At 72.5% G+C, this 55,294-nt stretch carries 54 protein-coding genes, 1 pseudogene and 1 riboswitch; of the genes and pseudogenes, 17 read left to right on the top strand and 38 right to left on the bottom strand.

Going from position 1 to position 55,294, the window contains the following annotated elements:
- The first annotated feature begins 177 nt into the window (after positions 1 to 177).
- On the top strand, positions 178 to 321 hold the full coding sequence (locus GGG17_RS01305) for a hypothetical protein (RefSeq protein WP_154592001.1): 144 nt from the start codon (positions 178 to 180) through the stop codon (positions 319 to 321).
- A 4-nt stretch (positions 322 to 325) separates the two neighbouring features.
- Here GGG17_RS01305 and GGG17_RS01300 read toward each other — a convergent pair whose 3' ends face one another.
- Positions 326 to 850: a hypothetical protein gene (locus GGG17_RS01300; RefSeq protein ID WP_154592000.1), complete on the bottom strand. Its 525-nt coding sequence runs from the start codon at positions 848 to 850 to the stop codon at positions 326 to 328.
- A gap of 33 nt (positions 851 to 883) precedes the next feature.
- The gene (locus GGG17_RS01295) at positions 884 to 1,444 is read right to left on the bottom strand and encodes a TetR/AcrR family transcriptional regulator C-terminal domain-containing protein (RefSeq protein ID WP_154591999.1); all 561 of its coding nucleotides are present in this window, start codon (positions 1,442 to 1,444) and stop codon (positions 884 to 886) included.
- Between the two features lie 125 nt (positions 1,445 to 1,569).
- Here GGG17_RS01295 and bioB point away from each other — a divergent pair, with 125 nt between their 5' ends.
- Entirely contained in the window at positions 1,570 to 2,898 is a 1,329-nt protein-coding gene (gene bioB / locus GGG17_RS01290) for a biotin synthase BioB (RefSeq protein WP_375804489.1), read from the top strand.
- A gap of 33 nt (positions 2,899 to 2,931) precedes the next feature.
- Here bioB and GGG17_RS01285 read toward each other — a convergent pair whose 3' ends face one another.
- From GGG17_RS01285 to GGG17_RS01245, 9 genes are all read right to left on the bottom strand, one after another.
- On the bottom strand, positions 2,932 to 3,201 hold the full coding sequence (locus tag GGG17_RS01285) for a DUF2277 domain-containing protein (protein ID WP_154591998.1): 270 nt from the start codon (positions 3,199 to 3,201) through the stop codon (positions 2,932 to 2,934).
- 157 nt (positions 3,202 to 3,358) lie between these two features.
- Positions 3,359 to 4,051, bottom strand: coding sequence for a DUF305 domain-containing protein (locus tag GGG17_RS01280; protein ID WP_154591997.1), 693 nt, complete (start codon positions 4,049 to 4,051; stop codon positions 3,359 to 3,361).
- Positions 4,052 to 4,442: 391 nt separating this feature from the next.
- Entirely contained in the window at positions 4,443 to 5,612 is a 1,170-nt protein-coding gene (metB, locus tag GGG17_RS01275; protein WP_154591996.1) for a cystathionine gamma-synthase, read from the bottom strand.
- Positions 5,613 to 5,693: 81 nt separating this feature from the next.
- Positions 5,694 to 5,814: riboswitch (SAM riboswitch) on the bottom strand.
- Positions 5,815 to 5,900: 86 nt separating this feature from the next.
- Positions 5,901 to 6,638: a GAF and ANTAR domain-containing protein gene (locus GGG17_RS01270; protein ID WP_154591995.1), complete on the bottom strand. Its 738-nt coding sequence runs from the start codon at positions 6,636 to 6,638 to the stop codon at positions 5,901 to 5,903.
- Between the two features lie 75 nt (positions 6,639 to 6,713).
- The gene (locus tag GGG17_RS01265; RefSeq protein WP_154591994.1) at positions 6,714 to 7,151 is read right to left on the bottom strand and encodes a DUF6918 family protein; all 438 of its coding nucleotides are present in this window, start codon (positions 7,149 to 7,151) and stop codon (positions 6,714 to 6,716) included.
- A gap of 102 nt (positions 7,152 to 7,253) precedes the next feature.
- Entirely contained in the window at positions 7,254 to 7,862 is a 609-nt protein-coding gene (locus GGG17_RS01260; protein ID WP_154591993.1) for a hypothetical protein, read from the bottom strand.
- Between the two features lie 54 nt (positions 7,863 to 7,916).
- Positions 7,917 to 8,657: a class I SAM-dependent methyltransferase gene (locus GGG17_RS01255; protein ID WP_154591992.1), complete on the bottom strand. Its 741-nt coding sequence runs from the start codon at positions 8,655 to 8,657 to the stop codon at positions 7,917 to 7,919.
- A gap of 18 nt (positions 8,658 to 8,675) precedes the next feature.
- Positions 8,676 to 9,947, bottom strand: coding sequence for an FUSC family protein (locus GGG17_RS01250; protein WP_154591991.1), 1,272 nt, complete (start codon positions 9,945 to 9,947; stop codon positions 8,676 to 8,678).
- Between the two features lie 68 nt (positions 9,948 to 10,015).
- A complete protein-coding gene (locus GGG17_RS01245; protein ID WP_019286717.1) occupies positions 10,016 to 10,231 on the bottom strand; it encodes a hypothetical protein in 216 nt (71 codons plus the stop codon).
- Positions 10,232 to 10,416: 185 nt separating this feature from the next.
- Between GGG17_RS01245 and GGG17_RS01240 the strand changes: the two genes are divergently transcribed.
- On the top strand, positions 10,417 to 10,956 hold the full coding sequence (locus tag GGG17_RS01240; RefSeq protein ID WP_195849074.1) for an SRPBCC domain-containing protein: 540 nt from the start codon (positions 10,417 to 10,419) through the stop codon (positions 10,954 to 10,956).
- Between the two features lie 44 nt (positions 10,957 to 11,000).
- Here GGG17_RS01240 and GGG17_RS01235 read toward each other — a convergent pair whose 3' ends face one another.
- Positions 11,001 to 11,372, bottom strand: a complete 372-nt coding sequence (locus tag GGG17_RS01235; protein ID WP_154591989.1) for a roadblock/LC7 domain-containing protein — start codon at positions 11,370 to 11,372, stop codon at positions 11,001 to 11,003.
- Positions 11,373 to 11,525: 153 nt separating this feature from the next.
- On the opposite strand from GGG17_RS01235, the gene GGG17_RS01230 reads away from it, so the two are divergent.
- Positions 11,526 to 13,475: an amino acid transporter gene (locus GGG17_RS01230; protein ID WP_311966337.1), complete on the top strand. Its 1,950-nt coding sequence runs from the start codon at positions 11,526 to 11,528 to the stop codon at positions 13,473 to 13,475.
- Positions 13,476 to 13,488: 13 nt separating this feature from the next.
- Here the strand turns inward: GGG17_RS01230 and GGG17_RS01225 are convergent, their stop codons facing one another.
- Entirely contained in the window at positions 13,489 to 14,298 is an 810-nt protein-coding gene (locus tag GGG17_RS01225; protein WP_154591988.1) for a PIG-L deacetylase family protein, read from the bottom strand.
- A gap of 59 nt (positions 14,299 to 14,357) precedes the next feature.
- Here GGG17_RS01225 and GGG17_RS01220 point away from each other — a divergent pair, with 59 nt between their 5' ends.
- Both GGG17_RS01220 and GGG17_RS01215 read left to right on the top strand, forming a co-directional pair.
- On the top strand, positions 14,358 to 15,206 hold the full coding sequence (locus GGG17_RS01220) for an aldo/keto reductase (RefSeq protein ID WP_154591987.1): 849 nt from the start codon (positions 14,358 to 14,360) through the stop codon (positions 15,204 to 15,206).
- Positions 15,207 to 15,346: 140 nt separating this feature from the next.
- Positions 15,347 to 16,165 (top strand): annotated as a pseudogene (locus GGG17_RS01215) (purine-cytosine permease family protein); the annotation flags it as partial.
- Between the two features lie 98 nt (positions 16,166 to 16,263).
- Here GGG17_RS01215 and GGG17_RS01210 read toward each other — a convergent pair.
- Both GGG17_RS01210 and GGG17_RS01205 read right to left on the bottom strand, forming a co-directional pair.
- Positions 16,264 to 16,809: a YceI family protein gene (locus tag GGG17_RS01210; RefSeq protein ID WP_154591986.1), complete on the bottom strand. Its 546-nt coding sequence runs from the start codon at positions 16,807 to 16,809 to the stop codon at positions 16,264 to 16,266.
- A 104-nt stretch (positions 16,810 to 16,913) separates the two neighbouring features.
- Positions 16,914 to 17,375 carry a DUF6328 family protein gene (locus GGG17_RS01205; RefSeq protein ID WP_154591985.1) on the bottom strand — a complete coding sequence of 154 codons (462 nt, stop codon included), beginning with the start codon at positions 17,373 to 17,375 and terminating at the stop codon, positions 16,914 to 16,916.
- 61 nt (positions 17,376 to 17,436) lie between these two features.
- On the opposite strand from GGG17_RS01205, the gene GGG17_RS01200 reads away from it, so the two are divergent.
- The gene (locus GGG17_RS01200; protein ID WP_195849073.1) at positions 17,437 to 18,282 is read left to right on the top strand and encodes an alpha/beta fold hydrolase; all 846 of its coding nucleotides are present in this window, start codon (positions 17,437 to 17,439) and stop codon (positions 18,280 to 18,282) included.
- On the opposite strand, the gene GGG17_RS01195 is transcribed toward GGG17_RS01200, so the two are convergent.
- Positions 18,283 to 18,441: a hypothetical protein gene (locus GGG17_RS01195; protein WP_154591983.1), complete on the bottom strand. Its 159-nt coding sequence runs from the start codon at positions 18,439 to 18,441 to the stop codon at positions 18,283 to 18,285.
- Here GGG17_RS01195 and GGG17_RS01190 point away from each other — a divergent pair.
- Positions 18,440 to 19,729 (top strand): citrate synthase, encoded by a 1,290-nt coding sequence (locus tag GGG17_RS01190; protein WP_154591982.1) that lies wholly within the window; start codon positions 18,440 to 18,442, stop codon positions 19,727 to 19,729. The genes GGG17_RS01195 and GGG17_RS01190 overlap by 2 nt on opposite strands.
- Positions 19,730 to 20,070: 341 nt before the next feature.
- Here the strand turns inward: GGG17_RS01190 and GGG17_RS01185 are convergent, their stop codons facing one another.
- The 5 genes from GGG17_RS01185 to GGG17_RS01165 form a co-directional block, all read right to left on the bottom strand.
- Positions 20,071 to 20,763, bottom strand: a complete 693-nt coding sequence (locus tag GGG17_RS01185) for a DUF4328 domain-containing protein (RefSeq protein WP_154591981.1) — start codon at positions 20,761 to 20,763, stop codon at positions 20,071 to 20,073.
- Positions 20,760 to 21,602, bottom strand: coding sequence for a DUF4328 domain-containing protein (locus tag GGG17_RS01180; protein ID WP_154591980.1), 843 nt, complete (start codon positions 21,600 to 21,602; stop codon positions 20,760 to 20,762). Before GGG17_RS01180 ends, GGG17_RS01185 begins: the two co-directional genes overlap by 4 nt.
- Before the next feature lie 128 nt (positions 21,603 to 21,730).
- The gene (locus GGG17_RS01175) at positions 21,731 to 25,210 is read right to left on the bottom strand and encodes a DEAD/DEAH box helicase (RefSeq protein ID WP_311966336.1); all 3,480 of its coding nucleotides are present in this window, start codon (positions 25,208 to 25,210) and stop codon (positions 21,731 to 21,733) included.
- A gap of 104 nt (positions 25,211 to 25,314) precedes the next feature.
- Positions 25,315 to 26,064, bottom strand: coding sequence for a cobalamin B12-binding domain-containing protein (locus GGG17_RS01170; protein WP_154591979.1), 750 nt, complete (start codon positions 26,062 to 26,064; stop codon positions 25,315 to 25,317).
- A gap of 68 nt (positions 26,065 to 26,132) precedes the next feature.
- Positions 26,133 to 26,759: a TetR/AcrR family transcriptional regulator gene (locus GGG17_RS01165; protein ID WP_154591978.1), complete on the bottom strand. Its 627-nt coding sequence runs from the start codon at positions 26,757 to 26,759 to the stop codon at positions 26,133 to 26,135.
- Positions 26,760 to 26,831: 72 nt separating this feature from the next.
- Here GGG17_RS01165 and GGG17_RS01160 point away from each other — a divergent pair, with 72 nt between their 5' ends.
- Positions 26,832 to 27,599, top strand: a complete 768-nt coding sequence (locus GGG17_RS01160) for a VOC family protein (RefSeq protein ID WP_195849072.1) — start codon at positions 26,832 to 26,834, stop codon at positions 27,597 to 27,599.
- A 62-nt stretch (positions 27,600 to 27,661) separates the two neighbouring features.
- A complete protein-coding gene (locus tag GGG17_RS16775; protein WP_283809723.1) occupies positions 27,662 to 27,796 on the top strand; it encodes an SRPBCC family protein in 135 nt (44 codons plus the stop codon).
- Between the two features lie 65 nt (positions 27,797 to 27,861).
- Here the strand turns inward: GGG17_RS16775 and GGG17_RS16770 are convergent, their stop codons facing one another.
- Together GGG17_RS16770 and GGG17_RS01145 are read right to left on the bottom strand one after the other, a co-directional pair.
- Positions 27,862 to 29,982, bottom strand: coding sequence for a glycosyltransferase family 39 protein (locus GGG17_RS16770; RefSeq protein WP_154591976.1), 2,121 nt, complete (start codon positions 29,980 to 29,982; stop codon positions 27,862 to 27,864).
- 139 nt (positions 29,983 to 30,121) lie between these two features.
- The gene (locus tag GGG17_RS01145; RefSeq protein ID WP_154591975.1) at positions 30,122 to 30,832 is read right to left on the bottom strand and encodes a GAP family protein; all 711 of its coding nucleotides are present in this window, start codon (positions 30,830 to 30,832) and stop codon (positions 30,122 to 30,124) included.
- Positions 30,833 to 30,950: 118 nt separating this feature from the next.
- Between GGG17_RS01145 and GGG17_RS17025 the strand changes: the two genes are divergently transcribed.
- Together GGG17_RS17025 and GGG17_RS01135 are read left to right on the top strand one after the other, a co-directional pair.
- Positions 30,951 to 32,144 carry a sensor histidine kinase gene (locus GGG17_RS17025; protein WP_154591974.1) on the top strand — a complete coding sequence of 398 codons (1,194 nt, stop codon included), beginning with the start codon at positions 30,951 to 30,953 and terminating at the stop codon, positions 32,142 to 32,144.
- On the top strand, positions 32,141 to 32,812 hold the full coding sequence (locus GGG17_RS01135) for a response regulator (RefSeq protein ID WP_154591973.1): 672 nt from the start codon (positions 32,141 to 32,143) through the stop codon (positions 32,810 to 32,812). Before GGG17_RS17025 ends, GGG17_RS01135 begins: the two co-directional genes overlap by 4 nt.
- A gap of 75 nt (positions 32,813 to 32,887) precedes the next feature.
- On the opposite strand, the gene GGG17_RS01130 is transcribed toward GGG17_RS01135, so the two are convergent.
- The 3 genes from GGG17_RS01130 to GGG17_RS16760 all read right to left on the bottom strand — a co-directional run bounded on the left by GGG17_RS01130 (position 32,888) and on the right by GGG17_RS16760 (position 35,310).
- Positions 32,888 to 34,627, bottom strand: a complete 1,740-nt coding sequence (locus tag GGG17_RS01130; protein WP_154591972.1) for an NAD-binding protein — start codon at positions 34,625 to 34,627, stop codon at positions 32,888 to 32,890.
- 65 nt (positions 34,628 to 34,692) lie between these two features.
- Entirely contained in the window at positions 34,693 to 35,079 is a 387-nt protein-coding gene (locus GGG17_RS01125; protein WP_311966335.1) for a DUF6394 family protein, read from the bottom strand.
- A 96-nt stretch (positions 35,080 to 35,175) separates the two neighbouring features.
- Complete coding sequence (locus tag GGG17_RS16760; protein WP_283809722.1) at positions 35,176 to 35,310, bottom strand: VOC family protein; 135 nt, start codon at positions 35,308 to 35,310, stop codon at positions 35,176 to 35,178.
- A 346-nt stretch (positions 35,311 to 35,656) separates the two neighbouring features.
- Here GGG17_RS16760 and GGG17_RS01115 point away from each other — a divergent pair, with 346 nt between their 5' ends.
- The gene (locus tag GGG17_RS01115) at positions 35,657 to 37,156 is read left to right on the top strand and encodes a hemolysin family protein (protein ID WP_154591971.1); all 1,500 of its coding nucleotides are present in this window, start codon (positions 35,657 to 35,659) and stop codon (positions 37,154 to 37,156) included.
- Positions 37,153 to 38,166, top strand: coding sequence for a CNNM domain-containing protein (locus GGG17_RS01110; RefSeq protein WP_154591970.1), 1,014 nt, complete (start codon positions 37,153 to 37,155; stop codon positions 38,164 to 38,166). The genes GGG17_RS01115 and GGG17_RS01110 overlap by 4 nt, the downstream gene beginning before the upstream one ends.
- 293 nt (positions 38,167 to 38,459) lie before the next feature.
- Here the strand turns inward: GGG17_RS01110 and GGG17_RS01105 are convergent, their stop codons facing one another.
- From GGG17_RS01105 to GGG17_RS01085, 5 genes are all read right to left on the bottom strand, one after another.
- Entirely contained in the window at positions 38,460 to 39,419 is a 960-nt protein-coding gene (locus GGG17_RS01105; protein ID WP_154591969.1) for a hypothetical protein, read from the bottom strand.
- 426 nt (positions 39,420 to 39,845) lie between these two features.
- Positions 39,846 to 40,814 carry a non-homologous end-joining DNA ligase gene (gene ligD, locus GGG17_RS01100; RefSeq protein ID WP_311966334.1) on the bottom strand — a complete coding sequence of 323 codons (969 nt, stop codon included), beginning with the start codon at positions 40,812 to 40,814 and terminating at the stop codon, positions 39,846 to 39,848.
- A complete protein-coding gene (locus GGG17_RS01095) occupies positions 40,811 to 41,278 on the bottom strand; it encodes a DoxX family protein (RefSeq protein ID WP_029211116.1) in 468 nt (155 codons plus the stop codon). Before GGG17_RS01095 ends, ligD begins: the two co-directional genes overlap by 4 nt.
- 498 nt (positions 41,279 to 41,776) lie before the next feature.
- Entirely contained in the window at positions 41,777 to 42,736 is a 960-nt protein-coding gene (locus tag GGG17_RS01090; RefSeq protein WP_311966333.1) for an exodeoxyribonuclease III, read from the bottom strand.
- 123 nt (positions 42,737 to 42,859) lie between these two features.
- Complete coding sequence (locus GGG17_RS01085; RefSeq protein WP_154591968.1) at positions 42,860 to 44,194, bottom strand: polysaccharide deacetylase family protein; 1,335 nt, start codon at positions 44,192 to 44,194, stop codon at positions 42,860 to 42,862.
- A gap of 306 nt (positions 44,195 to 44,500) precedes the next feature.
- On the opposite strand from GGG17_RS01085, the gene GGG17_RS01080 reads away from it, so the two are divergent.
- Positions 44,501 to 44,902: a hypothetical protein gene (locus GGG17_RS01080; protein ID WP_154591967.1), complete on the top strand. Its 402-nt coding sequence runs from the start codon at positions 44,501 to 44,503 to the stop codon at positions 44,900 to 44,902.
- Positions 44,903 to 45,054: 152 nt separating this feature from the next.
- On the top strand, positions 45,055 to 46,842 hold the full coding sequence (locus GGG17_RS01075; protein ID WP_154591966.1) for a choline/carnitine O-acyltransferase: 1,788 nt from the start codon (positions 45,055 to 45,057) through the stop codon (positions 46,840 to 46,842).
- Between the two features lie 4 nt (positions 46,843 to 46,846).
- Here GGG17_RS01075 and GGG17_RS01070 read toward each other — a convergent pair whose 3' ends face one another.
- The 6 genes from GGG17_RS01070 to GGG17_RS01045 form a co-directional block, all read right to left on the bottom strand.
- Positions 46,847 to 48,646 (bottom strand): ABC transporter ATP-binding protein, encoded by a 1,800-nt coding sequence (locus GGG17_RS01070; protein WP_154591965.1) that lies wholly within the window; start codon positions 48,644 to 48,646, stop codon positions 46,847 to 46,849.
- On the bottom strand, positions 48,646 to 49,521 hold the full coding sequence (locus GGG17_RS01065; RefSeq protein ID WP_154591964.1) for an ABC transporter permease: 876 nt from the start codon (positions 49,519 to 49,521) through the stop codon (positions 48,646 to 48,648). The genes GGG17_RS01070 and GGG17_RS01065 overlap by 1 nt, the downstream gene beginning before the upstream one ends.
- Positions 49,518 to 50,549, bottom strand: coding sequence for an ABC transporter permease (locus GGG17_RS01060; protein ID WP_154591963.1), 1,032 nt, complete (start codon positions 50,547 to 50,549; stop codon positions 49,518 to 49,520). Before GGG17_RS01060 ends, GGG17_RS01065 begins: the two co-directional genes overlap by 4 nt.
- The gene (locus tag GGG17_RS01055; RefSeq protein ID WP_154591962.1) at positions 50,549 to 52,084 is read right to left on the bottom strand and encodes an ABC transporter substrate-binding protein; all 1,536 of its coding nucleotides are present in this window, start codon (positions 52,082 to 52,084) and stop codon (positions 50,549 to 50,551) included. The genes GGG17_RS01060 and GGG17_RS01055 overlap by 1 nt, the downstream gene beginning before the upstream one ends.
- Positions 52,085 to 52,204: 120 nt before the next feature.
- Entirely contained in the window at positions 52,205 to 52,615 is a 411-nt protein-coding gene (locus GGG17_RS01050) for a peptidylprolyl isomerase (RefSeq protein ID WP_288799076.1), read from the bottom strand.
- 228 nt (positions 52,616 to 52,843) lie between these two features.
- The gene (locus GGG17_RS01045) at positions 52,844 to 53,473 is read right to left on the bottom strand and encodes a GNAT family N-acetyltransferase (RefSeq protein ID WP_154591960.1); all 630 of its coding nucleotides are present in this window, start codon (positions 53,471 to 53,473) and stop codon (positions 52,844 to 52,846) included.
- A gap of 139 nt (positions 53,474 to 53,612) precedes the next feature.
- Between GGG17_RS01045 and GGG17_RS01040 the strand changes: the two genes are divergently transcribed.
- On the top strand, positions 53,613 to 53,996 hold the full coding sequence (locus tag GGG17_RS01040) for a hypothetical protein (protein ID WP_154591959.1): 384 nt from the start codon (positions 53,613 to 53,615) through the stop codon (positions 53,994 to 53,996).
- Positions 53,997 to 54,159: 163 nt separating this feature from the next.
- On the opposite strand, the gene GGG17_RS01035 is transcribed toward GGG17_RS01040, so the two are convergent.
- The gene (locus tag GGG17_RS01035) at positions 54,160 to 55,077 is read right to left on the bottom strand and encodes an SDR family oxidoreductase (RefSeq protein ID WP_154591958.1); all 918 of its coding nucleotides are present in this window, start codon (positions 55,075 to 55,077) and stop codon (positions 54,160 to 54,162) included.
- Between the last annotated feature and the right edge of the window lie 217 nt (positions 55,078 to 55,294).

The following is a 55,294-nucleotide window of genomic DNA, read 5'->3' as shown; positions in this document are numbered from 1 at the left end:
TCCACTTCACGCTCGCCGTCGACTACGCCAACGCCACTGCCGACGACCAGATGGCGGTTGATGCGGAACTGCGGAACGGGGGGTGATCGTCATACGGTCTGCTCGCGGTCGGCGAGCTCGAGCCAGACGACCCCATGTCGCGTTGTCCGGGGCGTGGGCGGCTGCCACCGTTGGCGGATGCGCACGTTCGACGAGCTGATGGCCGAGGCAGCGGCAACAGACCTGACGGGATGGGGTCGGCGGGGTGCGGCCCTGGAGAGGGCTGGCAGCACCGTCGCCGTCCTCGCAGCGCTGGCCCGCCTGCGTCGGCACTACCGCTGACACGTCAGCCCCCGGACCGGGCCTCCCGCAGGTCCTGCACGAGGCGGGGGGTGCGCCACTGCGTGACGGTGCCGAGCCACCGGGACGCCGGGTAGGACAGACGCACCAGGAAGTAGTTCACGTACTCCACGACGGCGAACGCCCAGACACCGATGGCCAGGGCGGCGTGGCCGGGGCTCGACGGCCAGTGGCGGACGACGAGGACGAGCCCGGCTGCCAGCAGAGCCACGTTCGCGACGCGCAGGGCTCGGTAGGTGGTGGCCAGCGCGCGCGGCATCGTCGAGCGCGGGGTCCAGCTGCGTGCGGCCAGCCAGTAGACCCCCGCCTGGACCAGGATGATCAGCAGCGGCGCGAGACCGCCCCACAGGGCCGGTCGCTCGGTGGAGGCCCACCCTGGCAGCACCACGTTCAGCGCGGCCACCAGGAAGACGCCAGCAGCGACCAGCTCCCCCACCCCGAGGCTCAGGTAGCGACGACGCAGGGCTGCCCCTCCTCGTCGGTCCAGGTGTAGGTCCAGGTGTCGGTCCATGACAACGATGCTTGCACGTCCAGGCCCTGCGCATCAGGCCAGGCGGGCCCGGATGCCGTCGACCAAGAGGGCCAGGCCGTACTCGAAGCGGTGGTCGGGGTCGTCGGGCGCGGCACCCGCCGGAGCGACCCCGAAGGCCTGCATCTGGGCGTGTCCCTGCTCGTCCACGGCGTGCCCCATCACGAAGTGCAGCACGGTTGCCGCGGCAGCCCGCGCATCGGGGGCGCGCAACCCGGCCTGGTGCAGGATCGCCACCAGGCCGCGCGTGGGGTCGACGCCCTCGGCGCGCATCGCCAGGACGGACGCGACCAGCTCGGCGCCGTCCCGGTGCGCCGTCACGGCGCGGCGCAGCCCGTGCGCCCACACCCGCACCTGCTCGTCCCAGGTCGCCCCCGACGACGGCGCGGGCATCGCGCCCAGCCACCCGGTCGCGACCGCTGCCAGCAGCGACTGCTTGTTGGCGAAGTGCCAGTAGAGCGCCGACGGCTGCACCTCGAGCGCTGCGGCCAGCTTGCGCATCGACAGGTCCGCGAAGCCGTAGGCGTCGAGCGTGCGGATCGCCTCGTCGAGGACGGCCTGCCGCGTGAGCGCCATACGGGCTCTCCTCCTGAGGCTCGCTCGGGGTGGGCCGGGACGAGAGCCCGGCCACACCAGGGCCCCTCACGTTGAGCGACCACCGCCCCCCAGTTAACATGAACAGCGTTCATTGAACGGTGTTCATGACGCCGCTGACCGCTGACCGATCGCTCGACGAGGAGAATCCCATGGACCTGCAGGCGATGGCGACGCGCGGCTGCGCCGGTGAGTCGTGCACCCGCGACGAGGCCCTGGCCGTCCTCGCGCTGCCGGACTCGGCCGTCCTCGACCTGGTGGCGAGCGCCGGCCAGGTCCGGCGGCAGTTCTTCGGCAACCGGGTCAAGTTGAACTACCTGGTCAACCTCAAGTCGGGTCTGTGCCCCGAGGACTGCTCCTACTGCAGCCAGGCGCGCGGCTCCACGGCCGACGTTCTCAAGTACTCCTGGCTGAGCCAGGACCAGGCCGTCGAGGCCGCCACCGCGGGCATCGCCGGCGGAGCAGCCCGCGTGTGCCTGGTCGCCAGCGGCCGCGGCCCCTCCGACCGCGACATCGACAAGGTGACCGGCATCGTCGAGGCCATCAAGGAGGCCGACCCGGAAGTCGAGGTGTGCGCCTGCCTGGGCTTCCTCAAGGGCAACCAGGGCGACCGGCTCAAGGCCGCGGGCGTCGACGCCTACAACCACAACCTCAACACCGCCGAGAGCAAGTACGACCAGATCTGCTCCACCCACACCTACGCCGACCGCGTCGACACCGTCCGCCAGGCGCACCTCGCCGAGCTGTCCGCGTGCTCGGGCTTCATCGCCGGGATGGACGAGACCGACGAGGACCTCGTCGACCTGGCGTTCGCGCTGCACGAGGTCGGCGCGGACTCCATCCCGGTCAACTTCCTGCTCCCCTTCGAGGGCACCCCGATGGCCGGGCACGGCATGATCAGCCCGCAGCGCTGCCTCATGATCCTGGCGATGATCCGGTTCGTGAACCCGGCGACCGAGATCCGCATGGCGGCAGGCCGCGAGGTGCACCTGCGATCGATGCAGCCGATGGGCCTGCACATCGCCAACTCGATCTTCCTGGGCGACTACCTGACCAGCGAGGGCGCACCCGGCCGGGCGGACCTCGAGATGCTGCGGGACAACGGGTTCGTGCCCGAGGGTGCCCCGGATGACTGGGCCGAGCGGCTGGACGCGACCGACCTGAGCGCGTATGCCGAGCCGGCCGCCCCCAGCGGGTGCGGCGGCCACGCCGGCGGATCCGGCTGTGGCGGTTGCGGATCCGCGGGAAGCGGGTGCGGCGGCCATGCGGCGGGCGCGCAGGCGGCATACGAGCACGCGCCCGGCCGGCCGTCGCCCGTCGACAGCGGCACGCCGACCCCCGCGACCTCGGGGTTCTCCGCGGCGGCAGCCTTCGACGCCCCCGTCGTCAGCCCGCGCAAGCGCGGTGCAGGCACCCAGCTGCCCGCCAACGTCTGACCGGCTGACGGGCCCGACCGCTCGGCCGCTCGCCTAGGAGCCGAACCGTGCGGCGTTGCGGGCGCGAGCGCGCTCGGCCAGCTGCTCACGGCTGCGCGGCGGGGCGGCGGTCACCAGCTCGTCCAGCAGGGTCGACGTCGCCGCGGTGATCTGCTCGACGGCGCGCGCGTAGGCCTCCTCGTTGGCCCTGGATGGCCTGGCCGATCCGGCGACCTTGCGGACGTACTGCAGGGCGGCAGCCCTGACCTCTTCCTGTGTGGTCGAGGGCTCGACGTTGTGCAGGACCCGGATGTTGCGGCACATGCCGCCACCCTAGGCAGCCGTCGGGCACCGCAGCAGAGGTTGACGTAGGTGCAGCCGTTCAGCGGAGACGGGCACGACGCACCGTGACTGCCGCGAGGGCCACTCAGGTGGCCCCGCACCGGGGCTATGCCCGGACCGACCCCGGAACGTCACCAGGTCACTTGGTCGGCATCGCCTGCATCTCGGCGATCTCCTTGCGCTGCGCCGTGATGATGTCCTGCGCGAGCTTCTTGACCGCGGGGTCGTCCGTGGTCCCGAGGACGTTCTCGGCCATGCTCACCGCACCCTGGTGGTGCTTGGTCATCAGCTCCAGCCAACGCTGGTCGAAGGCCGAGCCCTGCAGCGCCGCCAGCTCACGCATGTCCCCCTCGGGCACCATGCCCTCCATCGGCATCCCGTGGTCGGCCGGCATCTCCGGGGCGCTCCAGCTCGTGAGCATGCGCCGCATCTGCTGGATCTCGGGGTCCTGGGCGCTCTGGATGCGGCGGGCCAGCGCCTGCACCTGGGTCGAGGCGCCGTGCCCCTTCAGCGCGAAGTCGGCCAGGTCCAGCGCCTGCTCGTGGTGCGGGATCATCATCTGCGCGAACATCACGTCACCCGCACGCCCGTGCATGGCCGACCCGCCGGAGGTCGCGGACGTCGCGGACGTCGCGGTGGAGGACGTGGCATCGGACGGTGTCGCTGACGAGCTGGAGCCGTGGCCGGTGTGGGTGTCCCCGGCCGTGGTCGTGCTGGTGGCCGTGGTGGCCGCCGTGCTCGTGGTGCTGGTCGCGCCGCCGCTCGACCCGCATCCGGCGAGCAGCAGTCCGAGGGCAGCGGCGACGACGGCCGGGATGGTGGGGCGGTGCATGAGGGCTCCTGACGATCGAGGTCCTGGAAGGCGGATCAGCTGGCCCCAGCCTAGGTAGTGGATCCCCGCCTGCGTCGGGTGCCGCGCCGTATGTCGCCGGACCGCTCGCACGCCGGGCTGCGGCATACGGCCACGGTCAGCGCGACCAGGCGACCGGGCGACCCAAACTGAGGCCCCCAGCTCACCACCCGCCGCTTCGGTCTCCGAACCAAGCCTGGCTAATGCCCCTACCGGGGGCGGGATCATCAGCCTGGCGAACTAACCCCGGCTGATGCCCCTACCCCCGGCGGGATCATCAGCCTGGGGTACGAAGGCCGGCTGATGCCCCTACCCCCGGCGGGATCATCAGCCTGGGGTACGAAGGCCGGCTGATGCCCCTACCCCCGGTAGGTCAGGCGGTGGCGGCGCGGTCGAGGGCGGCCTGGACGTCCGCGACCAGGTCCTCGGTCGCCTCGATGCCGATCGACAGGCGCAGGAGGTTGTCCTTGATGCCGGCCACGGCCCGCGCCTCGGGGGTCATCGACGCGTGCGTCATGGTCGGCGGGTGGACGACCAGCGACTCGACCCCGCCGAGCGACTCGGCCAACGAGAAGCACTCCAGCCCGTCCAGGAACGCCCGCACCGCCGGCTCGCCACCTGCCAGCTCCAGCGACACGATCGCCCCGAAGCCGTCCTGCTGCGACGCCGCGAGCTCGTGCCCCGGGTGGTCCGGCAGGCCCGGGTAGTAGGTGGCGGACGCGGCCGGGTGCGCGGCGATCAGCTCCGCGACGGCGCGAGCGTTGTCCTCGTGGGCGCGCATTCGGGTGTGCAGGGTCCGCAGCCCCCGCAGCGTCTGGTAGCTGTCGAACGGGCTCCCGGTCAGGCCGAGCACGTTGGCCCACCAGCCGAGCTGCTCGTGCAGCTCCTCGGTCCCGCCGATGACGGCGCCGCCGACGACGTCGGAGTGGCCGTTGACGTACTTCGTGGTCGAGTGCACGACCACGTCGCAGCCCAGCTCCAGCGGGCGGCACAGCAGCGGCGACAGGAAGGTGTTGTCGGCGACCACGACCGCCCCCACCTCGTGCGCCCGCCGGGCGACGGCGCGGACGTCGGTGATGCGCAGCAGCGGGTTGGACGGCGTCTCGATCCACACGACCGTCGGTGCCTGGTCGGCGCCCAGCGCGGCCTCGACCTGCGCCGCGTCGGTGTAGTCGACCGTCACCAGCTCGAAGGCGCCCTTGCGCGACATCGTGTCGAAGAGCCGCCACGACCCGCCGTAGCAGTCGTGCGGGATGACGATCCGCTGCCCGGGCGACAGCAGCGCCGACACGACGACGGTGATCGCCCCCATGCCGGTGGCGGTGATGACCCCGCCGGCGCCGCCCTCGAGGGTGGCCAGCGCGTCGCCGAGCTGGTCACGCGTCGGGTTGCCGGACCGGGTGTAGTCGTAGCGGCGCGGCGTGCCGAAGCTCTCGAACGTGTAGTTGCTCGACAGGTAGATCGGGGGGACCACAGCGCCGTGGGCCGGGTCGGTCTCGAGTCCGGCGCGGATCGCGCGGGTGAGGCGGGACAGCTCGGTCATGATGTCGCCTTTCGCAGGTGCTGAGCGGGCCCAGTCCTGCGGTCGACACCACGAGCGGTATGCCGGGCGCGCCGGCGCATCGACCCATCTGCCGGTGGGCCGCGAGGCCCCCGCAGGACTTGGCACCTGACCCTCGGGGTCTCCCCCTCGGGCGGTTGCCCCGGCGTCGTCGGGCCTGTCCCTCAGCCGGTCGTGATGGATGTGCCTGCAGCCTAGCGGTCCGCCACCGGTTGGACAGGGGATGTCCAGCACTCGGGCGACGAAAGGCTCGCGTGCTCGCCGGCGGCGCTAGTCGACGAGGTGATCGCTGGCGAGGCGCTTGTTGGCGATGTACTGCACGCGCTGCCCCTGGACGACCTCCTCGGCCAGCGTGGCCAGCTTGATGTTGAGGTCCTGGCTGGTCCTGCGCAGCAGCTCGAAGGCTTCCTCGTCGTCGACCTTGTGGGCGGCCATGAGCAGGCCCACCGCCTTGCCGATCTCGCGGGAGGTGCCGAGCGCCCGCTCCAGGTTGGCGCTGTCGGCCTGCGCCCGCACCGTCATCACCGCCACCGAGGCGAACGCCGCCAGCACCGCCGCCTGGTCCGTCGAGTTGGACGTGAACGCACCGGCGGTGTCGGAGAACAGGTTGAGCGCCCCGACCTTCTCGCCGTCGAGCAGGATGCGGTAGCCGATGAGGCCGCGCACGGAGGTCTCGGCGACGACCCGGCGCGCCAGCTCGGGCCACTGCGAGCCGTCCTCGAGGTCCGGGTCGTGCTGGAAGGACTCCTCGACGATGGCGTCCACGCACGGCCCGTCGTCGACGGCGAGCTCGATGTCGTCCACCGCCAGGGCGACGTCATCGGTGGCGGCGGCGCTGTAGAAGCGGCCGCGGCGGTCGACGAGCATCATCGAGGCGTGGTCGCAGCCGTCGACGAGCTGGACGGCTGCGGCGACGACGGCCTGGTAGACGGCCCGCGCCTCGGGGCGGCCGTGGATCAGGACGTTGAGCCGGGCGAAGACCTCGGTGGGCTCCACTCTGTGGGGCATGGAGCCTCCAAGCGGGGTGACGCGACGGTGACGAGGAGCAGGGTGACCTGGAGTCTAACGACGGGTCACCGACCCTCACGACGCCAGGGTCTCGATGGCCGCCCCGAGGCGTGGGAGGGCCTCCATGACGAGCTGCTTGGCCTTGGGGCGGACCCCGTTGTAGACCGTGGCGATCGCGGCGTGACGCGGGTTGGCGGCGCGGGTGTCGCTGACCGCCAGCAGGGCGTCGGCGGCCTGGTCCCCGTGGGCGGTGAGGTAGGACGCGAACGCCTGGTCGCCGCGCGCGTCCCACAGCGGATGCAGCGAGGAGGCCGCGTCGGGCAGCATGCCGTCGACCGCCCGGCGGACGACACCGTCGTTGACCTTCTTGACCGCGCCGTAGGCCGTCTTGATGATGGCGCCGCCCACGCCTCGCTTGCCGGCGACCTCGGCGTCGATGACGCCCACGAGGGTGTCGACGACGGTGTCGCGACGGGTGGGGGCGAGCAGGGTCTCGGTCAAGGTGGTGGACATCGTGGAGCCTTACGGTCGGGAGGGTGAGCGACGGCGGGAGAGGTCGTATGCCGGGGACCGCCCGCACGACGGCTCGTCGCAGCCGCCCGGCCGACGCCCACCCTAGGTCGCGGCGGCGGTCGGCGCGACCCGCACGGCCCACCGCACGAGCGGCCCGCAGCCGGGCCAGGACGACAGGGGCCCGGAGGGCACGACCCGCCCGTCCAGCACCCGGCCGTCCGCGGGGTCGAGGCGCGCGTGCAGGTGCGCCATGGGCCGCAGCGCGAGCGGCTCGGCCAGCTCGATCAGCACGGTCTGGTCGGTCCGGCCGGCGAGGCGGACCAGGGAGTCCAGGTCGGCCGCCCAGCCGGGGACCGGGTCCTCGCGCAACCGCATCTCTCGCTTGACGCGGGCCCGCAGGACGTCGTCGCCCAGCAGGCGGGACAGGACGGCCAGGGCCGTCGTCGTCACCGCGTCGTCGTGCTCCACCAGCGCGGACACCAGCCAGCGGGTGTCGAGCTCCGCGCTGCCCCCGCCCACCTCGTGGAGCAGGGCCGAGACCTCCAGCAGGGCGTCCAGGGGGGTGCCCGTGGCGAGCACCTCGCCGAGGCGGGCCACGACCGGGGGCACGGCCGCGCCCGGCAGCTCGCGGCCCACGGGGTGCCCGCGCCGGGACCTCTCGCGCGCCCGGAGCTCCCGACGGCGTCGCTCGTCGTCGGAGGGAGGGGTCATGGTGTCGACGCTAGCGACCCCCCAGGGCTTTCGCCTCCCGAGACGGCGAAGTGGTCAGGCCACCACCCCGTCGACGTAGGTCATCGCGCCGCGCTGCACGACGCGGGGTCGGGGCAGGGGCAGGGACCGCACGACCTCCTCGGGGGTCCTGGGGCGGGCGAGCTCGCCGGCGCGGTGGAGCGCCTCCAGCAGGGCGTCGCTGCCGCGCCGACCGCGGGTGAGGCTGGAGGCGTGCAGCGTGCCGCCCGGCCGGACCCAGGAGGCGAGCCGCTCCCCGAGCCGGTCCGCGTCGGGGACGAGGTGCAGCACGCCGAGGCAGGCCACGGTGTCGACCGACCGCGGGCGCAGCGGCAGGGCGTCGAGCTCCGCCTGCACCAGCACGACCTCCCCGCGGCGGGCCAGGCGCTCCTCGGCCCGCAGCAGCACAGCCAGCGACCGATCCACCAGCAGCAGCGGGCGAGCGGCCCGAGCGTAGAGGTCGGCGGTGAGCGCCAGCCCCCCGCAGGCCACGTCGACCATCGGGCCGCGCCGCGACGCGAGGGCCGCCCGCGCGAACGACCGCTGGTCCACCGGGTCCAGGCCCCACGCCGTGCGGAGGTAGCCGCGCGAGGCCGCGAGGGCGTCATACCCCTCGGCCCCGCGGTCGCGGGGCGCCGAGCGAGCGCTCAGGCCGGGCGTGGTGGACCACACCCGGCCGGCCACCCGGTGCAGGGCGTCCGGCCGGTCGAGCAGGTCGGCGCACCAGTCGGGCAGCCGGGACCGCGCGGGCTCCGGGCGTCCGGACGTCGTGCGCATGGCACCTCCAGGGGAGGGTCAGGGGTGGCGCTGGCTCCGCCAGTCTGGCAGGGCGTCGCGCAGCAGGGGCGAGATCGGGACCGTCACCCGGGCCGTCGACTCCCAGTGCTCCCGCTCGCGGCGCCGCACGTCGACCGCGAGGACGTTGAGGACCTGCTGCACGGCAGCGAGGGTGGACCCCCGCAGCATCCACTGGCCCGTCTCGGAGCGGGGGTCGACCAGCATGAGCTCGGTGAGCACCGCGCGGGTCTCCCCCAAGGTCTCCAGGGTCTGTTCCAGCTGCTCCTCGACGTCCCCGATCTCGGCGCCCGCCTCGGAGGCCACCAGGTCGCCGAAGGCCCGCAGGCAATCGGCGACGTCGGACAGCACGACGCTGAAGGCGACCCGCACCTCCTCGGTGTAGCCGTCGTCCTCACCCTCGGGCGGCGCGCTCTCGACCATCAGCAGCAGCAGGCTGCGCACTGCCAGCTGGCACTGCTCGAGCCGGTCCAGCCCGGTGCGCAAGGGGGGCTCGGCGCTGACCGACGCGAGCGCCCGCGGGTTGAGCCGGCGCGCGTCCTTGACCTGCTGGACCAGCGTGGTGGCGCGGGCGACGCGGCTGCTGAGGCCACGCACCTCGTCGAGCCACTGCTCGCAGTCCTGGCGCACCAGCGGCGTCGTGGCAAGGCTGTCCGCCACGCGGTCGACCGCCTCGGCGAGCTCCAGGGCGACCCAGCGCACCGACGAGGTGGCCGCGCGCGTCGGGATCGTCGGAGGAAAGAACAGGTTGATGCCCACGCCGACGAAGGCGCCGATGAAGGTCGTCACCACGCGCGTCTCGACGGCGAGCTCCTGCCCACCCGCCGACAGGATGAGCATCGCGGAGATGGGTGTCTCCAGGGCCTGGTCGCCGAGGCGAAAGACCTTGGCGAGGATCAGCGACGAGCCGATGGCGATCCCGAGCGACCACCAGGTCAGCCCCACCATGCTCGACACGGCGACGGCGACGAGGACGCCCGTCAGCACCGCCCCCACCCGCACGGCCCCCATGCGCACCGACGACAGCGTGGACGCCTGGCAGACCAGGATGGCGGTGAGCGCCCCGGTCAGGTCGATCGCACCCTCGGTCAGGGCGGCCGTGAGCAGGTAGGCGAGCACCCCCGCGACCGTCAGGCGGCCGACCTGCATGACGGTCGGCCGCACGCGGCGCGGCACGTCGCGCCACCGGGTGGGTCCGCCGGGCCAGACCCGCGACCACGCCGTGGCGGCCACGTGCCGCGGCCTCCGCGCGCGCACACCGGGCGACGTCATGCGACCAGGGTGTCACGACGACCAGCCCGTATGGCGGACGCCGTGCGCGTCCACGCGCCCGAGTGAGGCTAGAGCGCGGAGATCTCGCTGACGATCGCGTCGAGCCGCGACTGGGGGATCTTGCCGGAGGCCATCTTCATGGCCTTCTCGGCCTTCATCCCCTTGGCCATCCCGATCATCGGGTGGGAGGTCAGCCCGGGGGCGTGCTTGTCGAAGATCTCCACGGCCTGGGGGTCCTTGAGCAGGTCCCCGATGGTGGTGGTGCTGATGTCGTACTTGCCCATGACATGCCTTTCATACCGGTCGGTAGGGTTGCTGGCACCAGTGTGCACGGCCCCGGGTGGCCTCCAGGACCTTCGTGGTCCATCCCACACGGATGGTCCAGGACGCGCACGCGGGGGCACGGTGCGCCACCCGAGTCGCGAGACGACACAATGGGTCCAGACCCACCAGCCACGAGGAGCCCCCGGTGAACGATCTGCTGACCAGCTTTGTCGAGTCCCGCACCGTCGACGCCACGCTCGCCACCACGCAGGGCGAGGCCGTGCTGACGATGGTGCACGAGCTGCCCAGCACCCCCGAGCAGACCTGGGCGCTCATCACCGACCCGCAGCTCGCCGCCACGTGGTCCCCGGTCGTCGGCGACCGCCCCCTCGACACCGTGGGCCCGGCCATCTCGCGCGAGAACGCCGACGACGAGCCCGTCGACGCCGAGGTGCTCGTCGCCGAGCCGCCCCGCGAGCTCGTGCACCGCTGGGGCGCCGACGAGCTGCGCTGGAGCGTCGCCGCGCACGAACGAGGCTCGCGGCTCACCCTGCGGCAGGTGCTCGAGGACCCCACCCAGGCCAGCTCGCTCGCCGCGGGGTGGCACCTGTGCCTCGCCGGGCTCGAGGCCCGCGCCGCCGGGCACGACGTCAGCCGCCCCGTGGGCACCGAGGCGGCCCGCCGCTACGGCTGGGACCAGCTGCGCGACGGCTACGACGTGCTGTTCGCCCAGCAGCAGCACTGAGCCGCCGACTGGTCACGTCCCGACCCGTCACCCCCGCCGGCTGGTCAGATCCGGAAGTCCTGCTCGATCTTGGTGAGCCGGAAGCGCGCCAGCGCCAAGTTGGCGCGAGCCCGGTCCAGGACGAGGTAGAGGAACAGCCCCTGCCCCTCGCGGCTCGAGACGGGCCGGATGATGTGGTACTGCCGACCGAGCGTGATCAGGATGTCCTCGATCTCGTCGTCCAGGCCCAGCGCCTCGATGGTGCGGAGCTTGGCCTGCACGACCGAGCTGTTGCCCGCCGCCGCCACGTGCAGGTCCACCGCGGGTGGGTTCCCGGCGGTCGCCAGCGTCATACCGCTGCTCTGGTCCACCAGCGCCGCCCCCAGGGCGCCCTCGATGCCGAGGCAGTCGGCCATGGCCTGGGCGTAGTCGGTCATGGGGGGGCGCCTCCTGCGTAGGCGGACGGGGGGAGCGGGGCGGGGACGGGCCGAGCGAGATCGTTGGCGTCACCCTACGGCCGCTGCTCCCCTCGGGCGAGGTGCAGGTGCCGAGGCGCCACCTCCCTGGCCCAGCCCCTACCCTGGTCGCTCGTGACGATCACGCGGGCGCGCAGCCCCTTCATGCGATGGTTCCTCGACGCCGAGGAGGCCGACCCGGGCGGCTACTACGAGCGGGCCGAGGAGGCCGTCCGCCAGCACGACGTCCAACCCTGGTGGAAGGTCATGTGCCTGACCGGTGTCGACTACTTCTCCACCCTCGGCTACCAGCCCGGCATCGCGGCGCTCGCCGCAGGGGCGCTGGCGCCCGTCGCCACCCTCGTGCTGGTGCTGGTCACCCTCCTCGGCGCCCTCCCGATGTACCGCCGGGTCGCCGTCGAGAGCCCGCACGGCGACGGCTCCCTCTCGATGCTGCAGAAGCTCCTCGCCTACTGGCCGAGCAAGCTGCTGGTGCTGACGCTGCTGGGCTTCATTATGACGGGCTTCATCATCACCATCACCCTCTCCGCCGCCGACGCGAGCGCCCACCTCGTCGAGAACCCCCTGCTCCACACGGCCCTGCACGGCCACGAGGTGCTGCTCACCCTGGGGCTGCTCCTGGCTCTGGGCGCGGTCTTCCTCAAGGGCTTCTCCGAGGCGATCGGCGTCGCCGTCGTGCTCGTGGTCGTCTACCTGGCGCTGAGCGCCGTGGTCGTGGTCGACGGCCTGCGTGCTGTCCTCGCCGACCCCTCGCTGATCACCGGCTGGGGTGCCGCCATGACGGCGACGCACTCGGCGCCGTTCGGGATCATCGCGGCGGCCCTGCTCGTCTTCCCCGCCCTGGCGCTCGGGCTGTCTGGCTTCGAGACGGGCGTGGTGGTCATGCCCCTGATCCAGGGCGAGCCGGGCGACACCCTCGCCAAGCCGCGCGGGCGCATCCGCAACGCCAAGAAGCTCCTGACCACCGCCGCCTGCATCATGAGCGTCGCGCTGCTCGGCTCGTCCTTCGTCACGACGCTGCTGATCCCGCCCGCCGCCTTCCAGCCCGGGGGCGAGGCCAACGGACGCGCCCTCGCCTACCTGGCGCACGAGCGTCTCGGGGACACCTTCGGGACGGTGTATGACGTCACCACGGTCGGCATCCTGTGGTTCGCCGGGGCGTCGGCCCTCGCGGGGCTGCTCAACATCGTGCCCCGCTACCTGCCGCGCTACGGCATGGCCCCGGACTGGGCCCGCTCGACCCGGCCGCTCGTGTGCGTGTTCGTCCTGATCGCCGCCATCGTGACCGTGTTCTTCGAGGCCAAGGTCGACGCGCAGGCCGCGGCCTACGCCACGGGTGTGCTCGCGCTGATGACCTCGGCGGCGGTGGCCGTCTTCTTCACCGAGCTGCGCCGCGGCCACCGGCGGGCCGCCGCCTACTTCGGGGTCGTGAGCGCGATCTTCGTCTACACCTTCGTGGTGACGATGGCCTCGCACGCCGGCGGTCTGGTCATCGCGCTGGTCTTCGTGGCCCTCATCATGATCATCAGCCTGTGGTCGCGGGTCACCCGCAGCCGCGAGCTGCGCGTGGCCGGCGTCGAGATCGACGACGCGGCCGACGTCGTGCTCGCGCGCGCGGCGCTCGGGCGGCAGCCGATCCGCTTCATCGCCAACAAGATGCAGGCCGGCGATCTCGCCGAGTACGACGAGAAGGAACGCATCGTCCGCGAGCGCAACCACATCTCCCCCAAGGACCAGATCGTCTTTCTCGAGGTGCGCATCAACGACGCCAGCGACTTCACCTCGCCGGTGCAGGTCACGGCCGGCCGCGCCGGCGACCACCAGATCCTGCGCTGCTCGGGCACCTCGGTGTCCAACGTCCTCGCTGCCTTCCTGCTCTACGTCCGCGACCTGATGCCGGAGCCGCCGCACGCGTACTTCGAGTGGAGCGAGCGCGACCCGATGGACAACGTGCTGCGCTTCCTGTCCGGCGGCGAGGGCGACATCCCGCCGCTGACGCACGAGATCCTGCGCATCGCCGAGCCCGACCCCGCTCGTCGGCCGCGCGTGCACGTCGGCGGCTGAGGCGCGGGCTCGCTCAGCGCCCGACGGGGGGCTCGTCGAGCCACCACCCGTCGACCAGCCCGGGCTCGCGCCCCGGCTCGATGAACCACTCCTGACCGAAGCCCGCCGTGAAGACCTCGAGCGGCATGGCGAGGAACATCTCGATGTCGGTCGCCTGGCTGCGGTGGCAGGCCAGCGCCGCGCGCTTGGTCTCGACCAGGTCGGACACGTCCACGCGCCAGTGGATCTCGTCCTCGGGGGTGCCGAGGGGGTTGCCGTCGTCCATCGGCGCGTCCGGGTCCCAGTCCATCGGCATGCCCGCGTCCCTGGCCGCCTGGAACTGCCGCCGCATGTGGTCGCGGTTCATCGTCACCTCGAGCAGCCGGGGACGGCGGGCCACCAGCTCGACCGCGCGGTGCGCGACCTGGTGCACGCGCACGTGGTCCGGGTGGCCGTATCCCCCGTGCCAGTCGTAGGCGACGAGCACGTCGGCGTCCTCCTCGTCGAGGATGGCCGCCAGCCTCCCGGCCGCCTCGTCCAGGTCCGCGGAGGCGAACGCGTCGGCGGCGGAGTTCTGCTCCCACCCGCTCATGCCCGAGTCGGCGTAGCCCAGCCAGGCGACCCGCGCCGTGCCCGTGACCTGCGCGGACGCCTCCGCCTCCCGCCGCCGGTAGTCCACGACCGTCTCCCCCGGCGCGAGGTCGGCCGGCACCTCCCCGTGGTCGCCGTTGGTGCCGTAGACCACGACCACACGGTGGCCCTCGCGCGAGGCCCGCGCCATCGACCCGGACGTCTGGGACGCCTCGTCGTCGGGGTGGGCATGCAGGAACACGACGTTCGCCATACGGTCAGTGTGGCAGGACCGGCCCCGACCAGGCGCCCACGACCGCAGGAGGAGCAGGTATGACGACCCCCATCCCCACCCACACGCTCAACGACGGGACCGCGCTGCCCCAGATCGGCTTCGGCACCTACCCGCTCAGGGGCGTGGAGGGCGTGGACGCGATCACCAGCGCCCTGCAGACCGGCTACCGGCTGATCGACAGCGCCGTCAACTACGACAACGAGCGCGAGGTCGGCGAGGCGCTGGTGCGCTCCGAGGTCCCCCGCCCCGAGGTGCTGGTCACCACCAAGGTCCCGGGACGCTTCCACGAGCACCACCTGGCCGTGCAGTCGGTCGAGGACTCGCTGCGTCGGATCGGCACGGACTACCTCGACCTGGTGCTGATCCACTGGCCCAACCCCTCCGTGGGCCAGTATGTCCAGGCCTGGCAGGCGCTGGTCGACGTGCAGGAGCGGGGGCTGGTGCGCTCGATCGGTGTCAGCAACTTCACCGAGGCCCACCTCGAGCGGGTCATCGAGCGCACCGGCATCACGCCGTCGGTCAACCAGATCGAGCTGCACCCGGCGTTCCCGCAGGTGGAGCTGCGGGCGGCCCACGACCGCCTGGGGATCCGCACCGAGGCGTGGAGCCCGCTCGGCCGCGCCCAGGACGACGGCCCCCTGGGGTCGCCCGCGGTCACGGGCCCCGCCGAGGCGCACGGCGTGACCCCGACCCAGGTGATCCTCCGCTGGCACCTGCAGCTCGGGGTGGTCCCGCTGCCCAAGTCGGCCTTGCCGGAGCGGCAGCGCAGCAACCTCGACGTGTTCGGCTTCGAGCTGAGCGAGGACGAGATGGCGGGGATCACGGCGCTGGGCCGGCCCGACGGGCGGCTCTTCGGCGCGGACCCGGACACCCACGAGGAGATGTGACCTACCCCCGGTAGTCCCATCCGCCGGGCTTCGTTCGCCAGGTCGATGCCCCTACCCCCGGCAGGGGCATCGACCGGGCTCCGGACGGGGCCATGGATGCGGACAGGGACGCGGACGGGGACGGGGACGTCATACGCCCACGGGCTCGGCCTCCCTCGTGGGCTGCGCGACGCGACCCGAGCGCGGTCATCATCGCCGGCCCCGGGTGGGTGTTCTTCGGCGCCCTCAAGCAGATGATCGGCCTCTTCCTCGCGGTGTACCTCATCACCAACGTCGCGGGCGGCGCCGGGTTCGCCAACGAGCCGGTCCACCAGTTCCTGTCGGCCTACGGCCAGATGATGCCCGGATGGCTGGCCATGACCCTGTCCGTGGTGCTGGTGGTCCTGTCGCAGATCAAGATCAACGTCACCAACGCCTACTCGGGGTCGCTGGCGTGGACCAACTCGTTCACCCGCGTCACGAAGCACTACCCGGGGCGGCTGGTCTTCGTCGTCGTCAACGTCGCGGTGGCCCTGCTCCTCATGGAGCTCAACATGTTCGACTTCCTCAACGACATCCTCGGCTTCTACTCCAACCTCGGCATCGCCTGGATCGTGACGGTGGCCACGGACATCGTGGTCAACAAGTACCTGCTGAGGCTCTCCCCCATGGCGCCGGAGTTCCGCCGGGGCATGCTCCACGACATCAACCCGGTCGGGTTCGTCTCGGTCCTCGTCGCCGGCGGCCTGTCGATCGCCGCCTTCTTCGGCGGCCTCGGCAACGGCCTGCAGCCCTACTCCCCGATGATCGCCGTCGTCCTGTCGGTGCTCCTGCCGCCCGTGCTCGCCATCGCGACCCGGGGGCGCTTCTACCTGCGGCGCACGGACGACGGGATCCGCGAGGACCCCTTCGACGTCCACGGCAACCCCTCCGCAGCCGAGCTGGACTGCCAGGCCTGCGGCGACGTCTTCGAGCGGCCGACATGGTGGCCTCGGCCACCGGCGACGGGGCGGGACGCGCGAGAGGCGCCGACCCACGACGGGGTCGGCGCCTCTCGGCATACGGCTGAGCCGCGAGATCAGGCCTGCTTGATCGCGGAGACCTCGAGCTCCAGCTGGATCTTGTCGGAGACGAGGACGCCGCCGGTCTCGAGCGCGGCGTTGAAGGAGATGCCGAAGTCGCTGCGGACGATGGTGGTGGAGCCCTCGAAGCCGATGCGCTGGTTGCCGTAGGGGTCGGTCGCGACGCCGTTGAACTCGAAGTCGATGGTGACCGGCTTGGTGACGTCCTTGATGGTGAGGTCGCCGGTGACGCGCAGGGTGTCGGCGTCCGCCGCCTCGACGGAGGTGGAGCGGAAGGTCAGGGTCGGGAACTTCTCGGCCTCGAAGAAGTCGCCGGTCTTGAGGTGGCCGTCGCGGTCGGCGTTGCGGGTGTCGACGCTGGCGACCTGGGCGGTGAGCTCGATCCGGGCGCCCTGCAGGTCGGGGCCGGTGGTGGCGGTGCCCTCGAACTCCGAGAAGGTGCCGCGCACCTTGGTGACCATGGCGTGACGGGCGACGAAACCGAGCTGGCTGTGGACGGGGTCGATGACGTAGGTGCCGTCGAGCTGCTGGAGCGTGGTCATGGGTTCTCCTCGAGAGGTCGTGGTGGTGCTGGCATGTTGTTTAACTTTCAACTACGACGATACGTCGATCATTCCCGATGTCAAGGACGCGGGCGCAAGCCCGCTCAGTCGCCGCGACGCAGGGCCAGCGGCAGCACGAGCCACAGGCCCACGACCACGACACCCAGGCCGGCCCCCGCGACCCACCCGCCCGTCGATCCCGTCACCACCCCCACGATCAGGGCAGCGGCCAGCACCAGGGTGATCCCCAGCGACACGAACCCCGCCCGCGCCAGCCGGTCCGACACCTCGACGACCTGCTGCTTCACCCCTCGGCGGAACAGCACGCGGTGGATGATCACCGGCGTCATCAGCAGGACGATCGACACGAGCGCGGCTACCAGCACGACGAGGTAGAGCCGCTCCTGCCCGTCCCCCAAGGTCGTGAACCGCTGCTGGAACGGCAGGGTGATCAAGAAGCCCGCCAGCACCTGGATCCCCGTCTGGGTCACCCGCAGCTCCTGGAGCAGCTCGTTCCAGTTGCGGTCCATCCGCTCGGCGAACGTCTCGTCGCGTTCCCGGTCCATGCTTCCTCCAGCTCCTCGTCGTCACGCTCGTGGCCGACGGGATGAGACATACCGTGGAGGCATGACCGGCACACCCTGGATCACCACGACGGACGCATCGGGCCTCGCGGTCCACGCCTGGGCGGGCGACGCTCCCCCGGGTTCCCCGCGCCTGCTGATGCTGCACGGCCTGACCGATAGCGGCCCCTCGTGGGAGGACGCGGCGAGGCGGTGGGGCTCGGCATACGTGGTCATCGCCCCAGATGCCCTGGGCCACGGCCAGTCTCGCAGGTTCACCCCGCAGGAGCTGGCCTCCACGGACCTGATGGAGAGCGCGTATGACGCCCTCCGGGCCCTCGTGGGCCGCCTCATGGACCAGGACGCGACCCCGGTGCTGGTCGCCGGCCACTCCATGGGTGGGGGCCTGGCGGCCGCGCTGTCCGCGCGGATGCCCGACGCCGTGCGCGCGGCCGTCCTGGAGGACCCGGTGTGGTTCGCGACGCCGCCAGACCCGTCGAGCCGGGACTCCCGCAGCGCCGCGCGCGAGCGCATCGCCGAGACCATGCGGGCCCGCGAGGACGTGCGGGCGCTCGCCGAGGAGGGGCGCCGCGCCAACCCCACGTGGCCTGAACGCGAGCTCACGCCGTGGGCGCAGGCCAGTGCGGACTGCGACGTGGAGCTCCTGCGGACGGGGCGCGCCGTCCTCGACGAGCCCTGGCGCGCCATCGCCGCCGAGCTGCGGGTGCCGACGCTCGTGGTCACCGGGACCGAGGGCGTGATCATCGACGGGACCGTGCGCGCCGCCATCGAGGAGCTCGGCAACCCCCGCATCGAGGTGGCCGTCGTCGACGGGGCCGAGCACTGCGTGCGCCGCACCCGCACCGAGGCCTTCCACGCCGTGGTCGACCCCTGGCTCGCCGCCCATTGATCACGGCGGCCCGGGGCGCCCCGACGTGGCGAAGGTCACACCACCCGGCGCGGCATACGGCCGCTGCGCGCAGCGCACCTCGGCACCGCTGCAGCGGTCCGCCAACGCTCGTAGAGTGACGGTGGAGATCGCAGTCACCGCGAAGAAGGGGTCACGCATGAGCCACACCGCCCGCCTGGAGCTCGACGGCAAGTCCTACGACCTGCCCGTCGTGGAGGGCACCGAGCACGAGCTCGGCATCGACATCAGCAAGCTACGCTCGGAGACGGGCTTCATCACGCTGGACGACGGCTACGGCAACACCGGCTCGTGCAGGTCCGCCATCACCTACATCGACGGCGAGCAGGGGATCCTGCGCTACCGCGGCATCCCGATCGAGGAGCTCGCGGAGAAGTCCACCTTCATCGAGGCCGCGTGGCTGGTGATCTTCGGCACGCTGCCGACGACGGCCGACCGTGACCGCTTCGCGGGGATGCTCACCGAGCACTCCATGCTCGACGAGAACATGAAGAAGCACTTCGACGGCTACCCCACCAACGCGCACCCCATGGCGATCCTGTCGGCCATGATCAACACCCTCTCGGCCCACGACCCGGAGGTGTGGGAGGCCAACGACGACGCGGGGATCGAGCGCGCCGCTGCGGTCCTCATGTCCAAGGTCCGCACCATCGCGGCCGCCGCCTACAAGTCGAGCGTGGGCGAGCCGATCGTCTACCCCCGCTACGACCTGCGCTACGCCGAGAACTTCCTGCACATGATGTTCTCCAAGCCCTACAAGGACTACGAGCCGACGCCGGCGGTGTCGCGGGCGCTCAACCTCTTCCTGCTGCTGCACGCCGACCACGAGCAGAACTGCTCCACCTCCACGGTGCGCATGGTCGCGTCCTCCGAGGCCAACATGTTCGCCTCCTGCTCGGCCGGCGTCTGCGCCCTGTGGGGCCCGCTGCACGGTGGCGCCAACGTCGCGGTGATCGACATGCTGCAGGAGATCAAGGACCGGGAGATCCCCGTCGCCGAGTACGTCAAGAAGGTCAAGAACAAGGAAGACGGCGTGAAGCTCATGGGCTTCGGGCACCGCGTCTACCGCAACTTCGACCCCCGGTCCAAGATCCTCCGTGCCGCGGCGGACGACATGCTCAAAGAGCTGCAGATCGAGGACCCGCTGCTCGACATCGCGGGCGAGCTCGCCGAGGCAGCGTTGTCGGACGACTACTTCGTGGAGCGCAAGCTCTACCCCAACGTCGACTTCTGCAGCGGGATCATCCTGCGCGCCATGGGCCTGCCGACCAACATGTTCACGGTGATGTTCGCGATCGGTCGCATGCCCGGCTGGATCGCCAACTGGAAGGAGATCCACGACGACCCCAAGGGTCGGATCTACCGTCCGCGCCAGATCTACACCGGCCCCACCGACCAGCACTGGATCCCGCGCGACCAGCGCAGCTGACCCCTCACCCGAGCCACGGCGGCCCCCACCTGATCGAGGTGGGGGCCGTCGCGTTGTGGGGCAAGTCGCGTTCCCGCCGCACCTCGCGCCCACCAAGGGGCAGAGTCGCGTTCCCGCCGCACCTCGCGCCCACCAAGGACCCCACCACGGGACAAAATCGCGTTCCCGCCGCACCTTGGGCACACCAAGGACCCCACCACGGGGCAAAGTCGCGCTCCCGACGCACCTCGCGCACACCAAGGACCCCACCACGGGACAAAATCGCGGTCCCGCCGCACCTCGCCCACACCTGGGCCTCACCCACCGGGCCGTATGACGCCCGCGCCCACCCGCTCGCGGGGTCAGCGCGCGGCGGCGGGGGCGAGGTCGTCGCGGACCGGCTCCAGGGCTCGTGCGGTCAGGTCGTGGACGATCCCGATCGCGAGGACCGCGGCCACGACGCCGAGAGCGTTGCCGATCACGCCGAGGACGAGACACCGCTCGTAGAGGTCGATCGCCCGGTCCAGGTCCCCCGCGCCGACCAGGTCCTCGACGGCGTAGGCGCGCCAGGCGGCATACCGACCGAGAACCACGCTGAGCACGAAGGAGATCCACCACACCCACAGCGGGGAGCGCAGCCGACGACGACCGGGCACCCCGAGGCCCCGGTCGAGCTGGCGCATCGCCAGAGCGGGCAGGACCAGGTTGAGCACGGGGACGAACCACGCCCAGGCGTGCCACCCCGGTCGGAGCCGGCCGCCGGCGCGCTCCAGCCGCGGGCTCGACGCGAGCTGCCCCTGCCAGTCGATCCAGCAGACCCCGGCCGCCAGGAACACGAGGGCGTAGACGACCATGGTGCCGACCGCCCACTGGTCCAGGGAGACGAGCTGACGCTGGTGGGTCGCGTCGTCCGTGGCGGTGTCGTAGAAGGCCTCGACCGTGCTCATCCCCACCTGGAGCAGCAGCGCGTCCAGCAGACCGACCACGCCGACGAGGACGCAGACGGCGGTCCCGAGGCGCCTGAAGCCGCGTCCGAGGCCGGGCCGCACGCTCACCCGACGGCACCTCCCGTGGTCCCCGTGGTCCCCTTGGTCCCCGGCGTCCCCGGGTCGGCCCGCACGTGCGTGTGGGGGCTGGTCCAGGGCGTGTCGGCCGGCCGGGTCGCGCGCTCGGTGAGGTTGCGGACCACCAGGATCGCGAGGATCGCCGACACGGCACCGAGGATCGTGCCCACCAGGTCCATCGTCACGGACGTCGACATCAGCGACACCGCGTCCTCCACCTGACCGGCCTCCAGACGCGTGTCGGCCATGGAGCTCGTCGCCGACGAGACGCGGGTGACGGCGAGGCCGAGCAGCCAGAGCACCCACCACGCCACCAGGGGCGGGCGCCGATCCCGGTCGGAGAAGTGCCCGAGCCCGCGGTCGAGGTCGCTGACGTTCTGGAAGGGGAACCACAGGTTCACGACGGGGATGAACCACGACCCAACGTGCCAGCCCGGCGACCGCCGCACCGCGCGACGGTCGACCCTCGCGCTCGAGGCGAGCCGGTGCTGCCAGACCAGCCAGCAGATGCCGGCGGCGAGCAGGAGCAGCAGACAGGGGACGAGGATCTGGAGGGTGAGGCGGTCCGCGGCGTCGAGGTCGGAGTCGAGCCCTTCGCGACCGGAACCGACCTCGCCGAGGAGTCGCAGCATCCGGATGCCCCCGGCGAGCTGGACGAGCTCGAGGAGTCCCACGAGCCCGATCAGCACGGTCAGCGCCGTGCCGAGCGTCCGGAAGCTCCGGTCGAGGGGCGGTCCCGAGGGTGGTGCGGCGAACCAGCCCTGCGGCTGGTGGGCGGAGCTCTGCTGCCTGGCGCCGGCCTCGTGGCCGGGCGACGTCGGTGTCGACATGAGCACAGTGTCCGCCGTGGACACGCAGGGTGAGGAGGGATCGGGTTTGTCCCCCTCTTTCACCACCCATTCGGGTGTATGGCGACCCCTGAACGAGACCCCCGCTACCGGGAGGCCTGGGGCCCCCTCTAGTCGAGGAGCCCGCGGATGTCGTCGGCCGTGACCGCGCCGGACATCGCGTCGCCGTCGTCGACGACCTGGGCGAACAGCTCGCGCTTGCGCTGCTGCAGCGCCACGACCTTGTCCTCGATGGTGTCCTCGGACACGAGGCGATAGACGTTGACGTGCTTGTCCTGCCCGATCCGGTGCGTGCGGTCGATGGCCTGGGCCTCGGCGGCGGGGTTCCACCAGGGGTCGAGGACGTAGACGTAGTCGGCCTCGGTGAGGGTGAGCCCGAAGCCGCCCGCCTTGAGCGAGATGAGGAAGGCGGGCTGGGTGCCCGTGCGGAACTCCTCGATCCGCTCGGCGCGGTTGCGGGTGCGCCCGTCGAGGTAGCTGTGGGCGATGCCCTCCCGCTCGAGGCGCTCGCGCACGAGCCGCAGGTAGCCGGTGAACTGGCTGAACACCAGGGCGCGGTGGCCCTCTGCGGCGAGCTCGTGCAGGTGCTCGACGAGCAGGTCGATCTTGGCGCTCTCGCCGACCCCGGCGTGGGCGTCGTCGACCAGGGCGGGGTGCAGCGCCAGCTGACGCATGGCCGTCAGCGCGCGCAGGATCGCGATGCGGTGCTTGCTGAAGTCCTCGTCGAGCAGCCCGAGCAGTCGCTGCCGCTCGCGCTGCAGGTGCCGGTCGTAGATGGTGCGGTGCCGCGGGTGCAGCGGCACCGTGACCACCTGCTCCTGCTTGGGCGGCAGCTCCCGCGCGACCTGCTCCTTGGTGCGGCGCATCATGAGCGGCCGGATGCGGCGACGCAGCGTGGCCAGCAGCTCGGCGCCCTCACCGGCCTCGATCGGCTTGACGTAGGTGTCTCGGAAGTCGACCGGCCGGGGGTAGAGCCCGGGCGCGGCCACGGACAGCAGCGACCACAGGTCCATGAGGGAGTTCTCGAGCGGGGTGCCGGTGATGGCGAGCTTCATGCCCGCGTCGAGGCGGCGCACGACCTGGTAGGTCTTGGCCTGGTGGTTCTTGACGAACTGCGCCTCGTCCAGGACGAGCCCGCCCCAGCGCCGGGACAGATAGGCGTCCTCGTCGAGCCGGACCAACGCGTATGACGTGACGACGACGTCCGCGTCCCCCATCACCGTCTCGAGGGTGGCGCCGCTCTTGCGCAGGGTGCTCGTCACCGTGGTCACGCGCAGGCCGGGGGTGAACCTCGCGGCCTCGGACGCCCAGGTGCCCACGACGCTGGTCGGGGCCACGATGAGCAGCGGGTCCGCGAGGTCGCCCTGCTCCTTGGCCCGCAACGCCATCGCGAGGGTCTGCAGGGTCTTGCCGAGGCCCATGTCGTCAGCGAGGATCCCCCCGAGCCGGGCCTCCCAGAGCAGCGAGAGCCACTGGTAGCCGTCGAGCTGGTAGGGGCGCAGCGTCGCCTGCAGGCCCTCGGGCACGGGGCGGTCGCCGGAGGCGAGGCCGAGCAGCGCGTCGACGGTCTGCTGCCAGCGGCTGCTCTGGCGCTCGACGACGCCGAGCTCCACGAGCTCGTCCCAGAGCCCGGCGTGCAGGGCGTTGACCCGCAGCGGCCCGTCGGGCCCGTCCTGCAGGTCGGCCGCCTCGCGCAGGATCGCCGCGAGCGCAATCAGGCGCTCGTCGTCCAGCCGCAGCCAGGTGCCCGACGGCAGGACCAGGACCTCCTGGCCGGTGGCGAGGGCCACGATGAGCTCACGCAGCGGCACGTCCTGCTCGTCGACGGTCACCGACACGTCCAGGTCGAACCAGTCGGTGCTCCTCACGCCCTGACCGCCCGCTGACGTCGAGGTGCGGCCCGTGCGGCTCGATCCCGGTGCGTCGGACCCGACGCCGCGGCCCGCCTCGTTGTCGTCGCCGCCCACCTCGTCCAGGCCCAGCGACACGACCGGCGCCGACCTCGCCTCGACGTACTCCGGCAGCACCGAGCTCTGCTCGACCACGACGTCCGGGTCGTCCCGCAGCGCCGGCAGGGCGTCGGCCAGGGCGATGGTCAGCGCGGGCGGCAGCACCACGCGATGCGCCTGGGTCCAGTCGGTCCCGGGCGGCAGGCCGCCCGCCAGCACGGGCCGCAGCACGGCGTCGAGCCGCCCGACCACGAGGGCCTCGGCCTCGGGGTCACGCAGCCGCTCGGCCGCGTGGGCGGCCGGGTCGCGCGGCGACCATCGCTGCGCGTGCCGGGCCCGCCGCGAGGCCCCGCCGGAGGACATCGGCAGCTCGCGCGCGACGGGGTGGATGTCGACGTGCTGCCCGGCGACGTCGTAGCGCCAGCCCAGCGCGACCTCGGTGAGGTGGCCGGGGTGAGGCGTCACCTCGACGAGCAGCCGAGGGTGGGCGGAGGCGTCGGTCTCCAGCTCGGGGTCGAGCACGACGTGCACCCGGCGCCGCAGCGCGGGGAGCTGCTCGATGACGAAGCTCGGCCAGTCCTCCATCGGGACCCGGAGCGCGCTCTCGCGCAGCAGGGACTCCTCGACGCGTGTCAGCGGAGGGTCGAGCCCCACGATGACCAGGCCCTCGTCGGTGGTGGCGTGCAGCCCGACGGCGGGCAGGCCGATCGGATCCGTGTCGAGACCCTCGAGCACGTCGGGCAGCGCGAGACGCGCCCGCATGACGACCTCGGGCCCCCGCTCGCTCTCCTCGCGCCCGAGGTGCAGCTCGAACCGCCCGGACTCCTCGGCGACCTGCACCGGGCGGCCGGACGCGTCGATCAGGGCGACCCCGGACGCCTCGACGTCCCGCAGCAGCCGCACGGCGGCGGGGCCCACCTCGCCGAGCGTGACGCGCTCGACGGCGGCATAGGCCGACCCCGTGCGTCGCGCCCGCACCGCGCGGGTGATCTCCTGCAGAGCCTGCTCCTGCAGCGGGTCGATGTCGGCCTTGACGGTGCCGTAGAGCGCGCCGGGGTCCAGGCCGGTCCAGCTGATGCCGGTGCGGATCCACCCGCGCGCCCCCTCGACCAGCGGCGTGAGGACGATGCTCGTCCCCCACTCGGCGTGCCCCCGCGACGGCTGCGCCACCGACAGCTGCAGGGCCACGCGATCGGGGACGTCGTCGGCCGCCACCGCGCCGAGGGCCTCGCGCCAGTGGGCACGGTGGGCGGGCGGCATACCCCGCCACCAGTGACCACCGGAGTCGTCGAGGGCGCCGGACTCGGCGCGCTCCTCGGCGTCGCGCACCTGGGCCTGCAGGATCAGGGCGACCACGTGCTTGCAGTCGGCACCGACAGGGCAGGTGCACGACGAGGTCCAGGTCGAGTGCCCGGGCCGGCCGGGGTGGTCGCGCAGCTCCGCCCAGGCGGCGTACGGCTTGGCCCGCGAGCCCTCGACGGTGCCGTGGAGGCGACGTCGGTCGCCGGACGGCACGATGTCGAGCACCCTGTCTCGTTGGGCATAGCCCTGACCCCGCTGGACCGATCCCGACCCGCACAGGCGAGCCAGCACCACCGCGTCCAGATCGGTCAGGCGCGTCGCCTGCACCAGCTGCACCACGTTGCCCTCCTTAACCACCCCGACGGCCCCACCCTAGCCACCGGGACCGACAGACCCCCCCGGCCGCGCACGGCAACCCCCGGCTCGAGGCGCGAGGCAGCAGCTCAGGAGGCGCCGGCCAGGTGCGCGTCGACGTCCATCGAGGCGGGCCCCGGGCCGGGCTCGCGCACGAGGCTCGCCGCCACGTCCACCGCCAGCACCGGGTCCGGGGGCAGCGCCACCGCCCCCAGCTCGCGCGCCACCTCGGGGGTGGCGCCGCCGCCACCGATGGCCGTGCGGTACTGCCCGCACAGCCGACGCATGCTCGCCGACCGGGAGGTGAACACCGAGGGGCGAGAGCCTGCGAGCACCAGCAGGTCCGCCGCCGACTGCTGGCAGGTCACGGCGATCGCGGCCGTGGGGGTGTCGGCGCCGAGCAGCAGCACCCGCCAGCCCTCCCGCTGCAGGAGCAGCGCGAAGCAGCTGAGCACCAGGTCGTGCCGCTCCCCCGGCGGGCAGGCGAGCACCGCCGTGTGCCGCGAGCCGGGCGGCACCTCCTGCGCCAGCGCCGACAGCCAGCGAGCCAGGACACCGCTGGCCAGGTGCTCGTGGGCCACGCTCAGGCGGCCGCTCTCCCACTGGTCGCCGATCTCGCGCAGCAGCGGCATGAGGACCAGCTGGATGACGTGCTCGACCGAGCCCGCGGCAAAGGCGTCGCCGATCGCGCTCCCCAGGGCGACGGGGTCGAGGGCGGCGACAGCCGTCAGGACGGCGTCGACGTGGGCGGAGGCATCGGTGAGGACGGCCTGGCCCCGTTGCGGGCCGCGGCGCGCCACGTCGCCGAGCGCGATGGGGGGAGGGAGGCGGTCGGGCACCGGGTCACCCTACGTCGCCGGTCGTGACGGCGGTGCGGGATGCGCCCGGACGGATGACGGGCGGTCCGTCATACCTGCCTGATCCCCACGATGATCGCCTCGACCACCCGGTGCGACAGGGCGTCCACGGCCTCCGGCGGCAGCTCCCGCAGCGGCCCCTGCACGACCAGCATCGCGAACCCGTGCACCGCGGACCAGGCCGGCACCTCGGCGTGCGGGCGACGCTCGGGGGGGAGGGTCCCGTCCGCGACCATGCGGTCCAGGGCGTCGGACAACAGCTGGTATGGCGTCCGACCGCCCTCTCCGGAGGCATCCGGATCCTCGGTGCGGGCCAGGTCCACGGGCTCGAGGTAGGCCGCCTGGAACAGGCCCGGCTCGGCCCGCGCGAAGTCGATGTAGCCGAGCCCCACCGCGCGCAGCAGGTCCCAGCCGGTGGGCTCGTGCAGGGCGGTGATGCGGCGCTCCATGGCCCGCGCCGACTGCCCCTGCCCGTGCCCGGCGACGGTGATCATGAGCGCGTGGCGGTCGGCGAAGTGCCGGTAGGCGGCGTTGACGGACACCCCGGCCCGCCGCGTGATGTCGCGAAGCGTGACGGCGTGAGGGCCTTCCGTGCGGGCTACGTCGATCGCCTCGCGGAGCAGGGTCGCCTTGAGGTCCCCGTGGTGATAGCTGGCCCGGCGAGGGGTTGTGGGCATCGCACCTCCATGTATACGCTGCTCACATCCTACATGTGGACGACGTTCACATCACGAGAGGACAGACACGCCATGACTGCACGCACCACCCCCCAGAGCCCCGGCACCCCCACCTGGCTCGACCTGTGGGTCGAGGACGTCCCCGCGACCGCCGCCTTCTTCCGGGACCTGCTCGGCTACGGCATCCCCGACGGCTCGCCGGAGTTCGGCGGCTACACCGTCGTCCACCGCGACGACCGCTATGTCTTCGGCATCGGCCCCGCCATGCCCGGGTCGGCGCACGACGTGGCCACGCTCTACCTCGCCACCGACGACCTCCGGGCGACCCTCGCCAGGGCGGAGTCGCTCGGCGCCCGGCGCGTCGCCGGTCCCACCGAGATCCCCGAGCACGGCCACATGGCGGTGGTCACCGACCCGGGCGGCGTCACCGTGGCGTTCTGGCAGGCGACGGGAGTGGTCGGCTACGCCGCGGTCGACGAGCCCGGCTTCCCCTGCTGGCAGGACTGCCTCACCGGCGACGTCGAGCGGTCCGCCGCGTTCTACCGCGACCTGTTCGGCTTCACCACTGAGCCCATGGGCGACGGCGTGCTGCTCGCCAGGCTCGGCGACGACGGCCACTTCACCATCGGCGCCTGCATCGAGACCGACGACCCGCACTGGGTTTCCTACCTGCTCGTCGAGGACCTCGACGCCATGACGGAGCGGGCGCAGTCGCTCGGCGCCTCCGTGACGATGGGCCCGATGGACCTCCCCTTCGGGCGGTTCGTGCACCTGACCACGCCGGGAGGCGCGCCGTTCGGCCTCTTCCAGGGCGCCGACGCGATGCCCGCGCAGGCCTGACGTGCACGACGCGCGAGGAAGGCTCGTCGATCACCCTGCACCACACGCAGATCCCGGCCGAGATGTCCCTGGGTGACATCGGGCCGGGGTGGGAGTTCTACCTCGACCACCTCGTCTGCGCCATCGAGGGGCGCGAGGCACCACCGTTCGAGGACTACGTGCAGGACCTCGCCGAGCCCTACGCCTCCCTCGCCTGACCCCCACGATCCATGGCCGCCTGCCCCCACGCGTGGTGAGGGCAGGCGGCGCGGCATACGGCTGATCAGCCGGCCGCCGAGGTGAGGTCGTAGACCGTGGTGCCTCCCACCGTGGTCGCCGTCCAGTGCGCCTTGACCCACGCGGTGATCTGCGAGGCGGACGAGCTGCTGTCGCCGGCACCGGGACCGCCCGAGCGGCCGCCGTCGACGAAGTAGTGGATCTGCCCGTCGGCGACGTACTGCTGGAACTCCGCGAGCGTCGGGCTGGCGTCCGTGCCGCTCCACCCGCCGATCGCCATGACGGCGGTGTCGGTGCTGAGGATGTAGCCCGCAGCGGTCTGGTCGCCGACGACGGCGGCCGACCAGGTGGTGCCGGCGCTCCGCAGGAGCGTGGTCACGTCGCCGGTGGAGGACGAGGTCGCGGACGAGGTCGAGCGCTGACCCGCCTGGCCCGCCTGGCCCGCCTGACTCGCCTGGCCCGTGGGTGCCTGTCCGACCGCACCGCCCGTGCCACCGGGAGCACCGCCCGTGCCACTGGGTGCACCGCCCGTCGGACCCGACGCGCCGGCGACCGCCGGTCCGCTCGACGGCGTCGAGCCCGTGTGACCCTGCGCGACGGTCGCGACCGTCCACGCGGTGGTGCCGGCGAGGCCACCGAGCGAGCCGACCAGCAGCGCCACGGCCGCGGCCCGCCGGAACCTCTGCTCACCGCCCAGCGCCACGAAGCCCATGACTCCGAGGGCGGTCACCGCCAGGGCGACCCAGCGCAGCGCCGGCAGCCACGCGTCGGCGTGGACGTGCAGGAGATAGACGCTCCACACCCCGGCCAGCGCGACGGCGCCACCGAGCACGACCCGCCACGCCAGCGAGGAGCGTCGGTCCCAGGCGAGGCGACCACCGATGGCGATCACGGCGGCGACGGCCGGGGCGAGCGCGACGGAGTAGTAGGGGTGGACCGTGCCCTCCATGAAGGACAGGATCAGCGCCGACACGACCAGCCAGCCGCCCCAGAGGATCAGCGAGGCCCGGGCCGTCGACGTGCGGGCCGCGCGACCCGCCGCCACGAGACCCGCGACGAGCAGGACCAGCGCGGTGGGCAGCAGCCAGGAGATCTCCGCGCCGAAGGCCGAGCCGAACATCCGGGTGATGCCTGTGGCGCCGCCGAACATCCCGCCACCACCACCGCCGCCACCGCCGTTGCCCTCGCCGCCGAGGATCCGACCCAGGCCGTTGTAGCCGAGCGCGAGCTCCCACAGCGTGTCGTTGGTCGAGCCGCCGATGTACGGGCGCGACGACGCCGGCCACAGCGAGACGAGCGCGACGAACCAGCCGGCGCCCGCCACCATTGCGAGGCCCGCGGCCAGCAGGTGCACCACCCGGGTCCGGAGCGGGAACCGCGCGGCCACCAGGTAGGCCAGCGCGAACGCCGGCACGACCAGCAGGCCCTGCAGCATCTTGGTGAGGAAGGCGAGGCCGATCGCCGCGCCGCACGCCACCATCCACCGCAGCGCCGCCCTGCCGCGGGTCGTCTCGATCGCGCGGACCACGAAGTACGCGGCGGCCGTCATCAGCAGGACGAGCAGCGCGTCGGGGTTGTTGAAGCGGAACATCAGCGCAGCCACCGGGGTCAGCGCGACGAGCAGCCCCGCGACCAGGCCGGCGACGTGCCCGGACACACGCCGCACGGAGGCAGCGGTCAGCGCCACGGTCCCGACGCCGGCGAGCGCCTGCGGCAGCAGCATCGCGACGCTGGAGAAGCCGAAGATCCGGCAGCTCAGCACCATCAGCCACAGCGCCACCGGCGGCTTGTCCACGGTGATGGAGTTGGCGGAGTCGAGCGAGCCGAACACCCAGGCCGTGAGGTCCTGCGTGCCGGACTTCACCGCGGCGGCGTAGAACTCGTTGGCGTAGCCGCTGCTCGACAGGTTCCACAGGTAGAGGGCGGCGGTCAGCGCGAGCAGCCCCCACAGCGCCGGCCGCGCCCACCGGGGAGCGGCCTCGGCCGACCGCGGGGAACCGGCGGTGACGGTGTCGCCAGCGGGGGAGGTCGGGTCAGTGGACGAGCCCTGCGGTATGCCGTCCGGCGCCCAGGCGGTCGCCCCGGTCGCCGTCTCGGCGCCGGGTGCGGCCACCGACGCCGCGCGCGGCCAACGTCGCCGTCGTAGCAGTGATGGGGTCGTGGTCATGTGCGGTCCTTGGCGTGGGGGCGGTGGGCGGCCCGTCATACGGCCTGCCCTCGGTCACCACCGACTGTGCGGGGCGGGACTATCCCGACCCGGTGAGCTCCCTGTGAGCCGGCCATGACCGGGTGGACGCTCCGGAGGCTCAGCCCCAGACGGCGCCGCGCAGGACCAGCACCCCCACGATCGCGATGATCCAGGCGACCGTCTCGCCGCTCTGGCGCTCCATCCACGCCGATATTCGTTGCAGCGCTGGCTCGATGCGCGTCCCGAGCCCGAGGCGCAGGGCGAGCAGCACGAGCGCGGGCGCGATCATCAGGAGGCAGTAGCCGACCAGCACGACGCCGCGGCCCGCCATCGACAGAGGGGCCGTGCTGAGCATCCCGATCGCGGCGAGGTAGGGCAGCATCGACGCCGCCTCCACGGTCGCCGCGGCGAGCGCGAGCCCCACCAGCGCACCCGTGCCCCCGCCGGACGCGTCGACGCCCATCGCGCGGGCGCGCCACCGGCTGACGCGCGCACCTCCGCCGCGCTCCCGCTCGCTCCTCGACCGGCGGTTGCCGGGGAGGAGGATGCCGATGGCGATCAGGCCCACCCCGACCACCGTGCGCACCAGGCGTCCGGTCTCCGTGTCGAGCCAGCTCGACAGGTCGTCGAGGACGGTCACCGCGCCGGCGCTGAGCAGCAGCCCCAGCACCCAGTAGGACGTGGCGATCGTCCCCAAGAAGACCAGCACCCGGGTGGCGCGGATCCGCCCCGGCGCAAGCATCAACCACAGCGGGATCATCAGCGTGCCGAAGCTCGTCGCGTCGATCAGGGCGAGCAGGACCAGCGGTCCGAGGAGTGCGAGCGTCATGGCTCGACCCTGCGCCCCGCCGGGTGCGGCGCGCGTCGGCCGGTTGGCCGATCCTGGCGGGCGGGGACTACATCCTTCGGCGTATGCCGCAAGGGCCGCTGCGTGCTGCAATGGCACGGTGAGCCAGACCGTCGACCTGCCACCATGCCACGTGGACGTAGACGTGGACGTGGACGTGCGCGGGCCGCTGCTCATGGCGGCGGTGGGGCTGCTCCTCCTGCAGATCGACCTCGTCGACATCTGGCGCGACAGCCTGCCGGGGCCGGTCAACCGGTGGTGGCACGCGGTGCCGCTGATCGTGCTCTGCGTGCTGATGGCGTGGCGGCGACGTCGGCCGATGACCTGCCTGGCGCTGGGCCTCGCGGTCTTCCTCGGCGAGGCGATGCTCGGGGGCAGCATCGGCTCGCTGCTCGTGATCATCGAGCTCGTGTATGCCGCCGGGCTGCACGGGCGTCGCCCGGTCGTGGACTACCTGGAGTGGGTGGTGGCGGGTGCCGTCCTGCTGGCCGGCGCGGGCACCCTCGCCGCGACGCGGGACGTGCGGTCGGCGGTGGCCGCGGGGCTGACGGTGTTCGCCGTGTTCGGGACGTCGTACTGGTGGGGCGCGTCGAGCCGCAAGCAGCTCGAGCTGACGGAGGCCGAGCGCCGGCGCGCCGCCGACCAGGCCCGGCTGGCCGAGCTGCGCGAGGCCGACGCACGCCGCTCGGAGCGCGAGCAGATGGCGCGGGACCTGCACGACGCCCTTTCCGGCAGCCTGTCCGCCATCGCGATCCACGCCGAGGCCGGCCTGCAGAGCGAGGCGGCGCGGGTCGAGGCCCTGCGTGTCGTGCGGGCCACCTCGCGCGAGGCGATGGGTGAGCTCCAGACGATGCTGAGCGTGCTGCGCCCCGACGCCTCGGCGACCTCGTCGCCCCAGCTGCACAACCTCGACGGGGTGGTCGCGCAGGCGCGCGCCCGGGGCCTGACCGTCCGTCTCGACGTCAGCCCCGACCCCCTGCCCGGGCTACCCGCCGCCGTGGGCCAGGCCGCCCATCGCGTCCTTCAGGAGGCGCTGCACAACGTGGGCCGCCACTCGGCCTCGCGGTCCGCCGTCGTCCGGATCCGGGCGCGCGACGATCTCGAGCTGGAGGTGGTGTCGGTGGGGGCCTCCCCGGTGTCCCCGGAGGGGTCGGGGCTCGGTCTGCACACGATGCGCGAACGGGTCGCCGCGATGGGCGGGCGCCTGCACGCCGGCCCGGACCAGGGCGTCGACCCCGAGATGTGGCGGGTCCGCGCCGTCATACCGCTGCCCTCCGCAGGAGAAGCCCCATGATCACCGTGCTGCTCGCCGACGACCATGCGACCGTGCGATCCGGGCTGCGGCTGCTGCTGTCCGCGCACCGCGACCTCGAGGTGGTCGGCGAGGCGGGCGACGGCGCAGTGGCGGTCGCGCAGGCCCGGGCGCTGCGACCCGACGTCACCTTGATGGACGTCCGGATGCCCGGCGTCGACGGGCTGACCGCGACGGAGCAGATCGTCGCGGGCGGGTGGTCCCGGGTGCTGGTGCTGACAAGCTTCGAGGTGGACGAGTACGTCGAGGGGGCGCTGCGGGCCGGCGCCGACGGCTACCTGCTCAAGACGGTCGGCGCGGGACCGCTGGCCGACGCCGTCCGCCGCGTCGCGGCCGGGGAGGCGGTGCTGGCGCCCGAGGTGACGCGTCAGGTGATCGCCGGCTTCGCCGCGGCGGGGGGACCACACGCACGCAGGCCCATCCCGCAGGCCGCTGCGGGCGCCGACCCCGGCGCCCGCCTCCACGACCTCACCGAACGCGAGCGCGAGGTGCTCGCCGTGATCGCCCGGGGCCTCTCCAACGCGCAGATCGCGGACGCCCTCACCATCAGCGAGGCCACCGCCAAGACGCACGTCTCCCGTGTCCTGGCCAAGCTGGGCTGCACCTCGCGCGTGCAGGCCGCGATCCTCGCCCGCGAGGCCGGTGTCTGACCCCCGCCGCGCACAGCCACCACCACCTCCGCCCACTCACCCCTGCAACCCCCGTTGAGAGGCGAGGCGAGGGAGTCAGGATCGGCGGATGCGGCGACGCTCGGCCGCGCGCGTGACGACCCGTCCGACCCACGTGGCCGGCACGTCGCGCCCGGTGGCGGCATGCTCGACCGCGGTCTCCTGCAGCAGCACCGGCGTCATGGCGGCGAGCGCACCGAGGCGTCCGGCGACGAGCACCTGGTCGCCGGGGCGCAGCAGCGTGTCCTCGTCGGGCATGTGCTGGGCGACGCCGTCACGCACCAGCACCAGCGGCACGATCGCCAGCATGCGGTTGCGGTCCTCGGGGTCGCGCAGCAGGTCGCGCAGCGAGAAGTCGCGCGACTGCACCCAGCGCGTGAGGGCGGGCGCGTTGCGCAGGTCGATGGTGACCAGGTCTCGCTCGGGGGCCTTGCGGCCGCACCGGTCGATGATGCGCTGGAGGGCGACGGCCGCCCACTCCTCGTCCTGCCCGAGCGCGTGCTCCACGAAGTGCCAGAAGGTGGGCGTGACGACCCGCGCCAGCACCTCCGAGGCGACCAGGTCGCTCGGGGTGTAGACGCTGTCGATGTCGAGCGCGCGCACGAGGGCCCGCCGCTCGATGGAGTGCTGCCGCACGACGACGAAGATCTCGGGGTCGACGAGGCGGGCGTGCTCGGCCATGGCGAGGTTGAGCGTGTCGCTGTCGGAGCCCGCGATGAAGCCCGTCGCCCCCGCCAGGTCGGGGTAGCCCTCGCGCGGGTCGACCCACTCGACCTCCTGGCCGGCACGGGACAGGTCGTGGCAGATCTCCTCGCGGAAGTGTCCCTCCGCCGAGACGATCCACCGGCCGTCGTGCTTGTCCTCGCGGCGCGCCTGCAGCGGCGTCCCGGTGGAGCTCATCAGCCATGAGACGAGGTGAAAGGTCGTGGGGCGCTGCATCGCCAGCAGCAGGTAACCCCCGAAGCGGTCGCTGGGGTTGATCACCGCCGCCGCGCTGAAGTCGTGCATCCGCTCCTCGGTGACCCGGCTGTGGCAGCGCGCGAGGACGGGCAGCTCGGGGCGCAGCAGGTCCACGCACATGACGACGGCAAGGTTGACCACGTCGTCGTCGGTGAGCGCGATGACGCCCTCGCAGTTGGGCAGGCCCAGCCCCGCGAGCCCGAGGACGCCGGGCAGGGAGGCGTCGGCGTCGATGCCGGGCACGTCGGCGTTGAGCTGGTCCGAGGACAGCTTGTCGACCCGGTCCTTGTCGCTGTCGATGACGACCATGCGGCGTCCGGCCTCGTCGAGCTCGGCGCACACCGCCCGTCCCGACTGGCCGTACCCCGCGACGATGAAGAAGGGCTCCCTGATGCGCAGCACCCGCCGCCGGAAGGTCTGGGTGGCGACGGCCTCGCGGAAGGCGGCGTCCTGCAGCAGCGACAGCAGGGTGCCGATGGCATAGGCCCAGCCGACGACGGTGCCGTAGATCGACAGGGTCACCCACAGGCGTTGCGGCGCGGTGAACGGCACGATCTCCCCGAAGCCGATCGTCGTCGCCGTGTAGCTGATGAAGTAGAAGGCGTCGAACGGCGACACGTGCGTGCCGTCCTGGCCGGGGATCAGCGCCAGCCCGAACACCGAGATCGAGAAGATCGCGACGAGGACGACCAGCGGGGTGCGCATGCGCCGCAGCACGAGAAAGATCGCGTCGGTCGAGGGCACCTCGGTCGGGACCCGGACCCGCTCGCGCGGGCGGCGGACGCCGTGCTGGCGGGTCGAGGGGCGGGCGAAGAAGAGCAGGAGCGGGTTGGTCATGCCCGCACCTCCTCGTGCGACGCGCCCTGGTCAGCCATGGTCGGGACCGTATGACGGAACCGGGGTCATCGGCGGCGGAAGGACACCGTCTCGGCGACGAGCAGCACGAGCGAGACGAAGTTGGCGAGGGCAGCGCCGCAGGCCAGCGAGACGACGCTGGAGATCTCGGGTCCGGTGATGGGCTCGGCGTGCGAGGACGTGAAGTAGATGTAGAGCGAGGCGGCGGCGAGCAGCTGCAGCACCGCGACCAGGCTGGTGGCGAGGTGGGTCGCGCCGATCTGCGTGCGGTCGCCGAACTTCAGCACGAGCGCGACGACGTTGACCACGATCGCGGCATACAGCTCCCAGATGTTGTGCAGGTCCGGGTTGTCGAGGTCGCCCACGACGAAGCCGAAGTTCACCGTGGCCGCCAGCAGCACGAAGAACCCGAAGATGACCTTCTCGAGATTCACGCTGTCGAGGCTACCCGCGCGGGCGCGGCCGACGGGGGCTGCCGGCGCCCAGCGGCGCGTAACGATCTGTGAGCGCCGACCCTCCCCGCTGCCCGGTCAGGCCTGGCTGCCGCTGATGTTGCACATCCAGGCGACCCCGAACTTGTCGGTGACCATGCCGAACTCGTCGCCCCGCATCTGCCTATCTAGCGGCAGGGTCACCTGGCCGCCCTCGACGACGACTTCGAGCACGCGTTCACGCGGCGGGTGACCGAGTGGTTCGGGGCGGGCGCGGCGACGGACGAGCCAATCGTGCAGCACCGCCACCTGGCCTGAGCGCGCACCGCCATCCGGCCCGGTGCCCCTCGGCCGTATGACGGCGCCCCCCGCCATGGCGGCTACCGTCGGTGGCGGTGGGGTACGACATACCGACGGCCCTCCCCCGGCGCCGGGGAACCCCGAGGGCCGGCCGGGCGTTGTCCCACCGCCCCGCACCCTCCCCTCAGCCCCCGGAAAGGCCCATGCACCCTCGCCAGCCTGACGAGCCCTGCAGTCCTGACACCGCCTCGCGCGGACCTGAGCACGACGGAGCGGTGCGATGAGCCCGGTGCTGTCCCTCGTCGTCGGCCTGGTGGTCGTGCTGCTGATCACGGCGGCCACGGGGTATTTCGTGGCGCAGGAGTTCGCGTTCATGGCGGTGGACCGGTCCCGGCTCGGGGCGCGGCACCGCAACGGTGACGAGCTCGCCGGCAAGACCCTCGAGATCACCCGCCGCACCTCGTTCATGCTGTCCGGTGCCCAGCTGGGCATCACCATCACCGGGCTGCTCGTCGGCTACGTGGCCGAGCCGCTGATCGGCCAGGCCATCGGCGTCATGCTCGGCGACACTGGTGTCCCGGTGGCTCTGTCGATCACCGTTGGGGCGATCGTCGCGCTCGTCTTCTCGACCGTGGTGCAGATGCTCTTCGGAGAGCTGTTCCCCAAGAACTACGCGATCGCCCGCCCCGACCAGGTGTCCGGGTGGCTGACGCGGTCCACCTCGATCTACCTCACCGTCCTCGGACCGGTCATCTGGGTCTTTGACAAGTCGGCCGAGCTGCTGCTGCGCCTGCTGCGCATCGAGCCGGTCCACGACGTGCAGCACGCCGCCACGGCGCGGGACCTGCAGCACGTCGTCGAGCTGTCTCGCGAGAGCGGCGACCTGCCGGACGAGCTGTCGATCATGGTGGACCGCATCCTGGACTTCCCCGGCGAGGACGTGGCCCACGCGATGATCCCGCGTGCGCAGGTCGACTCCCTGCGCACGGAGACCACGGTCGCGGAGGTTCGCGAGCAGATGCGCACGGGGCACACGCGCTACCCGGTCATCGGGGACGAGGACGACGTCGTCGGGGTCGTGCACCTCGTCGACGTGCTCGCGCACCGAGGAGCTGACGACGCCCCCTGCTCGGACATCATGCGCGAGCCCCTCGTCGTGCCCGAGCTGATGAGCCTGCCCGACGCGCTGCGCGAGCTCGACGAGCACCGCGAGCAGCTCGCCTGCGTCGTCGACGAGTACGGCGGCTTCACCGGGATCCTCACGATGGAGGACCTGGCCGAGGAGATCGTCGGGGAGATCACCGACGAGCACGACCCGGAGGAGCCGGCCTACACGCCCGTCCCCGAGGACGGGATCTGGGTCATGGAGGGCGACGTCCACATCGACGAGGTGGAGCGGTCGCTCGGCGTCGACCTGCCGGAGGGTGACTTCGAGACCATCGGTGGCCTGGTCATCGACCACGTCGGTGGCCTGCCCGAGGACGGCACCCTCATCGAGGTGCCCCTGCGTCAGGACTTCGTGCACCTCGCCGACGGCCGCCGCAAGGTCCTCACTGTCGAGGTGTTGGCGGTGGAGCGCTACGTCCCCTCGCGGGTGCGGCTCACGCTCACCGAGACCGAGCTCGCGGACGACGACCTGGGTGAGAGCTCGGGCGACGACCTGGGTGAGAGCTCGGGCGACGACCCGGCATCCGGCCACGAGCCGCCACCGCACGACCGCCTCGGCCGGCCTGATGCCCGCGGCGGCGCCACCAACGTGACCGAGGAGGGGTCCCGATGAGCTGGATCGTCACCACCCTGGTCACCATCGCGATCATCGCGCTGAGCGCCTTCTTCGTCGCCGTGGAGTTCTCGCTCATCAACGCCAAGCGACACCGGCTCGAGGACGCCGCTGCCACCTCCGCCTCGGCGCGGGCCGCCCTGCGCAGCTCCTCGGAGCTGACGCTGCTGCTCGCCGGGTCGCAGCTGGGCATCACGGTGTGCACGCTGGCGCTCGGCGCCATCACCAAGCCCGCCGTCCACCACGCCCTGATGGGGCCCCTGGAGGCTCTCGGCCTGCCCACCGGCGCGGCCGACGTCGTGGCCTTCGTGGTCGCCCTGATCATCGTGACCTTCATCCACCTGGTCGTGGGTGAGATGGCCCCCAAGTCGTGGGCCATCGCCCATCCCGAGCGGTCCGCGATCATGCTCGCCGTGCCCATGCGGGGCTTCCTGTGGCTCACCCGCCCGGCCCTCAAGGCGCTCAACCATGCCGCCAACGTGCTGGTGCGCCGGACCGGCGTGGAGCCGGTCGACGAGGTCGAGGAGGTGCAGGACCAGCACGGCCTGCGCGAGCTCGTCGAGCACTCCGCGGACGCGGGCACCCTCGAGGCGTCCTACAGCGCCTCCATCACCAACGCTCTCGACATGGGCGAGATCACCATGGACGAGCTCATCCAGCACCGTCGGCGGCCCACCGCCGTCGAGATCGACGCCACCGTGGCGGACGTCCAGGCGGCGACCGTCGAGCACGGTCACATGCGGGTGCTGCTCCTCGACGGGGGTCGGGTCGCCGGCACCGTGCACGTACGCGACACGTTCGGGGAGCCGGCGGACCGGCCCGCGCGCGAGCTGGCCCGCGACACCCTGGCCGTCGCGGCCGACACCCCGCTGCACGAGGCGTTCACGATCATGCGTGAGACCCAGACCCAGCTGGCCGTGGTGCACCGCGGCGGTGACTTCGCCGGCGTCGTGACCATGAGCGACATCCTGCCGAGGTTCTTCCCCCGCGAGACCAGCGCGCACGCCTGACCGTGGCCTGGTCGGCAAGCATGGCTCGGCCCCCGTCTCTCACCTGAGACGGGGGCCGAGTCGGTCGCGTCACCGGGGGGTGGGCCCCTCGATCCTGCCGGGGGACAAGGCCCGATCGATGTCCCTACCCCCGGCGGGATCATCAGCCTGGGGGACGAAGGCCGGTCGATGCCCCTACCCCCGGCGGGATCATCAGCCTGGCGAACGAAGCCCGGTCGATGCCCCTACCCCCGGCGGGATCATCAGCCTGGGAAACGAAGCCCGGTCGATGCCCCTACCCCCGGTAGGTCGCGTCAGCGGCGGGCGCGGTCCGTGACGTCGAGGAAGGGGTGCGGCCGCGCCACCACACCCTGGCCCATCGCGGTCGCACCTGCACCGGCGGTCGCACCTGCACCGGCGGTCGCACCTGCGGCCTCCGCCGCCGTGCCCTCCGTCGCCACCCCGCGCGCCCGCATCACCTGGGAGAGCCGCGCGCTCACCTCGTCGTAGGCCGCAGCCCGCTCGGCCGGCGTCGTGCTGTTGGCGCGCATGAACTCCAGCGTCGTGGTGACCTCCTCGAGGGTGCGGCGCTCGTCCTCGGTGAAGGTGCTGGCCACGAGCCGCTCGGCGTTGGCCTCGGCGGCCTCGAGCGCCACCTGGAAGTCCGCGACCGCCCTCGCGTAGTCCGTGTCGCGCACGTCGCGCGTGCCAGCCGGCGGGGTCGCCGCGCGCAGCTCGCGGCAGCGCAGCATGGCGTCGATCGCGCCGCGGGTCAGCGGGTCGGTGTGGTCGGTCATCACCGGGAAGTTGACGGCTGCCTCCAGGTCCCGCTCGTAGCGCAGCAGCCGGTGCGTGAGCTCGGTGTCCAGGGCGATCAGGCTTGCCCACTCGCGCGGGAAGTCCGCCGGGGTCCCGCGCCGCACGGCGCGCCGTCGAGCGACCAGGGGTATGCCGTCCGCCACCGCGTCGACGCCCGCCCGCACCCGGCGGGTCACCGTCCTGCTCGACAGCCACATGCCGGCGGCCACGGTGCCGAGGCCACCCATGGCGAGGACGTTGTAGACGCCGAGCGCCAGGGCGGCGGCGGGGTCGGCCACGTGCAGCTGGTCGGTGAGCACGAGCACGTCGGGCGACAGGACCAGTCCTCCGCCGGCGGCGGTGAGGGCGACGCCGGGCGCGAGCCAGCGACCCGTGACGGCGTCCTTGCGGTGCCGCCACCGGTCTGCGGCATACCGACCGATGCCGACGGTGACGGCCACGAGGCCCGTGCTCACGAGAAGTCCGGTGAGGACCACCCTCATCACTCCCAACCCGTTGCGTGCGTGTCTGGATGACAACGCTGCCGGTGGGACGGACGTTCCGCCAGGGGGGATCCCCCTGACCCGCCCCTGCCTCACGCGCGCGGCCACAAAGTGCACCGAGGGGGCGACGATCTGGTCGTCCATCGCGGTGCGCGTGAGCGCGACGTGCTGGGAGCGCAGCACCCCGCCGGGCCTGAGGTGTCGCCGGTGACCTGGACGGCCTGGGCGCCGTTCATGGCGGTGCTCGTGGCGGAACCGGCCCTGCCCCCGAGCAGCCAGGCTCCCCCGGCGACGAGGAGGGCGGTCACGAGCAGGACGAGGAGCTGCTTGCCCTTGCTGGCTCGTATGCCGCTACGCCAGTCTCCCTGGGGCTCGGGCTGGAGGGGTGACGGCGCCGGCCTAGGCGTCGCCCTCGGGCGGCTGGGCCTCGGGGTGTTCGCGCTCGTCCCGCGCCGCCCACGCCAGCAGCGGCGCGATGTCGTGGGCGGCGTCGTCGATGCGGGCATGCAGGTCGCCGAGCCGGGCGAACCGCTCGGGCACGGTGGCGATGGTGAGCGCCGCCGGCTCGACGTCCGCGACCTCCTCCCAGGTGATCGGGCACGAGACGGTGGCCGTGGGGGTGCCACGCACCGAGTAGGCCGCCGCGATCGTGTGGTCGCGGGCGTTCTGGTTGTAGTCGACGAACACGGCCGAGGGGTCACGGTCCTTGCGCCACCAGGCGGTCGTCACCAGACCAGGCGCACGCCGCTCGACCTCCCGGGCGAAGGCCAGGGCGGCTCGTCGTACGTCGCCGTGGTCGTGCTCGGGCACGATCCGCACGTAGACGTGCAGCCCGTCGCCGCCGGAGGTCTTGGGGTAGCCGACGATGCCGAGCTCGTCGAGCAGCTCGTGCACGACCGCGGCGACCTGCCGCACCCGGTCGAACCCGGTCTCGGGCATGGGGTCGAGGTCGATGCGCCACTCGTCGGGTCGCTCGACGTCGGCGCGGCGGCTGTTCCACGGGTGGAGCTCGACGGCGCTCATCTGCACCGCCCAGACGACGTGGGCGAGGTCGGTGACGCACAGCTCGCGCACCGTCCGCTTGAACCGCGGGAAGTAGACCGGCACCGTCTCCACCCAGTCGGGTGCCCCCTTGGGGAGCTGCTTCTGGTGGACCTTGTCGCCCGCCAGGCCGTCGGGGTAGCGGTGCATCATGCAGGGGCGGTCGCGCAGGGCCCGCACGATCCCCTCGCCCACCGAGAGGTAGTAGTCGACGAGATCCCGTTTGGTCGCGCCGATCTCGGGGAAGTAGACGCGGTCGGGGTTGCTGACGCGCACGATGTGGCCGGCGACCTCGACCTCCTCGGCCGGACCCCGCGAGGGCGTCACGGTCGGTCCTCGCGCGGGGCGTCGCCGACGTGTCGCGAGCCTCGCCGGTCCCGGCGCTCGGGCAGTCCCGCGGCCCACAGCGCGGCGGCGACCAGGGCCGGCTGCCCGAACAAACGGGCCAGGCGCTTGCCGTCGGTGTCGAGGCCGAACGCGTCGACGCCCTCGACATACTGGCCGATGTTGCCGGGGAACACGGCGACGTAGAAGGCCGCCAGGGCGATGCCCGTGAGCCGGCGCTGCCGCGGGAGGGCGAGCAGGGCTGCCCCGAGCCCGATCTCGACGACCCCCGACGCCAGGACGACCAGGTCCTCGTCCAGCGGGAACCACCCCGGGACCTGGGCCTGGAAGTCCTGCCGCGCGAAGGTGAGGTGGGAGACGCCGGCGAACGCCATGAAGGCGCCCAGCGTCAGCCGGGTCACCTCCTGCGAGCGGGTGGGCGGGGTGCTGGTACGAAGGACGGACATGGGTGGCTCCTCGCGGTGGGGGGCACGGGCAGGTCGCGCGGTGCGTCGTGCGTCGTGCGTCGTGCGTCGTGCGTCGTGCGTCGTGACTCATGCTGGCACGCCGGACCCCGTCTCCCAGAGGTTGAGGGGGTTCGGGGTGAGGGGCACCCTCAGGTGACGGGTCCCGATTCGGCGGGCCGCTCCTGGCCTGGGCGCTGCTGGTGGGCCTGCACCTGGCCTCTGGCGGTCGTCATACCGGCACGATCCTGCCGGTATGACGACAAGGCCACCCCCGCTCGCCCTCACCCCCACGTGACCGGCACGATCGTGCCGACGAGCCCCCGACGGAGCACCTGCCGCGACAACCTGGACCCGCACCGGCGCTGGCCGGTCGATGGCCCCTACCGGGGGCCGGATCATCGACCTGGCGAACGAAAGCCGGTCGATGCCCCTACCGGGGGCGGGATCATCGACCTGGCGAACGAAAGCCGGTCGATGCCCCTACCGGGGGCGGGATCATCAGCCTGGCGAACGAAGGCCGGTCGATGCCCCTACCGGGGGTAGGTCGTAGTCGACGACCACCGGGGCGTGGTCGCTGAGGCGCTCGGCCGCCGAGGCTTCGCGGTCCGTCCCGCCCGCGATCGCGGCCTTGGCGAGGCGCGGGGAGGCGAGGTGGTAGTCGATGCGCCAGCCCGTGTCCCGGTCGAAGGCCCCGCCCATCCAGCTCCACCACGAGTAGGGGCCGTCCACGTCCGGGTGCAGGCGGCGCACCACGTCGACCAGCGAGCGCGGCGACAGGATCGACCCGAACCACTCGCGCTCCTCCGGCAGGAATCCCTCGGACCGCTGGCTGGTGCGCCAGTTCTTGACGTCCAGCCGGGTGTGGGCGACGTTGAAGTCCCCCATCACGAGGAACTCCCGGCCCTGCGCCGCGGCTGCCCGGCGGGTGGCCGTCAGGTGTCGGGCGAAGCCCCGCAGGAAGCGCATCTTGCGCTCGTACCTCGCTCCGCCGTCGGGCTTCTCCCGCATCCGGCCGGGGACCTGCAGGTGCGCGGGCAGCCCGCCCTTGGGCAGGTAGAGCGAGGCGACGGTCAACGGATGGTCCGCGAGATCGACCTCCACGTAACGCCCCTCGGCAGCGAAGGCCTTGAGCTCGCGCGCCAGCGAACCGGTCTCGGCGTGCTCGCGCAGCTCGACGTGGCTGTCGCCCGGCGCCCGCACGAGCACGCCCGCACCCCAGCTCCGCACGGCGACCGGCGCCTCGCGCGTCAGCACGGCCACGCCGTTGCGCCCGGCCGTCTGGCCGGCGTCATACGTCAGGTGGTAGTCCCGGAAGACGCCGTCCGGCAGCAGCGGGACCGGGCACCGGACCTCCTGCAGCGCCACGACGTCGCACCCGCGCGAGGCCAGCCAGTCGTCGAATCCGCGACGCTGCGTGGCACGGATCCCGTTGACGTTGAAGGTCGCGATGCGCAGCACCCGGCGATCCTAGGCCGTATGCCGGGACGGCCGCGCCCGCCGCGCACCGCGGGACGTCACCGCGCGACCAGCCGCCGTCGATGAGTCACCGTCGACGAGCCGCCGTGGATCAGCCGGCGACGATCAGCCACCCGCGGTGGGGCCGCCGATCGACGGGACGGGCAGCGGACGCTTCGGGTCGATCGTGGCCCTGACGTCGAAGAACTGCCGCACCGCGGACGTCTTGCCGTCGAGGGCGCGCTGCATCGACAGGCCGTCGACGTTGATGCGCGCCTGTCGCAGCGTGGAGCGGCCGAGCTGGACCCAGTGCGGCGACGTGGCGTCGACGCCGAAGAAGTAGTCGAACTTCTGCGTGCCATGCAGGAACGCGACCTTGGGGTTGGCGTCGGTGTAGGGCTTGACGTCGGACACGTCCGCGCCGAAGGGGAAGACGAGCTCGTCCGTGTCGCCGACGATGGGGCGCACCTCGCGGTCCCAGCGACCCGCGTCGGCCTTGATCAGGCCCACGCCGCTGCGGGTCATGTTGATGTGGCCCCACGAGTGCGAGGCGAAGTTCCAGCCGTTCGCCTTGAGGGCGTCGGCCACGACCTTGGCCTTGGCCTGGGCGTCCCTGGTGGCGGGCGTGGCGCCGTACTTGCGCTCCGAGGTGCGGTAGCCCAGGACGCCGTTGTAGCCGGTCAGCGCGATGGAGCCCTTGTCGCCGTGGTAGGCGAAGTCGGGGTGCTGGCGGACGAACTCGTCCAGGATCGGCGGGGAGTCGAAGCTGCCCTCCACGGTCTTGCCCGAGGCGTCGGTGTAGGTGTTGACGACCCTGCCGTCGTCCTTCTTGACCAGGGCGGTCGCGAAGCCCTTGCCGGTCATGTACTCGTAGTAGCTGACGTCGTCGAGGGACAGGACGACGGGCTTCTTGCCGGGCGGCAGCAGGATCGGCTGGTAGCGCATGACCCCGTCGGGGCCCTTCTTGGCGATGCGCTGGGGGTGGACGAGGACGAAGCCGCGCCGGTGCATCTCGGCGATCTGCGCCGTGAACTCGTCGACCGTCGCCATGTACTGGCTGAAGCCCACGCCCTCGGATCCCTTGGTGAAGGCCTTGGCCGGGTCGACGGCGAGCGTGTGGTAGAAGAGGTGCGGGATGGTCGCATTGTCAGCCCACTTCACGGCCTTGGCCTTGGCGGCCTGCACCTCGGCGAGCTGCCCCTTGGCGGCGTCGCCACCGTCCTTGGTCAGGGTCGCGATCGCGCCGTCGTAGTCGTACTGGGCCGCCTGGACCTTGGCCTTGGCGAGGGCGTCCTGCGTCGGTGTCGGGCTGGGCGCGGACCCACCGGGCGTCGCGGAGGCGCCGCCTGGGGCACCCTGCGTGGCACCTCCGGAGCGCGCCGCCTGGCCACCCCCGTCGCCGCTGCCCGTGCAGGCCGCGAGCACCACGGCGCTCGTGCCCAGCACGACGACCCCTCGCATCGAGCCCACCTCGCGGCGACGTCGTGGCGTCGTCGATCGGCTGCGGTCCCCCCGAGACATGCACTTCTCCCCCCTGCGAATCACGTGCACCTGCACCTTCGCGACGGTACCCCCTCGTTGGGTCACCGTCACTCACCCCCCATGACGCGCCGGAGGCGGCAAAGGTGGGTCCTCGGGTGACGATGGGTGATCCTGGGACCCGTCAGACCGCGTCGGGAACACTGGCGCCGACGAACTCGTTGACTCTTCAACCAGCATGGGCCGTCCGTGCTGCTCCACCCGCACCGACCAACCAGGAGACCTCGCATGAGCCTCGCCGCAGCCCCCGCCCGAATCGCCACCGGCCTCTTCCTCATCAACTCCGGCCTCGGCAAGCGCAACCTGCCCGAGGAGGCCGCCCAGGGCCTGCGTGACATGGGCGCCGTGGGCGTCCCGCAGCTCAAGGAGGTCCCGGCCACGCAGTTCGGTCAGGCGCTGGCCTACGGCGAGATCGCGCTCGGCGCGGCCCTCCTGCTCCCCGTGGTCCCGGGCTGGCTCGCCGGCGCGGGCCTCGGTGCGTTCAGCGCCGGCCTGCTCAACATGTACCGCCAGACCCCCGGCATGACGATCGACGGCATCCGCCCCACCCAGGAGGGCACCGGCATCGCCAAGGACGTCTTCATGCTCGGCATCGCCGGCTCCCTGATCGTGGACTCGATCGCCAACTGAGCCGGTCGCCCACGACGCGTGGGCGCGACGCTGACGGCCCCCTCCACCGTGTGCGGAGGGGGCCGTCGCGCGTCCCCGCGCATCGCTCCAAGGCCGTATGCCGTCGCCGCCCGCCGCCCGACGGTGGCTAGGCTGACGCGCGAGGAGGGTCCATGACCGCTGCGAGCTCGCCCACCCCGTCACCGACCTCGGCGACCCCGTCGACGTCGAGCCCGTCGAGGACGCTGCCGGTGCCGCCGCTGCGCCAGACGCTGGACCGCTATCTCGAGACCGTGGGCGTGCTCCTGTCGCCCGCGGAGCTCGAGGTCACGCGTGGTGCGGTCGAGGCGTTCGCCGCCGGGGACGGCCCGGCCTGCCAGGCCGCGCTCGAGGCCTTGGCCGTCGAGGAGGACGCCCTCGGTCGCAGCTGGCTGTGGGACGCCTGGCTCGAGGCCTACCTCGTGACGCGGGTGGCGCTGCCGCTGTCCAGCAACGTGGGGTTCGAGCTGGCGATGCCGACGGCCGGCAGCGGGCTGGACCGGGCGGCGGAATTGGTCCACCGCCTCGCCAGCGCCTACCTCGCGCACCTGCGCGGCGACGCCGGCGCCGACCTCGGCCCTCGCGGCGAGCCCCTGTGCCAGCGGCAGTGGGACCACCTCGCGGGGGGCATCCGCCACCCGCGGCAGGGCCTCGACGTCTACCTCCCCGGCCGCGAGGACGCGGCCGATCGCGAGACGGTGGTGCTGTGGCGCGGCCGCGCCGTCGCCGTGCGCGTGAGCGATGGCGCGGGAGAGCCCTCGTCGGTCGAAGCGATCCGATCGGCGTTGGCCGAGGTCGTCACCCTCCCGCCCGCGCCCGGTCCGGGGTTCACCGCTGCGGGCTATCTCGCCGGTGACGACGCAGCCGAGATGCTGGCGGAGCTCCAGCAGGACGACGGCAACGCCCGCACCTACGCCCGGCTGCGCGAGGCGCTCTTTCTCCTCGCCCTCACCGACTCCCCCTCTGGCGGCGCGGACGCCGCGAAGCACCTGCGGCGCGTGGCGTTCGAGCCCCAGCAGGCCTGGCCGTTCAAGCCCGTCACGCTGCAGGTCGACCTCGCCGACGACTTCACGGGTCTGCACCTGGAGCACAGCACCCTCGACGGGTCCACGCTCGTGGCGGTGCTCGGCCGCGCGCAGGACGTGAGCCCCGACCACGGGGACCCCGACGACGAGCCCGCTGCCACGGAGGAGCTCGCGTGGGCGCTCTCGGCCGAGCAGCGGGACGCACTGGAGGAGGGCCTGCGCGACTACGCCCGGGTGGCCGAGCGGCACCGCGTCCGGATCGTGCCCGTGCCCGCGGCGCCCCTGCCCACGCTGCCGGTGAAGGTCTCGATGGACGCCTGCCTGCAGGCCGTCATGCTCTACGCCCAGCTGCGGACCTATGGCCGGGTCCGCTCGACCTACGAGTCGGTCGACATGCGGGAGTACCAAGGCGGCCGCACGGAGTGCCTGCGCCCCAACACCGCCGCGGCCGTGGCCCTCGCGAGCGCCCTCGTCGACGGCACCGCGACGCCGGACCTGCTCCTGGCCCACCTGGACGCGCACCGCACCCAGGTCAAGCGCTGCAAGAGCGGCCAGGGCATCGATCGGCACCTGTTCGGGCTGCGCCTGATGGCAGCTCGCCACGGGTATGCCGCACCCCTGCACGACGACGCGGCATACGCCCGGCTCACCACCGACTTCCTGTCGACCACCTCGCTCGGCGACCCCTCGCGCATCGCGCGGGCCGCCTTCGCGCCGACGAGCGAGGGCGGCATCGGCATCTACTACGTCCCGCTGCCGCAGCAGGGCGTCGTGGAGTTCACGCTGAGCTGGACGGACGGCGCCGCCGAGCGGGTGGACGAGTTCGAGCAGGCCCTGGGCGAGGGCGTCGACGCCCTGTGGCGGCTGCTGGACGAGGCCGCCGCGCAACCGGGCTGAGCGCTCAGCCGAACGCCTTGGCCAGCTGCGGGGTGTGGGCCAGCAGCTCGCGCGTGTAGGCCTCCTGCGGATGGTCCAGCACCTGCGCGGTGAGCCCCTGCTCGACGACGCGGCCATCGCTCAGCACGACGATCCGGTCGGCGATGGACCGCACGAGCGCCAGGTCGTGCGTGACGAAGAGCATCGAGATGCCGCGCTCTGCCTTGATCCGGTCGAGCAGGGCGGTGATCGACCCCTGGATGGACACGTCGAGCGCCGAGGTGATCTCGTCGCACACCAGGACGTCCGGCTCGGCGGCGAGCGCCCGCGCGATGGCCACGCGCTGCCGCTCGCCGCCGGACAGCCGGCCGACGCGAAGCCGCAGCAGCGAGGGGTCGAGCTGCACCTGGTCGAGCAGCTCGGCGGCCCGCTCGCGGGCCGCCCGGCCACGCGCGATCCCGAAGAGCGCGAGCGGTCGGGTGAGGATCTGCTCGACCGTGCGGCGGGGGTTCAGCGACTGGTAGGGGTTCTGGAAGATGTACTGCACCCGCTTGCGCTGATCCGGGGAGCGCCGCCGCGCGGACGCCACCAGCTGCTCGCCCTCGAGCTCGATCCGGCCGGCCCAGTCCTGGTGCAGGCCGGCGACGCAGCGCGAGGTGGTGGTCTTGCCGGAGCCGGACTCCCCGACCAGCGCGACGATCTCGCGCCGGGCCAGGTCGAAGCTGACGTCGTGGACGACCTGGGTGCGGCCATAGCTCACGTCCAGCCCCTCGACGGTCAGCACGATCTCGCGCTCCCGGTCGGGGACGGTGTCGCTGACCGCGCGGTCCTCGGGGTCCCACGGTGGCAGCTCGTCCACGCGCAGGCACCGGGCGACGTGGCTCTCGCCGCCCGTCCGCGAGACCTCGACGAGGGCTGGCTGGGTGGCCCGGCAGGCCTCGACCGCGTGCTCGCACCGGTCGTTGAAGCGGCACCCGTCCGGCCGGCGCCCGGGAGCGGGGGCGAGGCCGGGGATGCCGCTGAGGGCATAGGGCTTGTGCAGGTGCGGTATGGCGCGCAGCAACGCCCGCGTGTAGGGGTGGGAGGGCTCGGCGAACACCGCACGCGTGGCACCGACCTCGACGACCTGTCCGGCATACATCACCGCGACGCGGTCGGCGATGGTGGCGACGACGGACAGGTCGTGGGTGACGTAGAGCGCGGCCACGTCGAAGCGGCGGCACAGCTCGGCGAGCGTGTCGAGGACCTTGCCCTGGGTCGTGACGTCGAGACCGGTGGTGGGCTCGTCGAGCACGAGCACCGCGGGGCGCGGGAGAAAGACCATGGCGAGCGCGACGCGCTGCACCTGCCCGCCGGACAGCTGGTGGGGGTAGCGCCGCAGGAAGGCCTCGTCGGCGGGGAGCCCGACCTCGGGCAGGATCTCGCGGACCCGCTCGTGGCGCTCCTGCGGGGACCCGATGGCGTGCAGGTCGAGCAGCTCGCGCAGCTGATCCCCGATCCGGATGGCGGGGTTGAGGGCCGAGCTGGGGTCCTGCGGCACGTAGCCCACGTCGAGCCCCCGCACGGCGCGGACCTGCTGCCAGCTCATCGAGCGCAGGTCGTGCCCGGCGACGTGGAGGCGTCCGCCGGTGATCTCCGCGCCGCTGCGCGCGTAGCCCAGCAGCGCCGTGCCGGTCGTGGTCTTGCCGGAGCCGGACTCGCCGACCAGGCCGAGCACCTCGCCGGCGGCCACGACCAGGTCGACGTCCTCCACCACGTCGAGCCCGCGGCCCGTGAGCCCCACGCGCAGGCCTTCGACGACACAGACCGGAGCCGTGGTGCCCATCACTCCCCCTTGGCCGCCCGGGCGCCGAGGGCGTCCGCGATGAGGTTGGTGCCGATGGTGAAGACCGCGATGACCAGCACCGGGGCGAGCACGCCCCACGGCTGCACGAGCAGGCCGAGGCGGTTCTCGTTGGTCATCTGCCCCCAGTCCGCCGCACCCGGGTCGGAGGCGAAGCCGAGGAAACCGATGCCGGCGATGAGGCCGATGGAGTAGGTCAGGCGCAGCCCCGCCTCGGCGAGCAGCGGCACCGTGAGGTTGGGGCCGAGCTCGGTCGCCACGATGCGCCAGCGCCGCTCGCCGATGGCCTCGGCGGCGCTCACGAAGTCCTGGTGGACGTAGGTCAGGGCGACGCCACGAGCGACGCGGGCGACCCGCGGGGCGTGCGCGAGGCCGACGAACAGCACGACCACCCACCACGCCGGTTGCTTGACGGCGGACAGCACGAGCAGCGCCACGAGGATCTGCGGGAACGCGAGGAGGACGTCGTTGGTCCGCATCAGCAGCTCGTCGACCCAGCCACCCGCGTAGGCGGCGAGGACGCCGTACGAGATCCCCACCAGCACGCCCAGCACGGTGGCGAGGAGCGAGGTGACCAGGATGGCGCGCCCGCCGTGGAGCACCCGGGACAGCACGTCCTGCCCGAGGTAGTCGGTGCCGAGGAAGGAGCCTTGGCGGGTGAACGGCCGCCCCACGATGTCGAACTCGCCGTGCGGGGCGATCCAGGGACCGCACACGCCGAGCAGGACCACGGCCAGGGTCAGGAGGGTCCCGATGACGACGCGGGGGTCGCGCGCCAGCCCGGCGAGCAGCGATCGGGTGCGGGTGGGGGTGGGGGTGCCGGTGGGCGTGCCGGCGGGAGTGGCGGCGGCGCTCATGCGACCATCCCCGTCCGGGCGCGCGGCGTCAGCAGGATCGACAGGGCGTCGGCCAGGAGGTTGAGCAGGATGTAGGCGGCGGCGATGAGCATCGCGAGTGCCTGCACCATCGGGTAGTCCGAGTTGCGGACGGAGTCGACCAGGGTCGCCCCGATGCCGGGGAAGTTGTAGAGGTACTCCACCAGGACGACGCCCCCGACCAGCCAGGCCAGCTGCAGGGCCGTGACCTGGACGGTGGGGACGAGGGTGTTGGGCAGGGCGTGGCGCCGTAGCACCCGGTCCTCGGGGATGCCCTTGAGCCGGGCGAGCTCGACGTAGTCGGAGTCGAGGGTTTCCACGAGCGTGGAGCGCAGGATGCGGAAGAGGTAGGGGACGACGGCGACGACGAGGGTGGCCACGGGCAGCACCAGCGACGCGGGACGCTCCCACACCATCGCGCCGGCGGGCAGCACGGTGACGGCGGGCAGGACGTGCAGGACGCTGGTGGACAGCAGCGCGACGAGCAGGATGCCGGTCACGAACTCCGGCACGCCCGCGAGGGCGAGGGTCATGACCTGCAGGACGTCGTCGACGGCGCGACCGCGGTGCCGAGCGGCGAGGATCGCGAGGCCGAGCGACAACGGCACCATCACGAGGGCGACCACGAGGACGAGGAAGGCGCTGTTGGCCACCTTGTCGCCGAGGAGCTCGCCGACCGGCTGCTGGCTGGCGATGCTGGTGCCGAGGTCGCCACGCAGCAGGCCACCGAGCCAGGTGAGGTAGCGCTCGGGCAGCGACTGGTCCAGGTGCAGCGCCTCCCGGATCTGGGCGACGCGCTCGGGGCTGACGGCGTAGTCCTTGCCGAGGATCGCGCGGACCGGGTCGCCGAGGGCGGTGGTGGCGAGAAAGACGATGACCGAGACGACCCAGAGGCTGGCGAGGGCGAGCAGGAGCCGGCGGACGAGCCAGCGGGTCCAGGCCCGGGCCGGCGTGCGGCGGCTCGAGACCGCGACGCTCGCGGGAGGAGGGGTGTGCAGGGTGGCGCCCATCAGCTCCCCTTCAGCGTGATCGTGTTGAACCGGTAGGCCGAGACGGGTTGCTCGCGCGCCGGCTGCAGGCCGCTGACCTGGTGGCTGTAGCCGTCGACCTGGTTGGCGAACGCCCAGATGATCAGGCCGCCCTCCTCGTGCTCGATCCGCTGCGCGTCCTGCACGAGCGTGCGCCGCCGCCCGGGATCGGTGGTGCGGCGGGCCGCGGTGATCAGCTCGGTGAACCGCGGGTGGTCGAAGTGGGTCTCGTTGTAGGCCGAGGTCTTGAGCGCGCACGCGATCGCCTGCGGGAGGTAGAGCCGGGTGGACCAGAAGTCCTGGGCGAACACCCAGGACAGGTAGCGCTCGCCGTAGAACGTGCTGGCGTCCGCCTTGGTGACGCGCACCTGCACGCCCGCCTTGGCGGCCTGCTGGACGAGCAGGTTGGCGGACTCGACGCCTCCGGTGCCGACCGCGGTGGAGGTGACCAGCTCGACCTGGAGGCCCTCGTGCCCGGCGGCTTTGAGCAGGTGCCTGGCCTGGGCGATGTCCTGCTGGCGCTGCGGCAGGGCGCTGCCGAGGTAGTCCGGGTCGAAGGGGCCGTAGAGGTCGTTGCCGAGCCGCCCGAAGCCGCTGAGCGCCTGGTCGATCAGCTGCTGACGGTCCACGATGAGGCGCATGGCCTGACGGACCCGGTTGTCGGAGAACGGCTTGGCGTCCACGCGCATGGTGAAGGGCACCCACCCGCCCGTCTCGGAGACGAGGGTGTGCGCGCCCTGCCGCTCGATCGCCCCCGCGAGGTAGGCGGGGAGGTTGTCGATGGTGTGGACCTGGCCGGCGAGCAGCGCCGAGACCTTGGCGGCGTCGTCGGTGAAGTCGATGACCACGAGCGAGTCGACGCCGGCCTTGCGGTCCCAGTAGCCGTCGTGGCGGAGGAATCTCGAGCGCTGCCCCGGCACGAGGGACTCGTAGCGGAAGGGGCCCGTGCCGATCGGGTGGGCCAGGTCGAAGTCCTGGGGGACGATGCCCATGGTGTAGGCCGCGAGCAGCTGGTCCATGATCCCGTAGGGCTGCTTGAGCACGAGCTGGTAGGTGTGCGGGTCGACGGCTCGGCTCGCCGGGAAGTCGATGAGCGGGGCGACGTCGCTGAGCAGGGCGGTGGGGTTCTTGGGGTCGCCCATCCGCTCGAGCGAGGCCTTGACGTCCGTGGCGGTGAGGGGTCGCCCGTCGTGGAAGGTCACGCCCTCGCGCAGGTGGAAGGTCCAGCGGGTGGCGTCGGCGTTGTGCTCGACGCTCTCGGCCAGGCACGGCTCGATGCGGTAGTCCGGCGTGAACCGCAGCAGCGGCTCGAACAGGCTGCGCACCCGCGCGATGTCCGGCATCGTCACCGGGAAGTGCGGGTCGACGGTGTCCTTGAGCCCACCGCCGGTGGCGCCGTGGATCAGCTCGGAGGTGACCGAGTCGGGGGCGGGCGAGCACGCGGCGAGGGCGGCTCCCGCGCTCAGCCCCGCGCCGAGCCGAAGCACCTCCCTGCGGCTGATCGCCTTGCCTGCCATGGCCGTTCCCTCTCCCCTGAGGTCCTGCCACAGTACCGAGGGGGACGCGCGGGCGTTCGGCGGGCGCAACGCTTGGCGGATCGGGCGCGGGGCCGCGGGAGGTGCCCGACGTGCTCTCCCTCAGCGGGTGGCTCCGACCCCGGTGCGCTTCGCGCGCTCGATGACCGTGGTGAGCGCCGGGGCACCGTCCTCTGGCGTGCCCTCGGTGCCGGGGTCGATCCCGCCGGCGGCGATCTGGTCGAGGACCTGCATGCCCTCCTCGGTCACCTGGCCGAAGACGGTGTAGTCCGGTCGCAGCCGCGAGCCCTCGTAGACGAGGAAGAACTGGCTGCCGTTGGTGTCCGGGCCGCCGTTGGCCATGGCGAGCGTGCCGTCGTAGAGCTTTTGCCGGATGAGGAACAGGAAGCTCTGCACCGTGCAGGGCGCCCCGGCCTTGTCGAGGACCAGGGGTATGTCGCCCCGGTTGGTCTGCAGGACGACCGCGGCCTTGCCGTGGGTCTGTGCCTTCTTGGGGTCGGGCGGCAGCCCCACCCACGTGGAGTAGGTGCGGTCCTCGAGCGGGGTGAATCCGCACGCGCCGGTCGTGGGGCCGGAGGGCGGAGCGGGCTTCGACGCCGGCTGGGACGCAGGTGCGGGAGCGGCCGTCGCGCTCGGCGCCGCGGCGAGGGCGGTGGAGGTGCAGGAGTCAGGGCTGGGTGAGCCGTGGCTCGCCAATCTAGGCGCCCGACCCCGGCTCGGCAGATCGGTGCGGGTCCGGTGTCAGGACTGACCGGCACCCTGCACCGATCTCACCACGTCGCCAGGGGCCGGGTCGCCAGGGGCCGGGTGGGCAGGGGCGATGGTGCGGCTGAGGATCCAGGCGTGCTTGCCGACCTGGCGCACGCGCTGGAAGTCGTGGTCCTCGTAGAGCTCGGCGGTGGTGCTGAACAGGAACCGCCCCTGGGCCTGACGCCCCACGGTCGTCTCGCTGATGGCCTCCACGAGGCCACCTCCTGCCGCGGCGATGAGCTCGAGCGCGCCACCGAGGGCGAGCCGGGCGATCCCCTGCCCGCGGTGGCGGCGGTCGACGTAGATGCAGGTGATCCGCCAGTCGGGCTCGGGCGGCGGGTCCTGGTCGTAGGACCGCTTGTGCTTGATGCCGGCGAGCTCCTCGGGGTCGCCGTACTGCGCCCAGCCCTGCGCGAGACCGTCCTGGTCGATCACGAGCGCAGCGTGCGCGCCGTCCGTCATGACGCGCTCGCGCTTGGCGGCGCGGTGGTCGATGCGCTGCCCGCACTCGGGGTGGAAGCCGATGCACCAGCAGCCGCCGTACACCCCGTTGTTGCGCTCGACCAGCTCGGCGAAGGGCTCCCAGGTGTCCGGTCCGAGAGGAACCACGCGATAGCTCATGCCGAGACGCTAGAGCCGGTTGCGGACGGTGCGCGTCCTGACCCCGCAAGGCGCGCCAGGGACGAGGCGCGGGCTAGGCTCGACGCACGTTATGGCAGACGGGCAGCCGGCTCGTCGCCCAGGCTCCCGGGAGGCCCCGATGTCCGACAGCTTTCAGCCAGGCCACGAGCACGCCGAGAGCCGCGACGCGATCGTCACCCTCAGCACCCCGATGCTCGAGCAGCTCGACGAGCGCCAGCGCCGCATCCTGGTCAACGACCTGGTGGAGCTCTCCCAGTCCGGTCGGGACCCCCACGCGGTGTCCGAGATCCTGGGCGAGCGGCTGAGCAAGCTCGGGATCGAGCAGCCCCAGCACGTGGTCGACCGCCTGTCGGAGAACATCGCCCAGGCCACCAACCTCACCATCTCGCTCGACGACGGCACGGTGCTCCACGGCGACCCGAGCTGGTCGCCCGCGACCCACGACACCGACGTCAAGGGCACCGAGGACCCCGAAAACGGCGAGCGCCCGACCTACAGCTGACGGACGGCTCGGACCAGGCCCCACGACACCGCCGACCTGGCCGCGCGACGACGTCGACCCCTGGACCTGGCGGCCGCCCACGGGATGATCCTTCGGGGGACAGGGAGGGTCTGGTCCACCATCCTTGGTCCGAACCCTCACGATCTCGCTGTGGGTGCAGGGATCAGGGGGTCGGCATACCGCCGTTGACGTTGAGCGTCTCCCCGATCACGTAGCTCGACTCCGGGGAGGCGAGGAAGACGTACGCCGGGGCGAGCTCGGTCGGCTGACCCGCGCGCCCGAGAGCCGTCGACTTGCCGAACTCCGGCAGGTCGTCGGGCAGCTGCCCGCCGGACGGCTGCAGCGGGGTCCAGATCGGGCCGGGGGCCACCGCGTTGACGCGGATCCCCTTGGGCGCCAGCTGCTCGGCCAGCCCCTTGGTGAAGTTGTTGATCGCGGCCTTGGTCGAGGCGTAGTCGACCAGCGTCGCGGACGGCGAGTAGGCCTGGATGGACGTGGTGTTGATGATCGTGGCGCCCGGCTGGAGGTGCGGCAGGGAGGCCCGCACGAGGCGGAACATCGCGAGGATGTTGATGTCATAGGTCGCCTCGAGCTGCTCGTCGTCGATGTCGTCGAAGGACTCCGTGGCGATCTGCTTGCCGCCGTTGTTGACCAGGATGTCCAGGCCGCCGAGGGTCTGCACGGCCTCCTCCACGAGCGTCTTGGCAAAGGCCTTGTCCCGCAGGTCGCCCGGCACGGTGGCCACGGTGCGACCCTCGGCCTTGATGATCTCGGCGACCTTCGAGGCGTCCTGCTCCTCCTCCGGCAGGTAGGTGATGACGACGTCGGCGCCCTCGCGGGCGAAGGCGATCGCGGTCGCCGCGCCGATGCCGGAGTCGCCACCGGTGATGAGCGCCTTGCGGCCCTCGAGGCGTCCGGTGCCGCGGTAGGACTTCTCGCCCAGGTCGGCCTTGGGCGTCATCTCGGCGTCCAGCCCGGTGCCGGGCAGCGCCTTGGCGGGCGGCCAGATCGACGGGTAGCGCTTCACGGGGTCCTGCAGCGTGAGCTGGTCCACGGTGGTGGTGTGGGCGTCCTCGGACATGTGTCTCTCCTTCGACACTCGGCAGGAAGGTCACTCGGTACACGACGCCGCACCGGTGCCAACGCGACAGAACCGCGCTCGGTCGCCCACGAGCAATGATCAGAACCTGTGGATGGCTCTCGGCGAGGTGACGTAGAGGAGACGTACCTCCCGAGCAAGATCGAAGCCCATGCTCAAGTTCGGATCGTGGTCGGCGTTGACGCGCCGGCTCGGGAAG

The sequence above is a fragment of the Arsenicicoccus cauae genome (assembly GCF_009707125.1).
Lineage (GTDB): Bacteria > Actinomycetota > Actinomycetes > Actinomycetales > Dermatophilaceae > Arsenicicoccus > Arsenicicoccus cauae.
The sequence above is the reverse complement of the archived record's forward strand: the minus strand, read 5'-3'. Positions and strand labels throughout refer to the sequence as shown.

Excerpts from the sequence above, each read along its gene's own strand:
- GGG17_RS01305 (WP_154592001.1), top strand. The coding sequence starts at position 178 with ATGCGCACGTTCGACGAGCTGATGGCCGAGGCAGCGGCAACAGACCTG.
- GGG17_RS01300 (WP_154592000.1), bottom strand. The coding sequence starts at position 850 with ATGGACCGACACCTGGACCTACACCTGGACCGACGAGGAGGGGCAGCC.
- GGG17_RS01295 (WP_154591999.1), bottom strand. The coding sequence starts at position 1,444 with ATGGCGCTCACGCGGCAGGCCGTCCTCGACGAGGCGATCCGCACGCTC.
- bioB (WP_375804489.1), top strand. The coding sequence starts at position 1,570 with ATGACGCCGCTGACCGCTGACCGATCGCTCGACGAGGAGAATCCCATG.
- GGG17_RS01285 (WP_154591998.1), bottom strand. The coding sequence starts at position 3,201 with ATGTGCCGCAACATCCGGGTCCTGCACAACGTCGAGCCCTCGACCACA.
- GGG17_RS01280 (WP_154591997.1), bottom strand. The coding sequence starts at position 4,051 with ATGCACCGCCCCACCATCCCGGCCGTCGTCGCCGCTGCCCTCGGACTG.
- metB (WP_154591996.1), bottom strand. The coding sequence starts at position 5,612 with ATGACCGAGCTGTCCCGCCTCACCCGCGCGATCCGCGCCGGACTCGAG.
- GGG17_RS01270 (WP_154591995.1), bottom strand. The coding sequence starts at position 6,638 with ATGCCCCACAGAGTGGAGCCCACCGAGGTCTTCGCCCGGCTCAACGTC.
- GGG17_RS01265 (WP_154591994.1), bottom strand. The coding sequence starts at position 7,151 with ATGTCCACCACCTTGACCGAGACCCTGCTCGCCCCCACCCGTCGCGAC.
- GGG17_RS01260 (WP_154591993.1), bottom strand. The coding sequence starts at position 7,862 with ATGACCCCTCCCTCCGACGACGAGCGACGCCGTCGGGAGCTCCGGGCG.
- GGG17_RS01255 (WP_154591992.1), bottom strand. The coding sequence starts at position 8,657 with ATGCGCACGACGTCCGGACGCCCGGAGCCCGCGCGGTCCCGGCTGCCC.
- GGG17_RS01250 (WP_154591991.1), bottom strand. The coding sequence starts at position 9,947 with ATGACGTCGCCCGGTGTGCGCGCGCGGAGGCCGCGGCACGTGGCCGCC.
- GGG17_RS01245 (WP_019286717.1), bottom strand. The coding sequence starts at position 10,231 with ATGGGCAAGTACGACATCAGCACCACCACCATCGGGGACCTGCTCAAG.
- GGG17_RS01235 (WP_154591989.1), bottom strand. The coding sequence starts at position 11,372 with ATGACCGACTACGCCCAGGCCATGGCCGACTGCCTCGGCATCGAGGGC.
- GGG17_RS01225 (WP_154591988.1), bottom strand. The coding sequence starts at position 14,298 with ATGGCGAACGTCGTGTTCCTGCATGCCCACCCCGACGACGAGGCGTCC.
- GGG17_RS01220 (WP_154591987.1), top strand. The coding sequence starts at position 14,358 with ATGACGACCCCCATCCCCACCCACACGCTCAACGACGGGACCGCGCTG.
- GGG17_RS01210 (WP_154591986.1), bottom strand. The coding sequence starts at position 16,809 with ATGACCACGCTCCAGCAGCTCGACGGCACCTACGTCATCGACCCCGTC.
- GGG17_RS01205 (WP_154591985.1), bottom strand. The coding sequence starts at position 17,375 with ATGGACCGGGAACGCGACGAGACGTTCGCCGAGCGGATGGACCGCAAC.
- GGG17_RS01200 (WP_195849073.1), top strand. The coding sequence starts at position 17,437 with ATGACCGGCACACCCTGGATCACCACGACGGACGCATCGGGCCTCGCG.
- GGG17_RS01190 (WP_154591982.1), top strand. The coding sequence starts at position 18,440 with ATGAGCCACACCGCCCGCCTGGAGCTCGACGGCAAGTCCTACGACCTG.
- GGG17_RS01195 (WP_154591983.1), bottom strand. The coding sequence starts at position 18,441 with ATGCGTGACCCCTTCTTCGCGGTGACTGCGATCTCCACCGTCACTCTA.
- GGG17_RS01180 (WP_154591980.1), bottom strand. The coding sequence starts at position 21,602 with ATGTCGACACCGACGTCGCCCGGCCACGAGGCCGGCGCCAGGCAGCAG.
- GGG17_RS01165 (WP_154591978.1), bottom strand. The coding sequence starts at position 26,759 with ATGCCCACAACCCCTCGCCGGGCCAGCTATCACCACGGGGACCTCAAG.
- GGG17_RS01160 (WP_195849072.1), top strand. The coding sequence starts at position 26,832 with ATGACTGCACGCACCACCCCCCAGAGCCCCGGCACCCCCACCTGGCTC.
- GGG17_RS16775 (WP_283809723.1), top strand. The coding sequence starts at position 27,662 with ATGTCCCTGGGTGACATCGGGCCGGGGTGGGAGTTCTACCTCGACCAC.
- GGG17_RS16770 (WP_154591976.1), bottom strand. The coding sequence starts at position 29,982 with ATGACCACGACCCCATCACTGCTACGACGGCGACGTTGGCCGCGCGCG.
- GGG17_RS01145 (WP_154591975.1), bottom strand. The coding sequence starts at position 30,832 with ATGACGCTCGCACTCCTCGGACCGCTGGTCCTGCTCGCCCTGATCGAC.
- GGG17_RS01135 (WP_154591973.1), top strand. The coding sequence starts at position 32,141 with ATGATCACCGTGCTGCTCGCCGACGACCATGCGACCGTGCGATCCGGG.
- GGG17_RS01130 (WP_154591972.1), bottom strand. The coding sequence starts at position 34,627 with ATGACCAACCCGCTCCTGCTCTTCTTCGCCCGCCCCTCGACCCGCCAG.
- GGG17_RS01115 (WP_154591971.1), top strand. The coding sequence starts at position 35,657 with ATGAGCCCGGTGCTGTCCCTCGTCGTCGGCCTGGTGGTCGTGCTGCTG.
- GGG17_RS01110 (WP_154591970.1), top strand. The coding sequence starts at position 37,153 with ATGAGCTGGATCGTCACCACCCTGGTCACCATCGCGATCATCGCGCTG.
- GGG17_RS01095 (WP_029211116.1), bottom strand. The coding sequence starts at position 41,278 with ATGTCCGTCCTTCGTACCAGCACCCCGCCCACCCGCTCGCAGGAGGTG.
- GGG17_RS01085 (WP_154591968.1), bottom strand. The coding sequence starts at position 44,194 with ATGCGAGGGGTCGTCGTGCTGGGCACGAGCGCCGTGGTGCTCGCGGCC.
- GGG17_RS01080 (WP_154591967.1), top strand. The coding sequence starts at position 44,501 with ATGAGCCTCGCCGCAGCCCCCGCCCGAATCGCCACCGGCCTCTTCCTC.
- GGG17_RS01075 (WP_154591966.1), top strand. The coding sequence starts at position 45,055 with ATGACCGCTGCGAGCTCGCCCACCCCGTCACCGACCTCGGCGACCCCG.
- GGG17_RS01070 (WP_154591965.1), bottom strand. The coding sequence starts at position 48,646 with ATGGGCACCACGGCTCCGGTCTGTGTCGTCGAAGGCCTGCGCGTGGGG.
- GGG17_RS01065 (WP_154591964.1), bottom strand. The coding sequence starts at position 49,521 with ATGAGCGCCGCCGCCACTCCCGCCGGCACGCCCACCGGCACCCCCACC.
- GGG17_RS01060 (WP_154591963.1), bottom strand. The coding sequence starts at position 50,549 with ATGGGCGCCACCCTGCACACCCCTCCTCCCGCGAGCGTCGCGGTCTCG.
- GGG17_RS01055 (WP_154591962.1), bottom strand. The coding sequence starts at position 52,084 with ATGGCAGGCAAGGCGATCAGCCGCAGGGAGGTGCTTCGGCTCGGCGCG.
- GGG17_RS01045 (WP_154591960.1), bottom strand. The coding sequence starts at position 53,473 with ATGAGCTATCGCGTGGTTCCTCTCGGACCGGACACCTGGGAGCCCTTC.
- GGG17_RS01040 (WP_154591959.1), top strand. The coding sequence starts at position 53,613 with ATGTCCGACAGCTTTCAGCCAGGCCACGAGCACGCCGAGAGCCGCGAC.
- GGG17_RS01035 (WP_154591958.1), bottom strand. The coding sequence starts at position 55,077 with ATGTCCGAGGACGCCCACACCACCACCGTGGACCAGCTCACGCTGCAG.